55 protein-coding genes and 2 riboswitches are annotated in these 50,316 nt (G+C 45.7%); of the genes, 15 read left to right on the forward strand and 40 right to left on the reverse strand.

All coding sequences use genetic code 11. The features are described from left to right. Positions 1-299 precede the first annotated feature (299 nt). Positions 300-932: an O-methyltransferase gene (locus AB4Z45_RS30110; RefSeq protein ID WP_441913040.1), complete on the reverse strand. Its 633-nt coding sequence runs from the start codon at positions 930-932 to the stop codon at positions 300-302. A gap of 142 nt (positions 933-1,074) precedes the next feature. Between AB4Z45_RS30110 and AB4Z45_RS30115 the strand changes: the two genes are divergently transcribed. Both AB4Z45_RS30115 and AB4Z45_RS30120 read left to right on the forward strand, forming a co-directional pair. Continuing rightward, positions 1,075-2,217 carry a THUMP domain-containing class I SAM-dependent RNA methyltransferase gene (locus AB4Z45_RS30115; RefSeq protein WP_441913042.1) on the forward strand — a complete coding sequence of 381 codons (1,143 nt, stop codon included), beginning with the start codon at positions 1,075-1,077 and terminating at the stop codon, positions 2,215-2,217. A gap of 27 nt (positions 2,218-2,244) precedes the next feature. Further along, positions 2,245-4,278: an LTA synthase family protein gene (locus AB4Z45_RS30120; protein ID WP_441913044.1), complete on the forward strand. Its 2,034-nt coding sequence runs from the start codon at positions 2,245-2,247 to the stop codon at positions 4,276-4,278. A gap of 116 nt (positions 4,279-4,394) precedes the next feature. Here AB4Z45_RS30120 and AB4Z45_RS30125 read toward each other — a convergent pair whose 3' ends face one another. From AB4Z45_RS30125 to racE, 8 genes are all read right to left on the reverse strand, one after another. After that, entirely contained in the window at positions 4,395-5,837 is a 1,443-nt protein-coding gene (locus tag AB4Z45_RS30125; RefSeq protein ID WP_441913046.1) for a PDZ domain-containing protein, read from the reverse strand. Between the two features lie 86 nt (positions 5,838-5,923). Next, complete coding sequence (locus AB4Z45_RS30130) at positions 5,924-6,223, reverse strand: hypothetical protein (protein WP_076266793.1); 300 nt, start codon at positions 6,221-6,223, stop codon at positions 5,924-5,926. Beyond that, on the reverse strand, positions 6,186-6,800 hold the full coding sequence (locus tag AB4Z45_RS30135) for a DUF3990 domain-containing protein (RefSeq protein WP_441913048.1): 615 nt from the start codon (positions 6,798-6,800) through the stop codon (positions 6,186-6,188). The genes AB4Z45_RS30130 and AB4Z45_RS30135 overlap by 38 nt, the downstream gene beginning before the upstream one ends. Before the next feature lie 110 nt (positions 6,801-6,910). After that, on the reverse strand, positions 6,911-7,135 hold the full coding sequence (locus AB4Z45_RS30140) for a DUF1450 domain-containing protein (RefSeq protein WP_441913050.1): 225 nt from the start codon (positions 7,133-7,135) through the stop codon (positions 6,911-6,913). 37 nt (positions 7,136-7,172) lie between these two features. Next, positions 7,173-7,475, reverse strand: coding sequence for an iron-sulfur cluster assembly accessory protein (locus AB4Z45_RS30145; protein WP_339203589.1), 303 nt, complete (start codon positions 7,473-7,475; stop codon positions 7,173-7,175). Positions 7,476-7,520: 45 nt separating this feature from the next. Continuing rightward, positions 7,521-7,754 (reverse strand): hypothetical protein, encoded by a 234-nt coding sequence (locus tag AB4Z45_RS30150; protein WP_441913052.1) that lies wholly within the window; start codon positions 7,752-7,754, stop codon positions 7,521-7,523. Positions 7,755-7,832: 78 nt separating this feature from the next. Beyond that, positions 7,833-8,738: a M14 family metallopeptidase gene (locus AB4Z45_RS30155; protein WP_441913054.1), complete on the reverse strand. Its 906-nt coding sequence runs from the start codon at positions 8,736-8,738 to the stop codon at positions 7,833-7,835. A 102-nt stretch (positions 8,739-8,840) separates the two neighbouring features. Beyond that, positions 8,841-9,650 carry a glutamate racemase gene (gene racE / locus AB4Z45_RS30160; protein ID WP_441913056.1) on the reverse strand — a complete coding sequence of 270 codons (810 nt, stop codon included), beginning with the start codon at positions 9,648-9,650 and terminating at the stop codon, positions 8,841-8,843. A 327-nt stretch (positions 9,651-9,977) separates the two neighbouring features. Between racE and AB4Z45_RS30165 the strand changes: the two genes are divergently transcribed. From AB4Z45_RS30165 to AB4Z45_RS30175, 3 genes are all read left to right on the forward strand, one after another. After that, complete coding sequence (locus tag AB4Z45_RS30165) at positions 9,978-10,784, forward strand: SDR family oxidoreductase (RefSeq protein ID WP_441913058.1); 807 nt, start codon at positions 9,978-9,980, stop codon at positions 10,782-10,784. A gap of 48 nt (positions 10,785-10,832) precedes the next feature. After that, positions 10,833-12,578, forward strand: coding sequence for an alpha-glycosidase (locus tag AB4Z45_RS30170; protein WP_441913060.1), 1,746 nt, complete (start codon positions 10,833-10,835; stop codon positions 12,576-12,578). Positions 12,579-12,747: 169 nt separating this feature from the next. Further along, complete coding sequence (locus AB4Z45_RS30175; RefSeq protein WP_441913062.1) at positions 12,748-13,968, forward strand: sugar phosphate nucleotidyltransferase; 1,221 nt, start codon at positions 12,748-12,750, stop codon at positions 13,966-13,968. 134 nt (positions 13,969-14,102) lie between these two features. Here the strand turns inward: AB4Z45_RS30175 and AB4Z45_RS30180 are convergent, their stop codons facing one another. The 5 genes from AB4Z45_RS30180 to AB4Z45_RS30200 all read right to left on the reverse strand — a co-directional run bounded on the left by AB4Z45_RS30180 (position 14,103) and on the right by AB4Z45_RS30200 (position 16,930). Next, positions 14,103-14,519, reverse strand: coding sequence for a YtxH domain-containing protein (locus tag AB4Z45_RS30180; protein ID WP_441913064.1), 417 nt, complete (start codon positions 14,517-14,519; stop codon positions 14,103-14,105). 51 nt (positions 14,520-14,570) lie between these two features. Then, positions 14,571-15,047 (reverse strand): DUF948 domain-containing protein, encoded by a 477-nt coding sequence (locus tag AB4Z45_RS30185; RefSeq protein WP_441913066.1) that lies wholly within the window; start codon positions 15,045-15,047, stop codon positions 14,571-14,573. A 216-nt stretch (positions 15,048-15,263) separates the two neighbouring features. Beyond that, positions 15,264-15,920: a helix-turn-helix transcriptional regulator gene (locus AB4Z45_RS30190; RefSeq protein WP_441913125.1), complete on the reverse strand. Its 657-nt coding sequence runs from the start codon at positions 15,918-15,920 to the stop codon at positions 15,264-15,266. Positions 15,921-16,070: 150 nt separating this feature from the next. Beyond that, complete coding sequence (locus AB4Z45_RS30195) at positions 16,071-16,490, reverse strand: DUF86 domain-containing protein (RefSeq protein WP_441913068.1); 420 nt, start codon at positions 16,488-16,490, stop codon at positions 16,071-16,073. Between the two features lie 152 nt (positions 16,491-16,642). Next, complete coding sequence (locus AB4Z45_RS30200; RefSeq protein WP_076266783.1) at positions 16,643-16,930, reverse strand: Dabb family protein; 288 nt, start codon at positions 16,928-16,930, stop codon at positions 16,643-16,645. A 110-nt stretch (positions 16,931-17,040) separates the two neighbouring features. On the opposite strand from AB4Z45_RS30200, the gene AB4Z45_RS30205 reads away from it, so the two are divergent. Next, positions 17,041-17,307, forward strand: a complete 267-nt coding sequence (locus AB4Z45_RS30205; RefSeq protein WP_339203605.1) for a hypothetical protein — start codon at positions 17,041-17,043, stop codon at positions 17,305-17,307. Between the two features lie 69 nt (positions 17,308-17,376). Here the strand turns inward: AB4Z45_RS30205 and AB4Z45_RS30210 are convergent, their stop codons facing one another. From AB4Z45_RS30210 to AB4Z45_RS30235, 6 genes are all read right to left on the reverse strand, one after another. Further along, complete coding sequence (locus tag AB4Z45_RS30210) at positions 17,377-17,766, reverse strand: cytochrome C oxidase subunit II (RefSeq protein WP_441880990.1); 390 nt, start codon at positions 17,764-17,766, stop codon at positions 17,377-17,379. Positions 17,767-17,901: 135 nt separating this feature from the next. Continuing rightward, on the reverse strand, positions 17,902-18,303 hold the full coding sequence (locus tag AB4Z45_RS30215) for a hypothetical protein (RefSeq protein WP_083681694.1): 402 nt from the start codon (positions 18,301-18,303) through the stop codon (positions 17,902-17,904). A 242-nt stretch (positions 18,304-18,545) separates the two neighbouring features. Then, positions 18,546-20,426 carry an ABC transporter ATP-binding protein gene (locus AB4Z45_RS30220; RefSeq protein ID WP_441913071.1) on the reverse strand — a complete coding sequence of 627 codons (1,881 nt, stop codon included), beginning with the start codon at positions 20,424-20,426 and terminating at the stop codon, positions 18,546-18,548. Then, the gene (locus AB4Z45_RS30225; RefSeq protein WP_441913127.1) at positions 20,423-22,156 is read right to left on the reverse strand and encodes an ABC transporter ATP-binding protein; all 1,734 of its coding nucleotides are present in this window, start codon (positions 22,154-22,156) and stop codon (positions 20,423-20,425) included. Before AB4Z45_RS30225 ends, AB4Z45_RS30220 begins: the two co-directional genes overlap by 4 nt. Positions 22,157-22,229: 73 nt before the next feature. Then, the gene (locus AB4Z45_RS30230; protein WP_441913073.1) at positions 22,230-22,466 is read right to left on the reverse strand and encodes a hypothetical protein; all 237 of its coding nucleotides are present in this window, start codon (positions 22,464-22,466) and stop codon (positions 22,230-22,232) included. Between the two features lie 116 nt (positions 22,467-22,582). Then, on the reverse strand, positions 22,583-23,158 hold the full coding sequence (locus tag AB4Z45_RS30235; protein ID WP_441913075.1) for a GNAT family N-acetyltransferase: 576 nt from the start codon (positions 23,156-23,158) through the stop codon (positions 22,583-22,585). 129 nt (positions 23,159-23,287) lie between these two features. On the opposite strand from AB4Z45_RS30235, the gene AB4Z45_RS30240 reads away from it, so the two are divergent. After that, on the forward strand, positions 23,288-23,959 hold the full coding sequence (locus AB4Z45_RS30240; RefSeq protein WP_441913077.1) for a class I SAM-dependent methyltransferase: 672 nt from the start codon (positions 23,288-23,290) through the stop codon (positions 23,957-23,959). Positions 23,960-24,011: 52 nt separating this feature from the next. Here the strand turns inward: AB4Z45_RS30240 and AB4Z45_RS30245 are convergent, their stop codons facing one another. Then, positions 24,012-25,580: a sensor domain-containing diguanylate cyclase gene (locus AB4Z45_RS30245; RefSeq protein WP_441913079.1), complete on the reverse strand. Its 1,569-nt coding sequence runs from the start codon at positions 25,578-25,580 to the stop codon at positions 24,012-24,014. A gap of 80 nt (positions 25,581-25,660) precedes the next feature. Then, entirely contained in the window at positions 25,661-25,966 is a 306-nt protein-coding gene (locus AB4Z45_RS30250) for an ArsR/SmtB family transcription factor (RefSeq protein ID WP_441880985.1), read from the reverse strand. 122 nt (positions 25,967-26,088) lie between these two features. On the opposite strand from AB4Z45_RS30250, the gene AB4Z45_RS30255 reads away from it, so the two are divergent. After that, on the forward strand, positions 26,089-27,474 hold the full coding sequence (locus tag AB4Z45_RS30255) for an MFS transporter (RefSeq protein WP_441913081.1): 1,386 nt from the start codon (positions 26,089-26,091) through the stop codon (positions 27,472-27,474). A gap of 7 nt (positions 27,475-27,481) precedes the next feature. Here the strand turns inward: AB4Z45_RS30255 and AB4Z45_RS30260 are convergent, their stop codons facing one another. The 7 genes from AB4Z45_RS30260 to AB4Z45_RS30290 all read right to left on the reverse strand — a co-directional run bounded on the left by AB4Z45_RS30260 (position 27,482) and on the right by AB4Z45_RS30290 (position 34,556). Then, positions 27,482-28,150: a DNA alkylation repair protein gene (locus AB4Z45_RS30260; protein WP_441913083.1), complete on the reverse strand. Its 669-nt coding sequence runs from the start codon at positions 28,148-28,150 to the stop codon at positions 27,482-27,484. A 100-nt stretch (positions 28,151-28,250) separates the two neighbouring features. After that, positions 28,251-29,606: a hypothetical protein gene (locus tag AB4Z45_RS30265; protein WP_441913085.1), complete on the reverse strand. Its 1,356-nt coding sequence runs from the start codon at positions 29,604-29,606 to the stop codon at positions 28,251-28,253. A 1,074-nt stretch (positions 29,607-30,680) separates the two neighbouring features. Then, positions 30,681-31,109: a pentapeptide repeat-containing protein gene (locus AB4Z45_RS30270; protein ID WP_441913087.1), complete on the reverse strand. Its 429-nt coding sequence runs from the start codon at positions 31,107-31,109 to the stop codon at positions 30,681-30,683. Positions 31,110-31,227: 118 nt separating this feature from the next. Next, positions 31,228-32,253, reverse strand: a complete 1,026-nt coding sequence (locus AB4Z45_RS30275; RefSeq protein WP_441913089.1) for a S66 family peptidase — start codon at positions 32,251-32,253, stop codon at positions 31,228-31,230. Between the two features lie 177 nt (positions 32,254-32,430). Continuing rightward, positions 32,431-32,838: a DUF6855 family protein gene (locus tag AB4Z45_RS30280; RefSeq protein ID WP_441913091.1), complete on the reverse strand. Its 408-nt coding sequence runs from the start codon at positions 32,836-32,838 to the stop codon at positions 32,431-32,433. Between the two features lie 348 nt (positions 32,839-33,186). After that, positions 33,187-33,792: a metalloregulator ArsR/SmtB family transcription factor gene (locus AB4Z45_RS30285; protein ID WP_441913093.1), complete on the reverse strand. Its 606-nt coding sequence runs from the start codon at positions 33,790-33,792 to the stop codon at positions 33,187-33,189. 206 nt (positions 33,793-33,998) lie between these two features. Beyond that, the gene (locus AB4Z45_RS30290; RefSeq protein ID WP_441913095.1) at positions 33,999-34,556 is read right to left on the reverse strand and encodes a DUF1273 domain-containing protein; all 558 of its coding nucleotides are present in this window, start codon (positions 34,554-34,556) and stop codon (positions 33,999-34,001) included. Positions 34,557-34,643: 87 nt separating this feature from the next. Then, positions 34,644-34,746, forward strand: a riboswitch (TPP riboswitch). 87 nt (positions 34,747-34,833) lie between these two features. Between AB4Z45_RS30290 and AB4Z45_RS30295 the strand changes: the two genes are divergently transcribed. From AB4Z45_RS30295 to thiD, 4 genes are read left to right on the forward strand one after another with little or no spacing between them, the layout of a single operon-like run. Then, positions 34,834-35,610 (forward strand): ABC transporter ATP-binding protein, encoded by a 777-nt coding sequence (locus AB4Z45_RS30295; protein ID WP_441913097.1) that lies wholly within the window; start codon positions 34,834-34,836, stop codon positions 35,608-35,610. After that, positions 35,591-36,367: an ABC transporter permease gene (locus AB4Z45_RS30300; RefSeq protein ID WP_441913099.1), complete on the forward strand. Its 777-nt coding sequence runs from the start codon at positions 35,591-35,593 to the stop codon at positions 36,365-36,367. Before AB4Z45_RS30295 ends, AB4Z45_RS30300 begins: the two co-directional genes overlap by 20 nt. Continuing rightward, the gene (locus AB4Z45_RS30305; protein ID WP_441913101.1) at positions 36,364-37,389 is read left to right on the forward strand and encodes an ABC transporter substrate-binding protein; all 1,026 of its coding nucleotides are present in this window, start codon (positions 36,364-36,366) and stop codon (positions 37,387-37,389) included. The genes AB4Z45_RS30300 and AB4Z45_RS30305 overlap by 4 nt, the downstream gene beginning before the upstream one ends. A 32-nt stretch (positions 37,390-37,421) precedes the next feature. Continuing rightward, on the forward strand, positions 37,422-38,231 hold the full coding sequence (thiD, locus tag AB4Z45_RS30310) for a bifunctional hydroxymethylpyrimidine kinase/phosphomethylpyrimidine kinase (protein WP_441913103.1): 810 nt from the start codon (positions 37,422-37,424) through the stop codon (positions 38,229-38,231). 102 nt (positions 38,232-38,333) lie between these two features. On the opposite strand, the gene AB4Z45_RS30315 is transcribed toward thiD, so the two are convergent. The 6 genes from AB4Z45_RS30315 to AB4Z45_RS30340 all read right to left on the reverse strand — a co-directional run bounded on the left by AB4Z45_RS30315 (position 38,334) and on the right by AB4Z45_RS30340 (position 42,063). Beyond that, positions 38,334-38,516, reverse strand: a complete 183-nt coding sequence (locus AB4Z45_RS30315) for a hypothetical protein (protein WP_076266766.1) — start codon at positions 38,514-38,516, stop codon at positions 38,334-38,336. 324 nt (positions 38,517-38,840) lie between these two features. Continuing rightward, positions 38,841-39,338, reverse strand: a complete 498-nt coding sequence (gene queF / locus AB4Z45_RS30320) for a preQ(1) synthase (RefSeq protein WP_339203627.1) — start codon at positions 39,336-39,338, stop codon at positions 38,841-38,843. Between the two features lie 31 nt (positions 39,339-39,369). After that, positions 39,370-40,104, reverse strand: coding sequence for a 7-carboxy-7-deazaguanine synthase QueE (gene queE / locus AB4Z45_RS30325; protein WP_441913105.1), 735 nt, complete (start codon positions 40,102-40,104; stop codon positions 39,370-39,372). Further along, positions 40,104-40,541, reverse strand: coding sequence for a 6-carboxytetrahydropterin synthase QueD (gene queD / locus AB4Z45_RS30330; protein WP_441913107.1), 438 nt, complete (start codon positions 40,539-40,541; stop codon positions 40,104-40,106). Before queD ends, queE begins: the two co-directional genes overlap by 1 nt. Before the next feature lie 9 nt (positions 40,542-40,550). Beyond that, positions 40,551-41,201, reverse strand: coding sequence for a 7-cyano-7-deazaguanine synthase QueC (gene queC / locus AB4Z45_RS30335; protein ID WP_441913109.1), 651 nt, complete (start codon positions 41,199-41,201; stop codon positions 40,551-40,553). Positions 41,202-41,348: 147 nt separating this feature from the next. Next, positions 41,349-41,392, reverse strand: a riboswitch (PreQ1 riboswitch). 149 nt (positions 41,393-41,541) lie between these two features. Beyond that, positions 41,542-42,063, reverse strand: a complete 522-nt coding sequence (locus AB4Z45_RS30340) for a hypothetical protein (RefSeq protein WP_441913111.1) — start codon at positions 42,061-42,063, stop codon at positions 41,542-41,544. Between the two features lie 154 nt (positions 42,064-42,217). Here AB4Z45_RS30340 and AB4Z45_RS30345 point away from each other — a divergent pair, with 154 nt between their 5' ends. Together AB4Z45_RS30345 and AB4Z45_RS30350 are read left to right on the forward strand one after the other, a co-directional pair. After that, complete coding sequence (locus AB4Z45_RS30345) at positions 42,218-42,799, forward strand: DJ-1/PfpI family protein (RefSeq protein ID WP_441913113.1); 582 nt, start codon at positions 42,218-42,220, stop codon at positions 42,797-42,799. A gap of 48 nt (positions 42,800-42,847) precedes the next feature. Further along, positions 42,848-43,513, forward strand: coding sequence for an HAD family hydrolase (locus AB4Z45_RS30350; protein WP_441913115.1), 666 nt, complete (start codon positions 42,848-42,850; stop codon positions 43,511-43,513). Between the two features lie 100 nt (positions 43,514-43,613). Here the strand turns inward: AB4Z45_RS30350 and AB4Z45_RS30355 are convergent, their stop codons facing one another. After that, positions 43,614-44,723, reverse strand: a complete 1,110-nt coding sequence (locus AB4Z45_RS30355; RefSeq protein ID WP_441913117.1) for a rhamnogalacturonan acetylesterase — start codon at positions 44,721-44,723, stop codon at positions 43,614-43,616. A gap of 288 nt (positions 44,724-45,011) precedes the next feature. Between AB4Z45_RS30355 and AB4Z45_RS30360 the strand changes: the two genes are divergently transcribed. Next, on the forward strand, positions 45,012-45,914 hold the full coding sequence (locus tag AB4Z45_RS30360) for a hypothetical protein (protein WP_076266758.1): 903 nt from the start codon (positions 45,012-45,014) through the stop codon (positions 45,912-45,914). Between the two features lie 134 nt (positions 45,915-46,048). Here AB4Z45_RS30360 and AB4Z45_RS30365 read toward each other — a convergent pair whose 3' ends face one another. The 4 genes from AB4Z45_RS30365 to AB4Z45_RS30380 all read right to left on the reverse strand — a co-directional run bounded on the left by AB4Z45_RS30365 (position 46,049) and on the right by AB4Z45_RS30380 (position 49,824). Then, entirely contained in the window at positions 46,049-46,774 is a 726-nt protein-coding gene (locus tag AB4Z45_RS30365) for a FadR/GntR family transcriptional regulator (RefSeq protein WP_441913129.1), read from the reverse strand. A gap of 78 nt (positions 46,775-46,852) precedes the next feature. Then, the gene (locus tag AB4Z45_RS30370) at positions 46,853-47,578 is read right to left on the reverse strand and encodes a LutC/YkgG family protein (protein WP_441913119.1); all 726 of its coding nucleotides are present in this window, start codon (positions 47,576-47,578) and stop codon (positions 46,853-46,855) included. Next, the gene (locus AB4Z45_RS30375; RefSeq protein WP_441913121.1) at positions 47,571-49,100 is read right to left on the reverse strand and encodes a LutB/LldF family L-lactate oxidation iron-sulfur protein; all 1,530 of its coding nucleotides are present in this window, start codon (positions 49,098-49,100) and stop codon (positions 47,571-47,573) included. The genes AB4Z45_RS30370 and AB4Z45_RS30375 overlap by 8 nt, the downstream gene beginning before the upstream one ends. Position 49,101: 1 nt before the next feature. Continuing rightward, positions 49,102-49,824 carry a (Fe-S)-binding protein gene (locus AB4Z45_RS30380; RefSeq protein WP_441913123.1) on the reverse strand — a complete coding sequence of 241 codons (723 nt, stop codon included), beginning with the start codon at positions 49,822-49,824 and terminating at the stop codon, positions 49,102-49,104. Positions 49,825-50,316 lie beyond the last annotated feature (492 nt).

Below are 50,316 nucleotides of genomic sequence, written 5' to 3' on the forward strand. Positions count from 1 at the left end.
CATGGTATATTGAATGTACATAGAAACCTTCCTTTCGAAGATGGTTGGGTGGTACCTCCATTTTACCAAAGGTTGGTTTCTTTGTTTTTTACAGATTTCAAAACTTTGAAGAGGGTGCCTCTAAAGCCTATGGCTTTTGGGACACCCTCCACAAATCAACGTTACTCCTACCCCATAAGCAAACATATGCGCTTAAAGCCTACTCCGAGCACTTCCAACAAACCTAACTCCCACCACCAATCAAAAAAAAGCCCTGAACCCCTCCAGCATTATACCGATGGAGGTCAGGGCTTGCTCTATTACTTCACAATCGCTATCGCTAATCCATCGTAGCCCGGCAATATCGTGCTCTGCAAACGATCGTCTGTTGCGATGATCTCATTAAAAGAGCGCACGGCACGAACCGCTGGACCTTCCTTAGCTGGATCGATCGTTCTTCCGCGCAGTAAAATATTATCGCCTACAATAATCGCTCCCGGATTAGCGAGTGCAATCGCGTAGTCCAGATAGATGGGATATCCTTCTTTATCTGCATCGATAAAAAAGAAATCAAACTTCCTGCCAGCAGACTTCAGCTCCGCAAGGCTTTGTTTCGCATCACCGACCCTATACTCTACCTTATCTCCGAGTCCAGCTGCTTCCATATGCAGCTTGGCTAGATCAGCATAGTTTTGCAGCAGCTCAAGCGATACTAATTTACCGCCCTCTTGCAGGCCCCGTGCCAAGCAAATGCCGCTATAGCCGCCTAGTGCTCCAATTTCAATAATATTTTGTGCTTTCGACAGTGATACAAGCATCGTTAACAGCCTGCCATACCCATCAGCAACTGATATATCCGGCATTCCATTAGCCGCTATACCTGCTTTTGTACGCTCAAGATCAGCATCTGCCACATAAAGCGAATCCACATATTGTTCATTTTGCAACGTCATTCTACTCTCTCCAATTTTACAATTTGTAAAAACAAGCTAGTTTGTCCTATACTTGATTGTATGTTTTTGTTCACGGGGTTACAAGCTTATGCTTTAGATATGAAGCTAAGGTCACCAAGAATTAATGAAAAGAGAGTGTAAAATGGAAAAGTTACAATTGATCGCAACTGCGCCAATGGGGCTTGAAGCGGTTGTTGCACGTGAATTGAAGGATCTAGGTTATACCGATCTTCAGGTAGAGAACGGACGCGTTAATTTCACAGGCGGTCCTATCGATATTTGCCGCACCAATCTTTGGCTGCGCACAGCAGGCAGAATTCTAATCAAAATGGGAGAATTCCCTGCTACCACCTTCGATGAGTTGTTTGAGGGCACCAAAGCGCTTGATTGGCCGACATGGATTCCGAACGACGGTGAATTCCCTGTAAATGGACGCTCGCAAAAATCTCAGCTGACAAGCGTACCCGCCTGCCAAAGTATCGTAAAAAAAGCGGTCGTTGATAAAATGTCTGCACGTTATGGTACCGAATGGTTTCCCGAAAACGGCGGACGTTATGTAATAGAAGTTACGCTTATGAATGACCGTGCCATGCTGACACTGGACACTACAGGCGATGGCTTGCATAAACGTGGATACCGGAAAGTAGCTACCGAAGCTCCAATTAGGGAAACGCTTGCCGCTGCTCTCGTTCAGCTTAGCCGCTGGCGTCCTGATCGGCCGCTTTACGACCCATTTTGCGGTTCCGGCACGATATTAATTGAAGCAGCAATGATTGGCTGGAACATCGCACCTGGCCTTCGCAGAAGCTTTAACAGCGAAGGCTGGCCGCTTATTCCGAATGAGCTGTGGGATGAAGCGCGCGATGAGGCATTTGATTTGGTAAAAGATGATGTTCCGCTTCAAATTGCAGGTTCTGATATTGATCCAGGAGCGATTGAAATCGCAGAAGCTGCGATTAAGAAAGCGGGTTTCGGCAAAGAAATCAAGCTTTCTGTACAGCCTGTTGCCAAAGTGAAGCTTGAAGGCGATTACGGCGTCATTATTACGAACCCGCCATACGGCGAACGTCTCGGCGATGATGTACAAGCAGAGGCTGCGCTGCGTCAGTTCGGATTGACTGCGCTCCATTACCCAACTTGGTCGTATTTCTCGATTAGCCCATCTACGACAATCGAGCACTATTTTGGACGTCCAGCGGATAAGAAGCGGAAGCTGTTTAATGGACGTATCGAGTGTAATTACTTGCAATTTTTTGGTCCGCTTCCCCCTCGCGGAAATCGATAGTAACGAAAGAGGAAGGATATTTTATAGATGTTATATAATAACCACTCGGCTTTACGCCGCTTGATGAGCAAGATTCTGATAGGGCTCGAGCGGCTGAAGGCTGTAGACTTGCTTTTATTTGTGGCTGTGATGATGGCGAAGGTTTATCTATTCAATGCTATTCTTGACGTACCAAAAATGAAAATGACCGATAAAGATGCCCTTATCGAGCTCGGAGCCATTTTATTGTTCAGCTTCTGGACTATATGGCTGCCCGCACGCGGACGGATCGTTGCACTTATCGTGTTGAATGTGATCGCATCCTTTGTTTTGTATGCCGATATTATTTATTATCGCTACTTTCAAGATCTGATCTCCGTTCCCGTATTGCTTCAGTTCAGTCAAGTGGACTCCTTAGGCGAGAGTATCGGCACACTTCTTCGAGCGACGGATTTTATTTTGTTCCTTGATTGGATTATTATCATTCCCTTTGCGATTTACGCATTATGGCGAGGGCGGAGTGATCTTCGTCAAGCGAATGAGTATCGTCGCAAGCCTGCTGGCATGCAAAAGGCAATCGTCCGCATCGTTCTAAGCGCTGTCATTTTTGGCATCGGAACATCGCTTGTTTTCACAAACGTAAATGAAGCGAAGCGTACGTGGGGACAAGGTATTTTGGTCGGCAATTGGTGGAATCTGTCCATTTACAACATGACGGGCGCGCTTGGTTTTCATGGCTATGATGTGTATCGGTATGTCAAACAACACTGGCTGGATGCGGAGACGGTTACCGCTGAGCAGTATTCTGGCGCGAAAAACTGGATTCAAGAACGCGGCGACCAGCGGAAATCGCTCGAGCAGGATGCTTTATTTGGCGCATATAAAGACAGCAATGTCATTATGCTTCAGCTCGAGGCTTTCCAAAACTTTATGGTTAACAAATCAATCGGCGGTCAAGAAATTACCCCGAATTTAAACGATTTAATCGAGCAGAGCGCCTATTTCAGTCAGTTTTATCAACAAACCGCTCAAGGCAGAACCTCGGATGCCGATTTCATGGCAAACTGCTCCATGCAGCCCGTCACGAACGGCTCGGTTTTCATCCAATATGCACCAAACGAATTCGATTGTATGTCCAGCACCTTAAAAGCAAACGATTATGGGACATCCGTCTTCCACTCTTATGAGGGTGGTTTTTGGAACCGAAATACGATGTACAAAAACATGCAATATGATCAGTTTTACAGCTTAAAGCATTTTCAACTAGATGAAAAAATCGGCTGGGCTCTCGGAGACAAGTCTTTCTTCCGACAATCCTTTGACGTCATTGCCGATCAGAAACAGCCCTTTTACTCCTTTCTGATCACACTCTCCAGCCATTATCCGTTCACAATGCCGGTAGAGGAGCAAAAGCTTAACCTTGGCGAGCTGGATGGTACATTAATGGGGGATTATTTGCAATCCATTCATTATGTAGACGCTGCGCTCGGTGAGCTGGTTGATCGAATGAAAGCAGAAGGGCTCTGGGATCACACGATTCTCGTCATGTACGGGGATCACGACAACTCAATTAATGACTGGTCGTTGTTTGAGACTTTCCTTGGCAAACCGCTGAATGATTTAGAGCGTCAAATGATTGTGAAGCAGGTACCATTGCTCATTCATTTGCCAAAGAACGAGCATGCAGGAACGTATACGAATGTAGGCGGTCAGCTGGATGTAACGCCTACGATCATGCATCTGCTCGGCATCTCGACGGCTGATCAATATTTAATTGGCATGCCTCTGCTTATGGAGAATCCTCTCCTTGGCAAGAAGGTCGTGCAAAGAAACGGTGCCTTCACTGATGGTACCCTCTACTTTATGCCTTCAGCAGATGGCATTGCTGAGAACGGCGCATGCTGGAACATCCAAGACAATGCATCCATACCAGTCAGCGGCTGCATAAGCGCCTTTGAAGACTCGCGCACCGAGCTGAACATGTCGGATCAAATCGTCATGAACGATCTTATCGCTGACTTCAAGGAGCAAACCGCTACAGAAGCTCGCAGCAGCAATGGGCTTGAGACAGCTGGTCGTTAACGTAGCAGCTTGGTAAGCTATCAAAAAGCAAAAGAACCTTCAAATCCACATTCTATAGTGGATTTGAAGATTCTTTTATTATATCCGTTATGCTCATAACATTACTTCACATGTAGCTACTTTTTATGCTCAGACAGCCAATTCAGCACATCGTCAATCGTGTTCACTGGCACAATGTTGAGATCAGGCGCTCCGCTGCGAGCATCTCCTTCCAGCTCAGCCGGCACAAAAAACACATCCGCATCCGTCCGGCTGATCGCATAAGCCTTTTGCTTGATGCCTCCAATTAATCCAATCGAGCCATCTGCTTCAATAGTACCTGTACCCGCCACCTGATTGCCATACGTAACGCCGCCTGGTGTCAGTTGATCAATAATAGCCAGCGTCAGCATCGCCCCGTGAGATGGGCCTCCAATATGCGCCATAAAGCGTTTGTAATCGATGTTAAGCGGGATATCGAGAAGCAGCTCTGTTTGCACCGATATGCCGAACACCGCTCGCTCTGGCGAATCAGCTGCGGCCTTCGTCTTGACCTCTACCTGTGTTTGAACTCCCGCTCTCCTTAGCGTAATTTGTACCGAATCGCCGGGCTTTACCGCTTTCTCCATATATTCAGTCATCTCGCCAATCGATTTAACCGCTTGCCCATTCATCGCATCGATAATATCGCCAGCTTGCAGCTTCTGCTCAGCTGGACTATCCTTTACGATGGCAATAATTCTAATGCCATCTGGCTTAATTCCGCCTCCAACGCCTGCTTTCTGCATGGCAACAGCTGCTGCAACACGATTGGCATCCGTTTTCATATGAACGACTTGCGTGTACGACTCCGTCAGCGGCGGTTCATTTTCTGGTATTTTCTCGAAGCTATACATCGGAAGCAGCTTGGCATACAGCCAATCAGCCGGTACGGCCGGCCTCTCGAATACGAGTATGCCGTTTACTGTTCCCCCGCTCTTTTCGCTCTTCTCTACATGCGCATAACGATTCATATTGAGCGTCATCCCCGGGTATGTGACTCTATAGCCGGTAGGGCAGAGCAAAACCAATAGAAGCACTATCGTAATCGTTAGAGTGATCATCCCGCGCTTTGGCAGCCACAGAGAGCTTAGAAGCCTCTTGGGAGCGTTTGAACGATTCCCTCCTATATTCGATGCCTTCGCCGCTCGCGAACGCTCTAACGCTTCAGTAAGAAGCATATCTACAAACACTAGCGGTGCAGCAGCCCCAATAATCAGCAGCATCTGGAACAGCTTCTCTGGCGCAAACAGAACATATCCTGCTCCAACTATGCCTAGACCCGCGATTATAAGCCGTACTAGCTGTAAAATAAGCGTCCAGCCTTTTCTTTTCCGCTGCTGCCAAACCCCGAGCAAAGCACCAGCCGCCCAGCTAATCGGTATTAGAGCTAATATATTGAACAACCAATCGATCATTTCTATCCACTGTATCCCGCTGGATGTCTTAAGCGGGGCCGGCAGCCAAATAAGCTCTGCTGCAGCCAAACAGACAAGCGCGAGGACTAGTCCAAATAGGTAATAACGTGCTGGCCTCAGCATTCTTTTCCCCCTAAGCTTTCTCATACGAAGCATATGTATTTCTTTTAGGATAAACAAAGGACCCAGGCGATACACATCGCGGGGTCCTATTTCATTTGCAAATATTGCCGCTGTTCCGAATCAATGCCTCTGTCTCTCATTTCGCCTTTCTCCACGCTTTGGATACGTTCAAGCCACTGCGCCGGGGAATGGTTCATACGACGCGCACGATCGAGCAGCTGAGCATACTGGGCACAATTGTCATACCCGCTAAGCTTGCGGATAACCTGAATATATTCGACGACAAGTTCTCTTGCATCCGCTGCGGTATAGCCGTATTCGGCAGCTAAAGCCTCTGCAATTCCGCGTTCATATAAGCTTAACCTGACCTGTGTTTTCACTTTCATGATACATCCACCTGCTTCCCGAATAAATATGGTAGCCGACTAGTTTCAAATGAGATTCCCACCGTTCGGAGCAAAAAACGACCTGATTGCCGAGCCGCAGCGAATCGAGCTTCCTGCCTTTGCGCGACACTGTAATTTGCTCATAAAACCATTGCTCATCTTTCTTTAATTGTACTGCTTTATGTACGATTTTTCCAGTGTCATTGTCCGCCATAGGACCGATGATAATGTCTGGATGCGCATCACAGGGATCAGTACCTTTGACCGCTGCCTTGCGGTGAGCAAGAATGAAGGACGCCCATGCCGGTGAATCGGATAAAAACAACAGAGGCTCGACCTGCTCCGGTACCGAGGCCAGCTCTACGACAAGCACGCATGGACGACCGCCGTCCCATGACTCCTTTGCTGCCTTATGCGACCATTTGCGTGCTTGCTCAGCCGATATTGTCGTATAAAATCCTTCTCCAAAATCTTTCCCCGGCCGCCAATAGGGTGAATTCAACAGCTTCTGGCCAAATGATTGAACAGTATCGCTTGTAGTTCCATGATATAAAAGCTGAGGCGTCGTTATGTCCACGCTCGCACTCCTTTCGTTTGGCTCCTCGTATGAAAATACAAAGACCCTACGAAATCAAACTGTCGCAGGGTCTTGTCGTGTATGTCGTTCTATTATATTAATATTATTATTTATTTCTTGATGTAAGGAATGATCTTCTCGATGACCTCATCCTCTGAAGGCGCCTTAATGTACCGTCCATTAACAAAAATAAATGCATAGCGGGCGCATGGCCCGCAGTACGACTTGYAGCCTACACGAACCTCTGTGTCCGGCGCCAGCTTCTGCAGCTTCGGCAAAATCGATTTGATCTTAGTATGCTTGCATTTGTCGCAAACCATTATATCGTTAGCCATTATTCATCGTCCTGTCTCAACCGAATACGGAAAAATGCTAGTGATCACCGTGGTTGCCCTTGGTTGGATTCGTAACGGCAAAACCTTCTTCAGGCACATAGAAATAATCGATGCGAACGCCGTCCAGAAAAGCATTGTCTTTCTCCAAAATAACATCGATCCCTTTGTCAGTGGATACAACAATATCCTTCTCAGTCGGCTCGTCGATTCCCATACCGTAATGAGCATGGTCGCCGTGCGAATGAGTGACATAAATACGCAGCTTTTTACCTTCGTTTTCAGGCTTGTCCAGCTCTACTTGCAGAACTTTAGCAGCATTTTTTGAAATTTTGCAGTTCATAAATTATCCAGCTCCTCTTATCGTTAGGCCTTTCGGCAATCGTTATTATTTTATATTATACTTGCTCTCCATTCTACGGGCAAACCATTCGGCAAGCACCATCGTAACCGCGATGTCGTCAATCGGCATGAACGGCATGACGTCCGGCAAAACCCAGTAAAGAAAAACAGGCACGGAAAAAACCAGCTTGTCCAGCAGTGAAACATCCTTTGATCGAAGCAGCTGAAAAATACGGACAAACGTACGCTGCCAATGGCGCAGCGACAGCAACTTACGCATGAAATCCCACCTTTGCTGACCTTTTCCGATTAGTATAGCATAAGCATGGCGTAATTAACTACTAGAGGCCAGCGGCCGCTAAAGGCGAAGCGCCTCTAGCAGCAGCGGCTGCAGCTCCACATAAATTTGATCAAAATTACTCATCGGCAGCGGATTTTCGCCATAGCCCGCTTCCACTGTAAAGCCCGGTCTGCGGAACTGATGAATGAACCAGTCCTTATATCCCGCATCGCTGCCTGTCAGTTTTACCGCTTCATATCCACTTGCCTGAGCGAGCCGTTTGGCAAGCTGCTCTGCATTTGCCGGCTCATAATCACGATAATTCCAATAGATTTCCCGCCCCTGCGTATGAAGCGCAAGAACCGCATCGAAACCAATTCTACTCGTAAATTGAGCCATGGCATTCGCCTCCGGCTCACTTAGCGGATACGGTCCTGGATAGTCACGCGGTCCAGGCCCCTCTACCCCTCTGCGCTTGCACTCCTCTTCCCAAAATGCAGGGAATTGATCATTTAAGTCAACACCTCTAATGTTGGCCTTCCAGTTGCTGAACTGATCGGAGCCGCCATTCCACTCCATTAGCTGTTGATAATAAGGATGCCTCGGCAATGCACCGTATTGTGCGAGCTCTACACCATCTGGGTTTACCATCGGGACAACCCATAAAGTCACATCTTTGCACAAATCCGCCACTTGCTGTCCACCCATTCGCTCCCCGCTGCAATAAGCTGCCGACAAATCAGCAACGAAGCGCATCAGCAGTGCAGAGGTTATCCATTCATTTGCATGAAAGGAGCCGTTCATATGAATTTGACGCGGACCATTGCCGCAGCGGAGCGCCAATAACGGCTTGCCCATTACGCTCTCCCCAATAATATGTGCGGATAAAAACGAGTATCTGCCTGATAGCTGCCGAACACCCTCCACTAAATCAAGATAGCCATACGTTTGTAAGGAGTATATAACCATCGCCCCCAGCTGCATAAATTTGCTCCTATCATGCTATGCAAGGCCTTACTTGTCCTATGTAGCAATCAACAAAAAGAAGCCTTGCTATATTTAAGCCCGGCTTCAGTTTCTTATTATTTAAATGATATTGGGTATTTGCCAAACTACAGGCGTCAGTTCAATCTGCTTCCCAAGCCACTGCTGAGTAATAGTTTGAAACATCCGCGGATCTCCGCTGCAAAAAAATTGATGCACCGGTTCCCTCTCCTCGCTCGCAAGCTGGTCATTGTTTTCCAAAATATTTCTGATCTCGCGTGTCGTCTCGTCCGCTGAGCTGATGAGATTCACGCTCTGGCCCATCACCTCGGATATGGTTTCCGCTAGAAAAGGATAATGCGTGCAGCCAAGTATTAACGTATCCATTGGAAAAAGCCGCAAATGCCCAATGGAGCTCTGCACCGTTTCGTACGTTTCAAAGGAACGAAAATTTCCCTTTTCCACTAGCGGCACAAATCTCGGGCATGCTTCGCTTATCACTTGCACCTTCGGTGACAACCTCTTTAAAGCTTGCTCATAAGCACCGCTTTTGATCGTTCCCTCTGTGCCGATGACACCAACATAACCCGTAGCTGTAAGGCCGATAGCTGCTCTTGCACCAGGATCAATGACGCCAACAACCGGGATCGCGACTCTTGAGCGAATGTCTTCAAGTCCGGCCGCTGTTGCTGTGTTACATGCTATAACAATCATTTTCGGATTAAACTGAATTAAGTAATCGACGATTTCCCTCGTAAAACGAACAATCTCTTCTGAAGATCGCGGTCCATAAGGCGTTCGAGCCGTGTCTCCAAAGTAAAGGATTTTTTCTCGCGGCAGTTGGCGCATAACTTCCTTGGCAACGGTGAGGCCGCCAACGCCTGAGTCCAGTATTGCAATCGGTTGCTGCACAAACACACCGCTTTCCTAAACATAATGTGATGAATAGAGACAAAATAGCATATGAATACAGGCACAAAAACGTACCAGTATCTTATCGACATTTCGGACAAGCGGTCTGAAATTTCAAATTGAAAGCTCAATGTAAATGACAAAGGACCGTCAATGACTACGTTATGTAGCATTGACAGTCCTTTTTTGGTTAATCCAGCAATAATGCAGAGGAATTAATGGGGGCAGCCTTTAGCATTCGGTTTAGATCATCTCGGATCGGGTACATACGTGTAGAAACAATTGGAGCATTGCATTTGGATTGAAAACAAAAAGGAGGGCATTCAGATGACAAAAGTGAAATATCCGATCGGCCGTTTACAAGAAAAGGTCGCTCTCATTACCGGGGCTGGCTCTGGTATTGGCAGGGCAGCAGCTTTGAAATTCGCGAAGGAAGGCGCCAATTTGGTTCTGCTTGATGTTAAAGAATCCGCCATGGAGCAAGTATGCCGCAGTGTTCGAGAATACAATGTCGACTGCTTGCCTATTGAAACTGATATTTCCAATGAAGCTCAGCTTGCAGACGCCTATCGACAAGCACGCGAGCATTATGGACACCTAGACATTGTATTTGCCAATGCAGGTATTAACGGTGTATTAACACCGATTGAACTAATGGATATCGAAGACTGGAATACTACGCTTCAAGTTAATCTCACCGGCACATTTCTAACTGTAAAACACGCTATTCCTTTGTTAAAGGATAAAGGCGGAAGCATTATTATCACAAGCTCCATAAATGGTAATCGGGTGTTCTCGAATATCGGTTTCAGCGCCTACAGCAGCACGAAGGCCGGACAGGTCGCTTTTGCCAAGATGGCTGCTTTGGAGCTTGCCCAGTACAAAATTCGCGTGAATGCCATCTGCCCCGGAGCTATTGAGACGAATATCGAGCAAAATACGGAGCGTACGCCAGAACTCGAGAGTGTGTCGATACCCGTTGAATATCCAGAAGGCAGCCAGCCGCTCGAAGATGGGCCCGGCAGCGCGGCTCAAGTGGCCAAGCTTGCATTATTCCTCGCATCTGATGATTCGGACCATGTCTCAGGTACCACCGTTTACATAGACGGAGCAGAATCCTTGCTGCGCGGATAGCTATTATTAACGATAGATAGAAGACCATATGATAAGGGGCGAACGCCATTGTTTAAAGAATGTTTACATCATTCATCGGATTTGAAATGGGCTTATGCATACGACCGTGATACTTTCCATCTTAGACTCCGCACCAAAAGAAATGACGTTGAAGAGGCTGTTGCGGTAACAGGTGATAAATACGATTGGGGTCAGCATCATCATGATGTTCCGATGGAAAAAATAGCTGCCGATTCCCTCTTTGATTATTGGGAAGCTGCCGTCAAGCCGGAGTTTCGGCGTTTTTCGTACGGCTTTCGTGTACGCAGCGGCGAAGAAACGTTATGGCTCATTGAGAATGGCATCTTTGAGGAGCAGCCCGCCCCAGCTGGCGGATATTTTGAAATTCCTTTTATTCATTCGGTCGATTTGTTTGATGCGCCTGAATGGGCAAAGGAAGCTGTTTTCTATCAAATTATGCCTGACCGCTTCGCAAATGGCAATACGGCCAACGACCCCGACCACGTGCAGCCCTGGGGTGAAGCACCGAGCGGCGAAAGCCACTTTGGCGGTGACCTGCAAGGCATAATGGATAATCTCAAGCATCTAACGGACCTCGGAATTACGGCGATTTATTTGACGCCTTTATTTACAGCACCTTCAAATCACAAATATGATACGGTCGATTATATGCAAATCGATCCGCAGTTCGGAAATGCCGAGCAGCTTAAGAAGCTGGTCAGCGCTTGTCATGATCTAAATATCCGAGTTGTCTTGGATGCTGTCTTTAATCATACGAGCGAGCAGTTTCCACCTTTCCAAGACGTGCTCGCAAATGGAGAAAATTCGAAGTACAAGGATTGGTTTCATCTGAATGGCTTCCCTGTAGAGGTCAAAGACGGTGCAGCAAATTATGCTACGTTTGGATTTTATGGCAATATGCCGAAGCTGAATACCGAAAATCCTGAAGTAAAACAATTTTTGCTTGATGTTGCTGTGCACTGGATTAAGGAAGCAGATATCGACGGATGGCGGCTCGATGTTGCCAACGAAATTGATCATGCTTTCTGGCGGGATTTCCGTCATGCCGTTAAGGCTGAAAAGCCGGATGCTTTTATTATCGGCGAGGTATGGAGCAATTCGCTTAACTGGCTGCACGGTGATCAGTTTGACTCTTCTATGAATTATCCATTTACGCAGCACATCTTGGATTTTTTCGCTTCCTCCGAAGGAAAGGCATCGGATTTTGCCGATCAAATCAACCGTTTACTTATGCGATATCCTCAGCAAACCAATGAGGCGATGTTCAACCTCCTATCCAGTCATGACACACCTCGTGCGTCAACTCGTTTAAATGGAGACAAGCAGCGTTTAAAGCAAGCCGTTGTATTCATGATGACTTCTATGGGCATCCCTTGCATCTATTATGGCGACGAGGTTGGAATGGATGGCGGAGATGATCCGGACTGCCGCAAATGTATGGAATGGGATGCGGACAAGCAGGACCGCGAGCTGTTTGATTTCTATCAGCTCCTTATTGCCCTCCGCAAGGAGCATACCGTTCTTCGTGACGGGCGATTCCGCTTTTTGTATGCAGATAACGAACGCGGCGCTTTCATTTATGAGCGCTTAAACGCCAAGCAACATTTTACCATTTGGATTAACCATACCGAAGAAACCGTTAAGCTTGCGCATCCCATGCAGGCGGACGACTGGAAAGATGCGCTCTCGAATGAAGAAGTCACCACATTCGAAGAGCAGCTTCAGCTTGAGCTCGGTCCGCATGACTTCCGAATTTTGTATCGAAATATCTAATCATTTGAGGGCTTTTGCACCGTCTTTCTGGCGGGGCAAGAGCCCTTTTCACTTATCTATTTCCCCCTTTTTTCACCGTATCGGTTTCAAAGCCACCATGAAAGGTTAATGACTCCATATAAGAAACAGAGCCAACACTACTACACTTACTGGTCAGGGGGAAATTGAATTGAAGAACCATACTGAATGTATTGCTATGCTGTTAGCCGGTGGAGAAGGGCGGCGCCTAGCCCCGCTCACAAGTCAGTTTGCCAAACCTGTCGTACCTTTTGGCGATCGCTTCCGAATGATTGATTTTCCACTTAACAATTGTGCAAACTCAAATATTACTACGATTGGCGTGCTTACGCAGTACTGCGCCGAAAGCGTTCATAAATATGTAAATCAATCCACGAACGGCTATCAAACGGATCAAGCGAATAGCGGAGTAGCCTTCCTCCCTTCTTCAAGAAAATGTTTAGAGGGCTATGCAGGAACGGCCGATGCTATTTATCAGAACATCGACTTTATCGATGAGAAAGCTCCTGAGCATGTACTAATCCTCTCGGGCGACCACATTTACGAAATGGACTACAAGCCTATGCTTGAATTCCACAAAAATCGCGGCGCAGCCGTTACGATCGCCGTTAAACAAGTTCCTTGGCGCGAGGCAAGCCGCTTCGGCATTTTAGAAACTGATGAACAATTTCGGGTCAATTCCTTTCATGAGAAACCTTCGGATCCTCGCAGCAACTTAGCTTCCATGGGCATTTATTTATTCCGCTGGGCAGACTTGAAAAAAATACTCATTGAAGATGCTGCTTCGGAAGCGTCAACTCATGATTTTGGCAAAGATATTATTCCTGCTCTTCTTTCCTCCAAAACCAATATGATCGCTTATCCTTATAACGGCTACTGGCGGGATGTCGGCACAATCAACAGCCTATGGGAAGCCAACATGGACCTGCTGGATGGAGAGCTAAAGCTTGGCGCAGCCAAGTGGCCATCTCAGTCCGGAACAAACCAGTCTACCGAAAAGCCTTACTTAAGCCCCGAAGCATCAATTACCGACTCCATCCTCCACCCCGCTTGCGCTGTGGAAGCAGAAGTAACACGCTCCATCATTTGCTCAGGCGTTACGATTGGCGTAAACAGCGAAATTTATGAGAGCATCATCATGCCGGGAGCCAGAATTGGAAGAAATGTTACGCTCCATCGCGCCATTATCGGTGAAGGTGCTATCATTCATGACGGCGCGTTCGTCGGTCGATTAGATGATGAAATTTCTGTAGTAGGGCCAGGTGAAGCCATTACCGCAACTTCACCATCAATGAACGACTACAATATGGAGCCGCTCGCAAGCTTGCTTCGTCCCGTATCCAATTACGTTCACAACCATATTGTTGGCTAACCCCTATCCATACACGTGAATAAAAAAACAAACGGCAGGAGACTTCGCTCCCTGCCGTTTGCCTTTTTGTATTATACGAGTGAACCATTTTACCCATTGTCTAATTTACGTATGTTGCAACTACCGCTAAGTCTCTATTGTTCCTTTGCTGTAGCAGCTTCTGTTTCTCCGGCTTCTACCGCTTCAATTGCACTTGCTGCTTGCTCATTGCCATCTTCTGTAAAAGCGATATCGCCACTAACCGCTTCTGTTTCCTCTGTACCTTTGTTGCGGCCTCTTACCGTGCTTACAACGCTGCTTGCCGCTTGTTTCGTACGATCGGCAATTTGAATCGCTTGGCCGCTGATCTGTTTAGCAATACGACCCGTCGTATCGCCTACTTGACCTGCAACTCTAACCGTCGTTTCTCCAACCTTCTGCGCGCCTGTTGAAATATCCTGACGCAATTCCTTGCCCGGCTTCGGTGCTAGCAACAATGCAGCAATCGAGCCTACAACACCTCCAGCTAATGCGCCGAGAAAAAATCCTTTTGTTTGTTTACGTGTTGTCATTGTTTTTGCTCCTTTCGTGTTTAGCGTGCTCTTCGACCTTAGCACCTTGACTTAAGATTCCGATTCGAATACAGGTCCATGCTCATCTTCGGCAGTCGTTGCTGCCTTTCGGCTAGTTTGCCACAGCTGCCATGCCGCCATCCCTAGCTCTGCCCATTCAAGCGCCTCACCGACCTGCCGCTTCGTCTCGTGCCTCTTAGCATGCTGCTCAGCCGACTCCGATAATATAGACGTTACCCGCTCAACCGTCGATGTCGTGTGGGCAATTGCTCCGCCGACCTGCCCTGCCGCTTCAAATAGCTTGCTCATGGCTTGCAGCTGACGATGTACCGCACGAATCGCTTCCTCGGTCGGCTGCACAAGCCCGCTAATCTCAGCGGATAACTTACTGAGGTCCTGCCTCATAACCTCCGCTTCAGCCTGCACTTGCTTCACTCTGCTTAGCGCCGACCGTAAGGCAATGAGTATACCGCCAACTAGAATGACAAATGCTCCAGCAACTACCGCTGCGCTCCACATCATGACCATGCCTGCATCCCTCCTCCTCTATCAATTGCAGGATCATACGTGTATGCTCCTAGACGAATGCCCACTTGCGTAATGACAGTATAAGCAGCATGGGCTTGTCATGACACAACCGAAATAAAAATGATAAAGCATCACTGCTTTCTCCACATTGGCAACAAAAAAAGGCTGCCTCAGCAAATCTTCTCCGATTTGCAAAGACAACCTCTATTTATTTCATCAACCGATATGGTAGCTGCACTTGCCGCCGCCCTTCGCTAAACATTCCGTTCGTTCAACAGGCACGTCAAGCAGCGATTTAAACAAGGAGAGCTCACATTTGCAAGCTTGCAAATATTTGCCGGCTACTTGAGCAATCGGACAATTATACTCATACAACATATAGCTGCCATCGCTTTGTGGTTCCACTTCAGCCATATATCCTCCAGCGTTCTGAATCGCTGCGAGCTCACTCACCTTCTGCTCCAAGCTCTTGCCCGCCATTCGCGGCTCATAACGCTCGAGCAGCTTGTTCTTGCGTCCATCAAACATCCGGTCAATAAGCGCTGCGGTATCCGGGTCATCAGCGAGCTCGCCCAGCAAGTCGAGTGCGAGCATATGATAATTTTTCGGGAAAAGCTCATCCGCCTCAGCTGTCAGCTCATACACATGGAGCGGTCTGCCCATGGCTTGCCGCACCGATACGATATTCACGCTGCCTTCGCTCTCTAGTGCATACATATGCCGCCTGATTGCCATTTCCGTTAGTCCGAGCTCGCTTGACAAGGAACCAGCATTCAATCTGCCGCCTGTTTTCAGCAGCATCAATATGCGCTCTCGCGTGGAATGATCGCCGCGCGAAGCTGCCGTTATATCTGATGCACTTGCCGTTTTCATCCGCTTCAACCCTTCACCACCTTTGCAGGCTTGATAGCGTCATTGTAACGTATTTTTAGTTTTTCGTAAATCAAGCGTAAAACAATCATAAAGTCATAATCTATGCTTGCTCTGCAATCGTAATGGTTTACATGCAAATAGCAAAAACGCCTACAGCTCGCGTTCTAAATAATCATCAATCGATTGCTTAAAGGCAGGCAGCAGAGCAGTAAGCGTCTTCGTAAGCGGATGAAGCTCAGTTCTCGGCCAAACATAATAGTCCTGCACTAACGGCTTGCGAAGCTTCACCAGCTCCGTCAGCGTCGCCTGCATTTCAAGCGGAAACGCGCCTGCCTCGCCAGTAATATCGATGATGTCCTCATAGCTGCTCGCATCCCGCAAAATAAAACCGTCGATCAAGAAGCTGCCAACATCTGTTACGGTTTCAATAGCCAGATGCAGCGCTCTTTCCTGCGCCAGCCCCTCCAGCACCGTTCCCTGCCAATTAGCGGCAAGCGATTCCAGCGCCGAAGCAATTTCAGTAATCGAATTCAACCTTACCGCTATTTGTTCACGATTCACATAATACATCAATCAGTCGCCCGCTTTCAGCCTTGCTTCTTTTTTTTCCCTTTGCGTTTCAGCCACGCCACCATAATAATGCTGCTAAATATGATAACAAGCAAATAAGTAAATATTTCGTATACGTCCCTCATGTCGCTCATAACTGCTCAACCTGCCTCTCAGCTTTCAAAATCAACGCTGACGGAAGCTTCACGAACTTGCATCATGTGTTCAATAACTTTTTTATGTACAGGATGCACTTGATACACTTCTAGCGCTTCCAAAGATTCGAACTTCGTAATAAGAGCGATATCGTAAGAACGCTCCGAATGCACAACGTCCACGCCAACCTCAATCGACTTTAATACTTCGATTTGCCCTTCCATATCCCTAAGCACTTGTGCGGTACGCGCTACGCTCTCTGCGCTGCCATCTTTTAATTTAAAAAATACGATATGAGTAAGCATTATTTAGTTCCTCCTCTAATATTGACGCATAACTTTTGTCTATTTGTCACATAATAACCTATGCAGTCGCATTACGGCAATCTTTAACACGAAGGGGCTCGGTGTACGTTATGCGCTATCCGGTTACAATTGTTGCAACAGTTATTGGACTAGCTATCTGCTTGTTCAACTCCACGGGTTACGACCCGCACAATCTTGTTTTCTTCATGTTTAGCATTCCCGCATGGGTCGTTGATTTATTTGTTGACGTGCACGAGGTTAACGTCTTGCTCATGTATGTACTTACTGTTGCTACATGGGCGTTGCTTGGCTTTCTCGCCGACGTTCTAATCGTACGCAGTCGTGATAAAGAGCATCATCCTCGTTCAGCACGATAGCTTTATTTTAGGCAAAAAGGAGCCTTTCGGCTCCTTTCTCATTTCTACAGCACATGAATCAATTACGCACTAGGCTGCTTCAACCACTAAAGTCGATTCCATCGTTGTATGTCCTTGACCGCATGGAATGGAACAATAGATTCTGTAAGTACCTGGCTCTTTAAATTCCAAATCTGTTTCCGGGTGATCGTTATCCAAAGCTACTTGAAGCTCGTCAATATGCATCCCGTGGATACCGCTTTTGTTGGAAAGTTTTAGTCTAACTTTGTCTCCAACTTTAACTTTGTACTCTTTTTGATCAAATACAAAATCGTTGGACGCTACAACCTTCAATAAAGTCATGCCCTCTGGCAACGAGGCAGACTCATCAACCGGCTTAGCTGGCAGTGCGAATGTGAGCAAATATAAGCCCAGCAAAGACGCCGCTGCGAATACAGTAAACATAATCCACTTATGCATTGCTATGTGCTCCCCTTTGCGATCATAATGTCTACCTCTTATATTACATAAGATCGTCCGAAGTTCTCAACCTTAAACTACGGAAAGCTGAAAAGTTTTTTTGTTATTTTGACAAAACCATGAACAATTACAAAATTAGCTGGACAAATACTGTTTTAACACCCGTTCAGACTCCGCTTTTACAAAGCCCCACAGCATAAAAAAACGATGATGGTACCCTCTGCACACATATTCGGCATGCAAACCATCGGCTTCGCGCTTCTCCTCATACACCTTTATTCCTGTTTCGCGGAATTTCCTTCTAATTCCAGCGAGGTCGAGCAGCACCCGATCCTGCATGCCGCGCATCATCGATTCATAAAACCGCGGCAGTTTAATGGCTGAAGTGCCGATCACGCGTATATCATGATCCAAAATACGCATAACAATGCCAAGCAAAACGTACTGCTTCACCAGCACAAGCTCTTCCTCGGTCTGTATCGGTGGATTAGCTGCCATTCTGACTTTTCCGCGGGCTTCTTCCTCTTTAGCGGCCATTGCCACCCCTCCAAATAAGAACGTTTGTTCTTATTATAGCGAGGAGCGAGGATTTGATGCAAGTTAATTTACTATTACCCAAAAGTTAACTTTTAATCCCGCTTGACGTGATTGTTTGCGAGTCATTGATTCGCATCCGTTGCATGACATAGGCTTAAATCAATTTTTACCAAATCCGATGTAATACAACATGCTCGTGCTTATAGCAGGTTCCCCTGCAGCTAAGCACGCCAAACAGTAACTCATGCTACGGAGCCTGGTTCAGTGGAGAATTGGCTGTTGTATAAATCGGCATAGAAGCCGCCTTTGGCTAGGAGCTCGTCATGGCTGCCTTTCTCGATCACATCGCCATGGTTCATGACGAGAATCATGTCCGCATCTTTAATGGTTGATAGACGATGGGCAATGACGAAGCTTGTTCGGCCTTCCATCAGCCTGCCCATCGCTTTCTGAATTTGCGCTTCTGTTCTTGTATCCACGCTGCTCGTCGCTTCATCAAGGATAAGAATAGCCGGATCGGCAAGAATGGCTCTTGCAATCGTGAGCAGCTGCTTCTGACCCTGCGAGATGTTGGAAGCTTCTTCATTCAGCACCGTATCATAGCCCTCAGGCAGCGTCCGAATAAAATGATCGGCATGTGCCGCTTGAGCTGCATCCACAATCTCTGTCTCCGTTGCACCTTCGCGTCCATAAGCGATATTGTCACGAATAGTGCCATTAAACAGCCATGTATCCTGCAGCACCATCCCGAACAGCATGCGCAAATCTCCCCGGCGCAGCTGGGTGATGTTCACCCCGTCAACCGTAATGCTGCCCTCGTTAATCTCATAGAAACGCATCAGCAAATTGACTAATGTCGTTTTACCGGCACCTGTTGGACCAACGATGGCAACCATCTGCCCTTGCTTCACGTCGATGTTCATATCGCCAATCAGGACAGCATCTTCCTTATAACCAAACTTTACATGCTCAAAACGAACATTCCCTTGCGGCGCAGCAATAACTGCTGCATCTTTTCCGCTTGGTTCCGCGCTTTCTTCCTGCTCATCAAGCAGCTCAAACACCCGCTCCGCCGATGCAATTGTCGACTGGATAATATTTGCTATATTCGCGGTCTGTGTCAGCGGCTGTGAGAATTGCCTTGCATACTGAATAAAAGCTTGTATATCGCCGATTTTGATCGCGTGACGCGTGACGAGAATACCGCCAACAACGCTGATCAGCACATAGCCGATGTTGTTAATAAATGACATCAGCGGCATCATCACACCGGAAATAAATTGCGCCTTTCGACCTGAATGATAAAGCCGTTCGTTAATGGCATCAAACTCAGCAACTGACCTGCGCTCATGGCCAAAAGCTTTGATGATTTTATGTCCCGTGTACATTTCCTCTACATGTCCGTTCAATTGCCCAAGCTCCGCTTGCTGGGATTTGAAATACCCCTGAGACCTTGAAGCTACTGCCTTAATCACAAAAAAGCTAAGCGGCAGCGTAAGCAGCAAAATAACAGTCAGTAGCGGACTAATCGTCAGCATCATAATAATAACGCCGATCAATGTCACCATTGAAGTAATGAGCTGAGTCAAGCTTTGCTGAAGCGTATTGCTAATGTTATCCACATCATTGACGGTTCGGCTCAAAATCTCTCCGTGTGTTCTGGAATCAAAAAATGAAAGCGGCAGTCGAGCCAGCTTCTTGTTCACCTCGTTGCGCAGTTGGTAAACCGTTTTTTGAGCAACACCTGCCATGACATATTGCTGCACATAAGCAAACAATGAGCTGAGCAGGTACAGTCCAAGCAGAACGAGGACAATGCGCATAATCGCATCAAAATTAACACCGCTGCCCGTAATGCCTTCGTATATTTCAGTAGTCGCATTCCCCATCAGCTTAGGACTGACAATAGAGAATATGGTACTTAGAACGGCCATTATTACGACTACAATGAGCTTCATCCGTTGCGGCCTTAAGTAAGCGAGCAATCTGCGAAGCGTACCTTTAAAATCCTTCGCCTTTTGCACCGGAATGCCCATCCCGCCCATTGGACCTCTGCCAGGAGGACCAAATCTCGGACCGCCGCCCATGCCAGAGGGCTTCTTATCATACCGATGATCACTCATGCGATCTCCTCCTCTGACAGCTGCGACGACACAATTTCACGATACACGCTGCTTGTTTCCATTAACTCCGCATGATTGCCAATGCCCGCAATCGCGCCTTCATCAAGTACGATTATTTTATCCGCTTGAATGACGGTGCTCACGCGCTGTGCAACGATCAGAACGGCGGCATGCTGTGTTTCTTCCTTCAAGGCCGCTCGCAGCTGAGAGTCTGTTTTGAAATCGAGTGCAGAGAAGCTATCGTCAAAAATATAAATACTCGGCTTCCTGACGAGCGCTCTCGCAATCGACAGACGCTGTTTCTGACCGCCTGATACGTTCGTGCCGCCCTGTGCAATGATGGAATCATAACCTTCCGGCATTTCCGCGATAAAAGAAGCAGCTTGCGCAACGGCTGCCGCATGCTTAACCTCATCGTCAGTCGCATTTTCTTTGCCGTACCTAATATTGTCGCTGATCGTTCCAGTAAACAACACCGCTTGCTGAGGAACGTAGCCAATCTTCGCCCGCAAGCTCTGCTGCGATAGGAGACGCACATCATCGCCATCGATAAGCACACTGCCAGCTTCAATATCATAGAAACGGGGAATCAGATTGACGAGCGTCGACTTTCCTGAACCCGTGCCTCCGATAATGGCCGTAGTTTCCCCTGATTTCGCGATAAACGATATTTCTGATAATGCAGGCTTCTCCGCCCCTGGATAGCTGAATGTAACATTGCGGAATTCGACTTCTCCGCCTCTTTCCCTTTGCACACCATTCTCAGCATCATGCGCGTCTTGAATATCCGGCTGCATTTCCAGCACTTGATTAATCCGAACGGCAGATACCGAAGCGCGTGGCACCATAATAAACATCATCGCCACCATGATGAGCGAGAAAAGAATTTGCATTGCATATTGAAGAAAAGCCATTAAATCTCCAATTTGCATGTCGTTATTGTTGATCCGAATACTGCCGAACCACAAAATAGCTACGCTGGACAAGTTGAGAATAAGCATCATAATCGGCATCATAAATGCCATGACCTTGTTTACTTTAATCGCGGTATCCGTCAGATCTTTATTTGCCCGCTCGAATCGCTGCTGCTCAAATGTCGTTCGATTGAAGGAGCGAATAACGCGTATGCCCGTCAAGCCTTCGCGCAGCACCAAATTGAGCTTATCGATTTTGATTTGCATCGCTTTGAAGAGAACGACACCTTTGGAGCCAATAAAAATAATCGTTCCGGCAAGTATCGGAACGACAACGACGAACACAAGCGACAAAGTCGCATCCTTGGAGACAGCCATAATAATACCGCCGATACACATCATTGGCGCCATAACCATCATACGGAGCATCATAATTAGCACTTGCTGCACCTGCGTGACATCATTTGTTGTGCGCGTGATAAGCGAGGCCGTTCCGATTTTGTCAAACTCTTGCAAAGAAAAATTTTCGACATGGGCAAACAGCTTGCTCCGCGTTCGCTTCCCAAAGCCTGCTGCGATGGTTGAAGAATAGTAGCTGGCAGCAATCGAGAACACAACGCCAGCTGCTGTAATGAGCAGCATTAGTCCTCCCAGCTTTACAATGTAACCCGTGTCGCCTTTTAGAATACCGATATTTACAATGTCCGCCATCAACGTAGGCAGATAAAGCTCTGACAGCGATTGCAAAAATACGAGCAAGAACACGAAAGCGATCATTAGCCAATACGTTTTCAATTCACGAAATAGTTTTAACAGGCAATATCATCTCCGCTCAGTATTTCATTATGTACGTATTCATATTACCATAGTAAAATCACGAAATTCAAAATCAGCCAACCTGCTTCTCCCAAACCAAACAACCCTTATAAATACAAAAGGAACCATCGCTGTAATTCGCGTGATTCCTTCGGTGTTTCTTATTCAGCTTCGCCTGCTTCTCCTGCAAAGTAGGTGTACGTTTGATCGTTGGATTGACGCCCAGCCAGCTGCCCCGCAGTGCATCCGGTGTCATGCGCCCTTGCTGCGCCAGCTTCTGCCTTGCTTTTCTCGCCTTGCTAATAGACATTAGTAATGCCTCCCAAAAAAAGTATTATAAAGCAGCACCACCGAGCAAGCATACATTTAGCTTCCTGCGGCTCGCTTCCTCCTATTATACGATGAAAACGTCCTTTGCGAAAGACGCTAACGTGCGTGCAATAATTCAAACTCCTTGCGCAGCATCGTAAATACAAGCAGCTCAATAAAGTTCCCATCCTCAAACTCAAATTCCCTTGGCTGACTATCCTGTTTGAAACCGAGCTTACAGAGCAAGTTGATCGATGCAGTGTTTGACGGATCTACCTTTGCCTCGATGCAATGCAGCTTCATGCTGTTGAAGCCAAAAGCGATAATGGGAGCCGCTACCTCACTCATAATCCCTTTCCGCCAGTAGCTTGGAGATAGATCATAACCTAAATCCGTACGGGCATGCTCCTTCAAATAATGTAAAAACCCACAGGTGCCGATTACTTTACCCGAGCTCTTCTCTTCAATTATCCATCTGATGCCTATTTGTAGAGCATAAATCTCCAAATGCCAATTTATTTCCTGCCATGCCTCGTCTTCTGCCGAGAAAGGCAGCAGCGGTGTATATTTGACAACATCATCATTGGAATAAAGCTCAAACAATTCATGCACATCCCGCTGCTCTGTTTTTCGCAAAATAAAACGATCCGTCTCTATTCGCGGAAACGTCTGAAATGAGAATGACGCACCCATCTATTCAACCCCTTTTCCCATCATACAAACACGTAAAATACATAATCTTTCCCTTGCATCATAAGCTTGTAAAATGACCCTTGCATGTGAACTTGCCATATAATCACGTTTGCGGGAGGAAAATAATGCATGTTAAATCCAAATGAGCACAGCCGCGAAGAAGCACGCTTCTTCACATCGACTGATCCGAGGATAGATACGCTTATCTATCCTTTGCCTGAAACCTGGTGGAGCCGTCCCTACGAGTATGAATGGTGCCGAACGCTCATTTCACCAAATGATATCGTACTGGATGCAGCCTGCGGCATTTCGCACCCATTAAAATTTTATTTGGGCGGCGTTTGCAAGGAGGTGCATGCTTGCGATTTCGATGCGCGCATTAGCTCGTGGGAGGCTATTTCTCAGGAAATTATTCAGGACGTAGGACAGCCAGCTCTCCAGTTAATAACCAACCACCAAGGCTGGTCCAAGGTTCAATATGCTCAGGCAAGTATAACTGACCTGCCTTATGAGGATAATTATTTTGACATCATCTTCTGTATTTCTGTGCTTGAGCATCTAAGACATGTAGATCAGGACCTCAGCTTAAAAGAATTCGCAAGAACAGTGAAACCAGGAGGCCGGATCGCGCTAACCTTCGATTATCCGACCGTTGACTTGCAGCAGCTCAAACGCGCCGCCGAATCCGCAGGACTCACATATGGCGGCGAATTTGAGGCGACGCCCAGCTCTACTGCAATTAGCTCAAATATGTGGGGAACGTTATATTGCTTTAGAGTACTGTTAAACAAACCAGTATGATTTTCTATTTAGGATGAATGGCGTATGGAGCAGAGCAGCCTTAACCGAACAACTAATCCTCTCGTCCGCTTAATGGCTTATTGTCGTAAACCGTTGTTCGGTTTCTGCCTGCTTCCTTCGAGCGATAAAGCGCTTGATCCGCCATTTCAATTATTTCCTTCGCATCCTTCGCCTTCCCACTCGACATTGAAATGCCGATTGAAACGTAGATTGGACTGCCAGTCGGACTCACGCCAGCAGCGATTCCTTCTCTAAGCCGCTCCGCAATATTGGTTGCCGTAGGAATGCTTCCTAGCTTAACAAGTATGCCAAACTCTTCACCGCCGTAGCGGAAGCTAAGATCGTGACTTCTGGAAAATGCTTTTATTTGCGCAGCTGTATAGATTAATACTTCATCTCCTATAAGATGCCCGTGCTGATCGTTAATTTTTTTGAAATGGTCAACATCCAGCAGTATAAGCGCAAACGGTATATCCTCGGCAATCCACTCCTGAATGGTCAAATCAAATGTTTTCCTATTCGCAAGTCCCGTAAGCCCATCCAATCGGATTTCCTTGTTCAGTAAATTAAAATGGTTATTTATACTTTGATTAAGCTGTCTCACTTCATAGATGTAAGAATTTGTTTTGGGCATTTTGGAACGTATCGCCTTTGTTGATAAAATCGCTTCCTCTGAGAAAGCAGCTAGTTCAAATAGAGGCTTCGATATTAAATGGGAAACATACCACGCAAGCAGCAGGATTACGATAAATAACGGGAGAAATTGCAGCAGTATACTCCATATCAATTCATTTAACGGCTTATCAATAATTGATGCAGGCGTTTGTGCAACGATGGCCCAACCGGTTATCGACTCGTTCGCATAACCCGCAAAATAACGATTCTGCTTTGAATTAACGATCTCCTGCGATCCGCTATGGCCAGCTAATGCCTTATTAATAACCTCATTTGAGGCAATTTTTTCATTAATTCGCTGTTGGTCCGGATGGAAAATAAGGCGGCCTTGCTTATCTGCTACGTAGACGTAAGAGCCGTTTCCGTAAAAATGTTCGTTGAGCAATTTGCTAAGCGCGTTGCTCTCGCTCAAATAAATGGTTCCAGCTACAAAACCTTCATATTCGCCTTGTTCATTAAATATGGGTGAAGAAATTAGCATAAGAAGCTGGTTTGTTGTTGACCCAACATAAGGCTCTGAAATAAGCGGTCTTTTCTGTTCAACCGCTTGCTTCGATGCGTAAGAGTTCAGCACTGCCCCTGCCTTGACTCCTCCGCTTGACAAACTAGATAACATCACTTTACGATTGGAATCCACAATGATAATCGCATTAAAATATTGCTCATTCGCATCGTACCAGCTATCCAATTCCTTTTGCGATATATTTTGTATGCCTGCTCTTGCAGCTATGGCATCAACATTGTTGCTAATAATATCCAATAATTCTTTCGTATTAGAGGACAGTTTTTGCGCATATTGATAATTGCTTTCCAAATAACCCGACGTTAGTGAAGTCTTATTTGTCGTCCATGCAAAATAACCGCCGATGATGGCGGTTAAGATAACAGAGCCGATTACGAACAGCCCCAAGACGAATCGAAGTTTTAAGCCTTTGCGTGTACCCACAGTTGTTCCTTCTCTCGTTGCCAAAGTACAGCCTTATTTTAGCGTATATGGGCGAGAAAAGAAATAGTCCTTACTTTAGTCTATACAGAAGCCGGTTGAATAACGGCCGTTAACAGGCCTGGAAACCGAGCATCCAAATCCTCTGTGCGCAGCGTCAAAAAATGCTGGGTGCCTTGCTTTCTAACATTCACTACACCCGCTTCACGCAATGTACGAAAATGATGCGTCATTGTAGACTTTACGACAGGAAGATCAAAGTGGCCGCAGGACTGCTCGCCATGCTTAACAATAGCGACAACAATGCTAAGCCGAATAGGATCACTTAATGCATATAAAACAGAAGTAAGCTCAATATCCTCACGATTGGGATGGAATAATATTTTCAAAGGCATACGCACCTCTCTCATTAAGTACTTATTGCATTATACCATAGCTCATGCTATATTTTCATTGTACGATAATATTCGTACAATGAAAATAGATAAAGAGACAACTTTGGAGGTTCTATATGAGAAACAGTGCCGCTGTTACTGCCCCACCCTTATTCACCGAGGAGCGGCCCGCCTTTAGAGACGGTCTCGTTATCCCGCTGCTAGGTTTAACCGTAATTATTGTGATCATGAATACGATGATGTTTAATCTGGCCTTGCCTCAAGTCACGGCTCAGTTTATGCTATCCCCATCGGCAGCTTCATGGATCATAACGGGTTATTCTATTATATTTGCCATTTCATCGATTACCTACAGCAGACTCTCTGACTTTGTTCCGATTCGTCTGCTGCTCACGATTGGCTTAATCGCCATGGGCGGCGCATCAGTGCTTGGTTATTTTAGTCATCATTATGTACTGCTGCTTGTCGCGCGCCTTATTCAAGCTTGCGGAGCGGGCTCCGTCCTTAGTTTAACCATCGTGCTCATTACACGATTCATTCCACTTGCTCGCCGGGGCAAATCCATGGCACTTATTACTTCGGCTGCATCACTCGGCCTTGGTTTAGGCCCCGTCATCGGCGGTGCTATAACACAATATTTAGGCTGGAACGATCTGTTTATCGTTACTGGAATCTCACTTTTACTCATTCCTGTGTTTTATCGACTGCTGCCGGTTGAAGCAACGAACAAGGGGTCCTTCGATATCCTCGGTGCAGCGCTTGTCGGAATTGGCTCCACAGGTGTTCTGCTCTATATTACGAACCATTTTTTAATTGCTCTTATTGGCGGAATACTTGCACTAATCTTATTTTGGATACGGATTAATCGTGCAGTGAATCCTTTTGTTCAACCTACTCTGTTCCGCAATAAAAGGTATATTCGTCTGATTACACTTGGTGTTGTATCTTACATTAACAATTTTTCTACACTTTTTTTGCTGCCTCAGGTGCTTATTCACCTGTTCAAGCTGACACCAGGTCAAGCAGGTCTCATTATTTTTCCGGGAGCCATTGTAGCTATGCTTTCCTCCAATCGCATTGGAAAAATCATTGATCAACACGGCAACAGCTTGCTGCTTCGGCTAACTCCTTGCTTTCTCTTGCTCGCTGCTGTTTCTTTCGCCTTGTTCGCGGATCAATCCATCTACGTTGTCATGGCAATTTATATCGTGATGAGCGTTAGTTTCTCCGCGTTAAACTCGGGCGTTTCTAACGAGCTGTCAAGAATTTTACCAAGTGAGCATGTAGGTGCTGGAATGGGCTTATTCCAGCTGTCGCAATTCATTAGCGGTGCTTTCAGCGTAGCGATTAGCGGTATCGTTCTCGCGGCACAAAGCAGTATTCCGCTTAGCCGCGCATTTTCAAATATATTTTGGGGAATGGGTGTCATTGCCGCCTTCGCCATTGCAGCATCGTGGCTGTACTATTTCTCTTCAAAGCAGCAGCTCGATGAGTCAAATTGACGTTAAGCTAAACGATATGCTTTAACGCCTCTTTCTTGCTAAGCGGCGAGAGCGGCGTTTCTTCTACAAACCGATGCACACAGGCTGCATCGGTTTTTGCATATTCTCTAAGCGCCCAGCCGATCGCTTTGCGAATGAAAAACTCGCTTTCGTCCTTCGTGCGGCGTATGTAGTCAAATAACCGATCTGTATCCGTATCATGCTTGTACCTAAGCTGAAACAACAAAGCAGTTCTCCGGAGCCACATCTGATCTGAATCGATCCAGCGCTCCGTATACTCCGCTGTTAATTCCGGATATTTCGAGAGCTGACTACCGACTAAATGCGCTGCTAGAAAATCAACGGTATCCCACCAAGAATGGGTCGTTACCCACCGCTCCAGCCTGTCGATATGTGAAGGCTCAGCCTCTTTGCTGTATCTTTCCATCAAACCCATCGCCACATAATGGAACTCTCGCTCGTTCAGCAGCCAAAGCTGCTCTGCAGTTTGCAGCAGTTCCTCGCCCTTTGGCTTTTCATTTTGCTTCCAAAACTCGCGCAGCAGCTGCGTTCGCTCTGGAGTCTTTAGGCCAAGAAAAATAAATTGGCCGCGCATGTAAGCCTCCATAGGCTGAGCCGTCTCCGGATTGGCGTGCTCCCTGAACTTTGCTTCCAAAGCATGCGCAATTGCAGTCATCAAATACCAGCTCCTTTTCTTGAACGATAACACAAAGCAGCCCTAACCATCAATGATGGTCAGGACTGCTTCATCGTAACTATTTTGCCAAATAATCTTATTAAGCCGCTTCGTTATGCAAATATCTAAAGAATGGCTTATCTACCCAGAATTGAGTAGGCGTAATGATGACATTAGGATCAATGGCTTTAAATCCTGCAACGACCTTCGCAGAATCCTCATTAAGCGAGAACGGGTTAACAGTATAAGGGCTGTCTGGATCTGTAATAAAGTTGTTCGTAATAATTTCATAATCCTTCAGTGCAGTTTGTGAGTAGTAAAGCGGCTGCCACCATGATGCAACGATAAGTCCTGCTTGATCCTCTTTATCTTTCTTCGCATAAGCTAGAACAACATCTTGGAAAGCTGCTTTATCTGCCGCAGTTGCAAATTCAAATTCAAGGTCATACTCTTTGGAATACGAAATATAGTTGCCATTTGAAATTTTAACTACGTTTGGACCAGGGTTGCCCCATTCTGCTAGAAAAATAAATGCGGATGTTTTTGGCTCGAATTGCACTTTCGCATTTAGGCCTTCACTGCGAAGCAAACCAATAAGCTGAATCGCGTGATTAAAATCGGAATGACCGTAAATTAGAGACAAAGAATCGATGAAGTTAGCATTGAAACGGGAGTCCTTGATGTTGTAGCCTGTGATCAAGCTTTGCTCCAAAGCAGTATTTACCAGCTTTTGCAGCTTAGGCGCATCGATAATATCAGAAGTTTCGTAAGCGCTGCTTAGCTTTTGGAAAATATCGTTGTCGTTAACATAACCGATATACTTTTTGTAAAGACCTTTTGTAATAAGCACTTTACCAAGCAGCGTGTGGATCAATTGATCGCTTGCTGCATTTTTTGGTTTGAAGCCTGTGTAAAATTCAACTGGCAGCAATCCTGTATCTACTGCTGCTGCAACTTCTTGCGCACCTTTTGTGCCAAGCGCGCTGCTTTTAACGTTCAGCTTCGTTAGTACTTTGTTTACTTTAACAGCCGGGTATGTATAAGCAAGCTCCTTCAAATCTGCTGCTCTTACCGCAATGGAAATCGCTACAGCGCTTGTAAGTACTTGATCGCCTTGAATGGCCGGGCCAGACAAAATGCCTTTCTCATACAAAGCTGCCGCTGCCGGATAAAGCTTGTTATCTGGCTTTACATCGGAGAAAGTGACCTCTTTGCCTGATGGCTCGTAACCAAGAATATCAGCTACTGCTTCAATGAATTCACCCTTCGTCACTTTGCTGGAGAGGCTGACATTAAATTTTTCTTTCAAAAACTGCTTATACTGTGCTGCGCCATCTTCCTTTAGTGCCGCTGCTTCAGACGGAGCCGCAAAGGCTGCTGATTGTGTAAAGATAACAGAGAAAGATAAGAGGAGTGCTAATAGCAGTTTTGTGTATGATGCTTTTGTGTTTTTCATGAACATTGCCTCCATGCTTCTAATTCCGATGTTTTTAATCGGGTATGAGTAATGTTCCATAGTATACCAGCTAAAAAATGAAAGTGTCAATAAATATATTTTATTTATTAAGTTTTTCTTTGCCCAGATGTCAACGTTGTTTTGTCATACACTATTTCATTCGTTTTTATCTTTAGCAGAGATAACCTTGCACCACTCAAGAACCGCTTTATCGACTTCATCCATTTGACCAATTTCTTCAATTTCACTGTTCAATCAGGCCGACCTAACAATACAAAAAGACTGCCCCAAGGCAGCCTTCATATAGAAATACATTTAATTCGCAGCATCCATTTGCTTATGTATGATAAAAATATACTATAAATCTTCAAAGCCGACCGCTATAAAAATACCCGCACTAACGACTGCAATATGAACAATAGAAAACAAAACATGTACGGAAACAACGTTCAAATCTTTTCTTGTCAGCTGGGGACTCGTTCTTAACTTATATATGGAGAAGCCAATTAGTCCCGTTATGAGCAATGATTGAGCCAACCATCTTGAAACGGTTAAAAAAGCTGGAGTATTATTAACGATCGGGTTTAAAAACCATTGAAATGGATCAAATAACATTGCCGTAAGAATCATTGCCCATGCCAACAAATGAATCGGCAAAGCAGTTAAAATATGGTTTCGAATAGCTGCTCTCCTCCTATTTTTCGATCAGATATTATAGAGACGTGACAATCTAGATCAATGTTGCTTTGCTAACGGACATCAGGTACTCTATTTGCTACATTTTCACCCTTTTTTGCAAACTAACGGACATAGAGGACCTTATTCAGCTTCAAAAGTCATAATTTTACTTCTTTTCACATCCATAACGTATCCTATGTCCGTTAGCAAACCGATTGTACGTTAACCGCAAAAATAGCGTCCTCCATGTCCGTTACTGACACGTCTAAATCGCGAACAACTCCTACTCGCAAAACTCATCCCATTTATTCTAAAAAAACCGCAAAAGGCTGCCTTGTTGGCGAACTTTTTACGGCTTTAAGTAATTGTGCCTCGCTGGATAAAGCTGCTTTATTCCTATTTTTTCTCCATAGCTTCAAACTGTTTAATTAAACCTTCGATATCAATTCCGTTTATAGTTAAACCAGAAATATCGCAGTTGTCCAATTTAGCGTTTTTTAAATTGCAATCCGTAAATACGCTTTGATGTAAATTACAATTGGTTAATTGCACAGGTGTTCTGTTGAATTCAACATCAGGCTGATTTGGATTACCGAATCCAATGTTGCGGAAATGGGCTCCGCCCCACTGTGCACCGTCAATAACAAACTCACTCAAATTAGCATCAGAGATATGTAATCCCGTTAAATTCACATCATTCATATTCATACCGCTAAGGTTGCAACAGTTAAGCGTGACCTGCTCCGCACAAACATTTTTGAAGCTGGAAGCTGTAACATCTGAATTAACGATTGTCAGGATCTCTTTTTGATTTTCTAATTTCATATTTTTCCCTCCAAATTAACGTATGAATTCTATTCTAGTTTAAAACAACAGCTGATTTCTGTCCAAAATAATATTCACAATTTCATGTATTGAAATAAATGATATATAGTAGATTTTATTATTGCACGGCGGATTCTTCAATCGAAAAAAGTATCCCTCGTTCTTCATTAGCTTGCAAACTAGCCTCAACACCATTTGGAAGTACAATCATAGGGTCCGTATGACCAAAATCCGCATCATATATAATCGGAAAATCGTATCCTCTCGTTGCATTTTGCAGCAGCTCTTGCAATGAATCTTCTTCATTAAATCCTACATTCGAATGGAATCTTCCAATAATCAGACCGGAAATTTGATCAAAGATACCCATCTGGCGAAATTGTGTAACATATCTATCAATTGTACTTGGCTGCTCACTCTCGTCGTCTTCTAGACATAAAATTTTACCCTCGAAGCTTGGTAAATAGGGCGTACCTGCCAGCAGGAGAATTGTTCCCATATTCGCAGCTAGTATAGGTCCTCTCGCATGCCCTGGCTTTAAAATCTTCATGCCTGTATTAGGGACGATCGCTCTTGGGCGTGAATCGTCAATGTCCCAGCTTAAATGTTCCTCGGTCCAATGATCGCTGGAGTCAATCATTCCAATTGGTGTATCCTTCATTAAGGTTCTCACAAAGGAATGGTATGTAAAATCAATAAGTCCGCCAAATTCTCCAAATTGCGGCATAATAGCGGGTCCCATAAATGTAATAAGATTTGTTTTTGCATGTATGCCTGCTAAAAGTGCAGTTATATCACTATACCCCATTATAATTTTCGGATGGCTGCTAATCAGCGAATAATCTAATTCTTCAAGTAGCTGATGTGAATTGTATCCCCCTATTGTAGCGATAATTGCTTTTACATCCGGGTCTCGAATCATATGATGAAAATCATCCAAACGATTATTTAGGCTGCCAGCCGTGTGACCTGTTCTCTTCCTGCTATGCTGTCCTGTAATTACTTTAAATCCCATATTTTCTAAAGCAGCTATTCCGCGATTCAATCTGTTAGGGCAATAAAAAGCAACAGGCGAGGATGGTGAAACAATTCCAATGGTATCTCCGGGTTTTAGTTTACCGGGTTTCAATTGTGAGGATGTCAAGGAATAACCCTCCTAATCATTCTTTTAAAATAAATATATACAAATATTTGTAAGTTCTCAATCACTCTTACAATAAAAAAAAGCTGCCATTGCGGCAGCCAATCACTCGATCTCAATAATCATTCACAATAGGATTGTATGGTTCTCGTCCCATTTCAAGTTTTCACACCACTGCGATTAAATGGACTTCATCCGATTATTCCTTGGATTATGCTCTACTTCTGCAAGTCCCAGCTTCTCCATTAATGGTGGAAGATACATTCCGAATCTGCCGCGCAACCCTTTTTTCAATCCATACCACCCGCCAATCGGGTTTTCAGACGAGCGTCCCCATGCTTCAACAGTACCCTCTTTAGCAGGCTTCTGCTCATCGGCGCTGCCAAGCTCAATCCAGTCACCATGTTGTTTGAGCATCGCGCTTAAGTCATCAATGCAGCGGAAATCATAATGCAACACCGTCTTCCCAACTGTGCATACTAAAATTTCTTTACCGTCCTTTTCATCCTTATACATTTCATATTCAGATGTCTGAGGGGGTGTTTTTAATTTCCATGGGTTTTCTTTAGTACCTTCTACCATCGTCATATGTGTTCGCTCCTTTTGTAATCCACTCTTATTATGTACTTTATCTTTCAGATATCCTTCAGAAGATACTACATTCGATAAAAAATTACTTTTCCTTTATGACGCAGTAGCACAGCAGCCGCTCGATGAGTTCAGTTTTACTTCTAACGGACATAGAAGCCCTTATTTTCAAATTTAAAGGCCATATTAGCTTCTAACGGACATAGAGTCCGTTATTTAGCAGAAATCGCAGTCATTTATAACGATTATTGCCAAATAACGGCCTTTATGTCCGCAACCTATGCCAATAGAAGAGAAATAAAGCAAATAAGGCATCTGATGTCCGCTATTGTCAAAAACAACTTCCGCTTACGAAAGAATCTCCCACTTCGCCCATATTTCTTGCGGATTCAATTCGTAAATATCATTTTCTCTAAACATCAATTGATGCATAATGAACTCTCTGCGAATGGTCGCGAAGTCATCATGATAACCTTTGATAAATTCGTTAATCTCCTTCTCTGTATACTGTTTCCCTCTCGTCAAATGAGAAACCATATGCTGAAGCACGATCAATTTTTTCTTATGCTGAGCCGGCATATGCTTCAGCTTACCTTCTGCTGTAAAAAAGTTGCGAATGACTGAATCCTTCAGTTTCTTATTGCTATCCTCCATGTTGTCCACTCCCTTCTCTGCACCTGCATTCCGGTAAATGAGCTCCGCCGCCGCATTAGCGTTGCTCTTAATAAAATAATGGTTCAACGAAAAATAAATCGTATTTTTCTCTCTGCGTTCATTAATTAAGCTGGCCTCTCTTAATTTGGTTGCATGATGCGTAATCGTAGCAGGCGTCACGCCTAATTTCTCTGCGAGCACCTGTCCATTAAGCTCACCTTCAGCCAGCATAATCAACAATTTAATTCTCGTCGGATCGGATAATGCCTTATGATAGGCTACGACCTTATCTAATTGCACTGTTCGCCACCTCTTCCTCCACCAAGCAAATTTAACTTATGTATAATTAGATATTTATCTAATCAGATAATAATACGCCACCTATTATTTGTCAATCCCAATGTATCTCAATAGCATAAACAGTCAGCTTGGCGCATAAAAAAAAGCTGACAGATATCTGCCTGCCAGCATGAAATAAACTCCTCTTACTCAACTACCATTCATCGTCAATTTTCCGAATACAGGTTATCGTCATCCGCAATGCTCTGAATGTCCTCTGAGCTTATGCTGAAATAACCATAGCCCTCAGCCTGCTGTTTCTTTAACGCTTTTTCTTTAAAAAACTTGGGGCTGCCCTCGCCTGCATCCTCATCATAAACGAGCAGAATGCCGTCCGTTTTCCGAAATAGCAGCTCGTCCCTAGCCGTAAACTGCCAAATGCCATTATACGGCTGGTTGCTGACCGAAGCGTAATAATCGACCCCTTTTAAAACCTGCTGATAAAACTCCTTTTTATCATCCTTCCATTTTTCTTCCGGATTGCTGTATGCCGAAATAATTGAAAGTCTCAAATGAGGATAAATTTCCTTCAGCGCAATAACGACCTCGCACGCCCACAAATCCACGCCATATTGACCCGGGGTAATCACCCACTCAAGCCCATCTTCTATAAGTGGAACCAGCTTGCCTGTCAGCGCTTTTTTTATATAAACAATGCCCTCATGCTTCTGGCTAAAAATATTAAGCTCATACGCTCGGTAGCCCGTTACGAGTAAATTTTTCATTTGTCCAACGCCTTTTCGGATAATTATGGTTTACATCTATCCAGTGTATGCTATAGTAGAAAAAATACAAATTGCATATAAACCTATTTATTTCACTAGGGGAGCCTAACGGCTGAGATGGAGCAACTGCTCCGGACCCTTGGAACCTGATCTGGATCATTCCAGCGGAGGGAAGTGGAGCAGCAAAGCATTCATTCATGCGCGCAAGCCTTGTGTGATCGTTAGACCCGCTCATTTCCCCTCGGAAATGGGTGGGTCTTTATTTGTTTACGGAGGGATGCGTATTACAGCTATAATCTCACTTCACCAAGTAAGCTACACCTACGACAAGCTTGCTGAAACATCTATACTGTCTAATCTTTCGCTTCAAGCCTACTCAGGTGAGTTTGTTTCTATCATCGGTGCTAGCGGCTCAGGCAAAAGCACTCTCTTTAAGCTCATGGCCGGTTTGCTTCAGCCTAGCCTAGGTGAAATTAGGCTGCATGGCAAGCCTGCCCCCAATCGTCTCGGCAAGATTGCTTATATGCCGCAAAAGGATCTTCTTCTGCCATGGAGAACAATACTCGGCAATTGTCTGCTTCCACTTGAGCTGACACGCAGCAATCCCCATTATAACACGATCCAAATCATGGAGCTGCTAACACGCTTCGGACTAGCAGGTTATGAACAAGCTTACCCTGACGAGTTGTCAGGCGGCATGCGACAGCGGGCTGCTTTTCTACGCACGCTAGTAACCGGACAAGAGCTGCTGCTGCTGGACGAACCGTTTGGCGCGCTTGACTCCATGACCAAACGCGGCATGCATAAGTGGCTGCTAGAGCTGTGGAGCGACCTTGGAAAAACTGTCCTCTTTATCACACATGATCTTGAGGAAGCGATATTGCTGAGCGACCGCATTTATTTATTGCCAGGTGCTGCTAGCGAGGCGCAAGGGATACAGGAAATAGTCGTCCCTTTGCCGAGACCAAGACACTATGAGCAAAATTATGAACCCGACTTCATCAAGCTGCGGCAAGATTTGGAGCGAAGACTGCATGCGCAAACCTCTAATTAACCAGTGGCTGAGCCATTACGGACTATTCATACTGCTGCTCATTAGCTTACTGCTCGTTTGGCAAGCGGTCGCACAGCTCGGATTGGTTCCACCCTACATACTGCCGTCACCTAGCTCAATAGCTCAGGCATTAATCGAAGATGGCCATCTGCTGCTTGGCAAACATCTGCTGGCTACGCTTAAAGAAGTGTCCCTCGGTTTTCTATTGTCGATTGTTATTGGGACTACGCTCGCAGCAGGCATGCACACTTTTCGAATACTGGAGAAGGCGCTGTACCCGTTTGTCGTCATCAGTCAGACCATCCCGCTTATCGCTCTGTCGCCAATTTTCATTATGTGGTTTGGCTATACGATTTGGAGCAAGGTCGCTGTTGTTTTTTTGACTGCTTTTTTCCCTATCGTTGTGAGCACCTATGACGGGCTTAAGAAAAGTGGTGGCGAATATGAAGAGCTGCTGCTCACAATGGGAGCAACGCACTGGGGTATTTTCCGAAAAATACAAGTACCCATCGCCCTACCGTCCTTCTTCTCAGGACTTAAGCTGTCTATCGTCTATTGTGTTGTCGGCGCCACCATCGGTGAATGGCTTGGAGGCAGTGAAGGCCTAGGCTACTATAGCCGCCGAATGTCCAGCAATTTGAACGCCGATTCCATGTTTGCATCCGTTTTTCTGCTATCCCTCATTGGCATCTTATTATTTGCTGCCATTGTCCTTTTGGAGAAATCAATACTAAAGAGAAAGAGGTTCAATACATGATCATCAAAGCATCTATCAAATGGATAATTCCAATACTTGCTTCTCTGCTGCTCGTGCTTAACGGGTGCAGCAGCAACGTAGCCCCCACTGAAAACAAACCCGAGGACACTTCGGCAAAACAAAATCCCCAGACTATTAGCATTATGCTCGACTGGTATCCAAATGCGGTGCATTCCTTCCTCTATGCGGCTCAAACAAACGGTTATTTTGCGAAGCATGGTTTAGAGGTTAACATCCAAATGCCCGCGGATACAAATGATGCGTTGAAGCTAGTGGCTGCCGGCAAGGTTGATTTGGCGCTCAGCTACCAGCCACAGGTATTGATGGCTCGCGGCGAGGATATTCCTGTTAAATCCATTGCAGCAATCGTCAGGCATCCGCTTAATCATCTAATGGTACCAGAAGGCGGAAGCGCCAAATCACCCAAGGACCTTGTTGGTAAAAAGGTCGGCTTCTCCTCCATCCCTCTGTATGAAGCAATGATGCGCACCATGATTAAGCATGACGGCGGTGACCCGCAAAATGTGGAAATGATTGACGTTGGTTTTTCCTTTATTCCAGCTATAGCAACCAACAAAGTAGATGCGATCATCGGTGGATTTATTAATCATGAGCAATTGCTGCTTGCCAAGGAAGGGCATCCCATGACGGCGATAAACCCAACTGATTTTGGCGTGCCGGATTATTACGAGCTTGTGCTTGTAGCAAGTGATCAAGGACTAGCTGAGAAGCAGGCGTTGTTCAAAAGCTTCATCGCAGCCATTACGGAGGGTCAACAATTTGTAGCTGAAAATAAACAAAAATCGTTGTCGATTTTATTTGAGCATGAGAACCAGACCTCCCCTCTCGATAAAGAAATTGAGACAAAAAGCTTGGACATTCTTCTGCCTCTCATGGATGCAGGGAAGCAATCATTTGGATATCAGGAGCCTGCTTCTTGGTCTAATGTAAGGGATTGGCTCGTCGATAACGACTTGCTGCCAGAGGATATAAAGGCTGAGGATGCTTTTTCAAACTTGTAAATTAATTCTACTCTTTCGAAGGAGATGCACGGATGAGAAGATATCAAGCACTTACGATTGCAGGCTCGGACTCCGGCGGCGGCGCAGGTATTCAAGCTGATCTAAAAACATTTCAAGAGCTCGGCACCTACGGCATGTCGGTTATTACCGCAGTGACTGCGCAGAATACGCTTGGCGTTCAGGGCATCTACCCGCTGGATGCTGAGGCTATTAGCTGCCAGCTCTATTCGATCGGCGAGGATCTGGACCCATCCGCAGTTAAGACAGGCATGCTGTTCAGCGCAGAGATTATAAAGATCGTTGCAATGAAAGTAAAGCAATATAACTGGCATAATCTCATCATTGATCCTGTCATGGTAGCGAAAGGCGGCTCATCTCTGCTTCAGCAAGAAGCTATTCAGACACTGATTACGTATTTGCTGCCGCTCGCGCTTATAACGACTCCTAACATTCCAGAAGCTGAGCTTATCGCAAGAATCCCGATCCGGACGTTAAGCGATCGAGAGGAAGCCGCCCGAATATTCCATCAGATAGGCTCCCGCTATGTTGTCATTAAGGGCGGCCACGGTTCAAGCAGCGAACCGCTCGTTGATCTCATCTACGATGGAGAACAATTTGTATATTTGGAAAGCAAACGTATCGACACTAAGCATACTCACGGCACTGGATGCACTTTCTCCGCTGCGATTGCTGCAGAAATTGCTCAAGGCAAACCTGTACTTGAAGCTATAAGAACTGCCAAAGCCTTCATTCAAGCTGCTATTGAGGACAAGCTGGGAATTGGGAGCGGACATGGCCCAACCAATCATTTTGCTTATAGGGACAGACAGCGCTTGAGCTGATTGCATTCTATTAGAAACAGCAAACGCCGCTTCCATATAGGTCGCGGCGTTTACTAATTAGTCATGTTTTCATGCAAGCTTAGGCTTGTGTTAAAACAGCCTTCATGCCTTTTCATCCTGCTTCGGCTGCAACAAGAAGGGCTCAATCATATTATCTATACTAATATATTCAGCTTGTGACGCGCTTGGAGCTGCTAGCGCTCGAACGGGAGATACTCCAAAGTTCGTTAACGCCGATGCTATGGTGCAAAGCAGTACAGACATACATATCGCATTTTTAATCATCGTTTGTCCACCTATTCTCCAGGACGTGTCTGAAAACCCGTTCAGTGGCACCTTTCACCGCCTTTTCACCCCCTGCTTCGTTCCGTTTGCTTGACGTACCCCGGTACGCCTTCACAAACGCGCCTTGCATGGAACGAAAATTCGGAAAAATTTGCTGTCCTCTGAGTTCTCAGACACGCCCTAGTAACTCTAAACTAAGTATAGACTTTAATAGAATAATTGAAATGGACTTCAGGCATGAAATTCACCTAGACCTTAGTCGGGAAATTCAGAAAAATATATCATAAATGTATCTCTTTTACTCATTTGAACTGCAATCCTAAATTAACGATTATCCACTTTCTCTGGGTACAAATCATGATTCATGAGGCGATGCTCGGCCATTTGCTCATATTTTGTGCCAGGCTGGCCATAATTGCAATACGGGTCGATGGATATGCCGCCGCGCGGTGTGAATTTGCCCCAAACTTCTATATATCTTGGACTCATCAGCGCAATTAAATCATTCATGATAATGTTCATGCAATCCTCGTGGAAATCACCGTGATTGCGGAAGCTGAACAAATACAGCTTAAGCGACTTGCTCTCTACCATTTTGTCACCCGGAATGTATGATATATAAATGGTTGCAAAATCCGGCTGTCCCGTCATCGGACAAAGACTCGTAAATTCCGGACAATTAAATTTTACGAAATAATCGCGATTCGGATGCTTATTATCAAAGGCCTCCAAAATTTCCGGTGCATAGTTAAACAAATATTGTGTTCCTTGATTGCCTAGCAGCGTCACACCGCTCAGCTCCTCTTTGCTTCTTCCTTCCATGCTCGTTTCCGCCTCTCTTAGCTATTTTGAATTAAACGCCTTTCTTATTGCCCCATACCCAGGTATGAAGCTGCGGCAGAACGTGCACCCGCTTTAAATCCTGATTCGGCATAACCTTCTCGATTAGCCATTCATAACGCTCCAATAAATAAGGAAGCAAGAGCTGCGGCTCCGTTTCCTGCAAGTTTCCATTGCCTGCCTGCAAATAATAAGGGACCATTGGATACCTGAGGTGAACGTATGTCGCATACTCTAGATCGTCCTCGTCGAAAACGACTGTTTTTAAGCAAAAGCTAGTTGATTTCCGATTCAGTTTGGACACGATTTCATCAAGCTTCGACCAGTCTGTCTTCATGCCAGAGCTCGGCGGCTTAGGCGACAACGTAAGCTCATCAATCGACCAAAACCAGTCCTGCCAACGACTCCCTTGTGTCTCCAGTGCAACGCTGATGTTTCGTTTATGGAGCTCATCAACAAATTCACCCAGCTGTGGGAGCAGTGCGGGATTGCCGCCGGAAATCGTCACATGCTCAAACGTATTTCCACCTATTTCTTTTAATTGCTCTATTATTTCAAATGCTGTCAGCATGCGAATATCTTCTTTGCCGCTGCCGTCCCAAGTAAATGCCGAATCGCACCAAGAGCAGCTGTAATCGCAGCCAGCAGTACGAACGAACATCGTTTTCCGGCCAATAACCATACCTTCTCCTTGGACCGTAGGGCCGAATATTTCCATTACAGGAATTCGTTTATTGGATGGCATCATTAGACCGCCTCCCGCTTCGGACGATAAATACAATAGCTCGTCGGCGTTTCACGCAAAAAGACTTGAACGCATTGCGGACGATTTACAGTACCATCCAAATGGCGCTGAACGATGTCGCTAATCGTTCGTGCTACCACTTCAGTCGTAGGAAAACGATCGGGCAACACATTGCTAAAGTGTTCGTTGTCGTCATTTAGCAAAGAATGGTCAAAACGATCATGAATCAAGCTTTTAATTATAGCGAAGTTGACAAGAAAACCTGCCTCGTCAAGCTCATCGCCTGCAACTGTTACATTCGCATAATAAGTATGGCCATGAAGCTGCTGGCATTTTCCAGCCTCTTCACTCGGTACGAAGTGAGCTGCTGCAAAGTGAAAATCCTTATTAAGCTCATAACTATAGCTATGCTGTGCGGCCGGATAAATCTGCTGTATCATCGCTTCACCCTAAATGCGCTGGACCAAATATTCGTCCAACCCTTTCCTCCGAAGCTGACAAGCCGGACAATCTCCGCAGCCATCCGCAATAATCCCGTTATAGCAGGTCAATGTGCGTTCACGGACAAAATTGAAGGCGCCCAGCTCATCCGCAAGCTTCCATGTCTCGGCTTTGTTCAGCCACATAAGCGGCGTATCGATCACAAACGAATAGTCCATCGATAAGTTCAGCGTCACATTTAACGACTTTACGAATATATCTCGGCAATCCGGATATCCGCTAAAGTCCGTTTCGCATACGCCTGTTACGATATGTTTCGCACCCAGTTGCTTTGCTAGCACTGCTGCGAACGTAAGAAATAACAGATTGCGGCCATCAACAAAAGTTGTAGGCAGCTCTCCTTCTTTTTGCTCAATCGCGATATCGTCTCTTGTGAGTGCATTAGGTGCCAATTGATTAAGAAGGGACATATCAAGAATATGATGCTTAATCTGAAGTTCCTTGGCGATAGCCGCCGCGCAATCCAGCTCAAGCTTATGCCGCTGCCCATAGTTGAACGTAACGGCCTCTACCTCCTCGAATCGTTCCATTGCCCAAAATAAACAGGTCGTACTGTCCTGACCGCCGCTAAACACAACGATCGCTTTTTCTGATTTCATGCTGCATCTCCCTCTCTGATGTGAGAAGACCGAGATCGCTTGAATTCCTTCGTATATACATAAAAAACCAAAGAAACGGCGCGAAGCGTTAAAAAAACCGCTTCGCGCCGAACGCGAAAACGACGATGTCACCTAATGGGACAATCGTTTCGCATAGTTTTTTATAGAGGGAGTTCGCGAACCTCTCCCGAGAGCTATCATTGTCCGTAGACAACAGCTTCGGAGTTTCTTCTTCAGTTGTTCATTCACAAGTACTATAGCACAGCTTCTTGCTTAAAGAAACAGACAGTATTTCACTGTAAATATTAGGAACTTAGAGGACTGGAATATAAAAAAACATCTATTCAGCAATCTCTTTCAGCTTCATCAAAGTCTTAAGGACATGATCAATCAGCTCCGGAATATCCTCCATTTGCTCTTCGCCTATTTTGCGACTAAAGCCAAGCTCGATCACATTCGAATAGGTAGGCAGCTCCGTGCCAAAAAGGTAGCTTATCGTTTGTGTCGGTTCTACATCCGGCTCCCAAATACGCTGCATGATTTGCTTAATTTGGCTGCACTGCGTTGTGACATCCGTCACTTCCATGAAGAAACGAATTCGAAGCGAGCATGCAGGGGTCTCGCCCGTCAGCTCCAATATTTCCGCCGCCAAATCCTTAAGCGAAGCAGTCAGCTGAATTTCCGCAGACACCCCTGCACTTTCAGCAAGCTTAAACTCCAGCATAAATTCTCGCGACATAACCGCCAGCTCCAGACGATCTACCCGGTTGATAATATCAATTTTCCGGTCGAGCGTATCCAAATCATAGAGCTGATTCTCAAAGACTACTTTCAAATTTTCATAAACAGTTGGATCAAACATTGATTTCCCTCACTTATACTACAATATCGTCTTTGCTATTGTAGTCGATAAGAGTAACAGAATCGAGCCTTCGATCCGCTTTTTTGACACTTTAATCTATACCGAAGTCCATATTTGTAATATTATTGCAATAAAGAAAAGAGGTGCTGCATCGATGAAAATAGCTTTTATTTTATTTGATGGCGTTACTTTTTTGGATTTTGTCGGCTTCTATGATGTCATCACTCGCTTGAAGTACTACGAATCCACAAAAGAGTTCTCTTGGGATATCTGTGCGCTGCAGGAAGAGGTTACGGATGAGCTTGGCATGACGATTAAAGTCAATCAAGTCAAGCCGGATCTAACACAATATGACCTCATTTTCATTCCCGGAGGGCTTGGAACAAGAGCGTTAAGGTTTGATGAATCGTTCACCGCTTGGATAAAGGAGGCTCAGCAGGCAAAGTATATCGTCTCGGTTTGTACAGGATCGCTGCTGCTTGGAGCCGCTGGTTATCTGACTAATAAAAACGCAACCACCCATCCGTTCGCCTATGATTTATTAGAGCCCTACTGCAAAGAGGTTATTCGCTCGCGTATTGTACGGGACGGCAATGTCATTACAGCCGGAGGAGTCGCCACCTCGATTGATTTGGGTCTTTACATCATCGGGTTTTTCTTAGAAGAGCATGAGGTGAAAAGTATTAAAAAACAAATGGATTACCCTTATGAAATGGAAGGCATAGCGATCTATTAACCTCTCTACCGGAAAAGTAGTATCGCAAGAACAGACGGAGGTGAGCCGTTGAGCACCATTGATACGATAATCTTTGACCTAGACCAGACCATGCTTGATAAAAACCAATCGTTAATCAACTTTGCAAAGTATCAGTATGAACGTTTTGCACTCCATGCCTTCATTGCAGACAGAGATGAATTTATAGCGAGGTTTACTGAATTAAATAACAGGCTCATACCCAAAGAAGATGTATATAACGAGTTAATCGGATTTTTCAAGATTGAAGATGCTCTAATTACACCGCTGCTCGATGATTTAAACCATCACTTTCATCAATACAGCGTCGGGTTTCCCGGCATGAATGAAATGCTTCTCTCCTTAAAGCAGCGAGGATATAAATTAGGCATGATTACGAATGGCAGGGAATTTTATCAGAGAAATAAAGTAACTGCTCTCGGTATTATGGAGCTATTTGATGATATTGTGATTTCAGGTGCGGTCAATTTGCGAAAGCCTGATCAAGCTATTTTTCAATTGTCGCTCTCTAATTTAAGCTCTACGTCTGCGCAGTCCGTTTTTGTTGGCGATAATCTCAAGGCTGACATTATTCCGGCTAACAAATTAGGGATGCGAACGATTCTGAAGAGCAATGACCACTCGATTAGCTATCCAGATGCGATATGTCATGATTTACGAGAAATACCAGCGATCATCCATCGTTTTTCAGCATAAAAGAAGTCACAGAGGCTGCTCCTCAAGTAGATTTATCTACATGTGGAGCAGCCTCTTATTGTGTCAATTCAGCTATTTAACTACTCCACCGCTGCCGCTTCTAAAGCCCCTTTAAATATAAAAGCAGCGGCGATAAAGCGAGCTCACGTACGCCATCTGCTACTAATCCCGCCATTTGAATGCCGCCCAGCTCTTGAAAATGTGTGTCGTCCTGAGCGCCATCAGGAAAATGAATAAATTCCCCCGGGTAAGCCCACATGAACAGCGCCTTAGAGGGCTCGTCTCCCAAACGCTCATACAAATCTTTGCTCTTTGCAGCCAAATCGATCAGCGGAACATCCAGCTCTGCCGCAAGCTGCTTCATTCCGAGCAAATAATCACCATGAGTATCGATAATCCTGCCTTGCTCGTCGAATTTGCGGCGATGCATCGGTGTAATTAATACAGGTTTTGCACCGCGTGCCCTTGATTCCTCTACATAAACGGCCAGCATTTCCTTAAAGCTGCCAAACGGTTCAGTTGCCCGCTCTTCATCCGGCTTCTCGTCATTATGTCCGAATTGAATCCATAAATAGTCGCCCGGCTTTATTTGCTCCATGATAGCTGCCAATCGCCCTTCGTTAATAAAGCTTCGTGAGCTTCTTCCCGACATGGCATGATTATCAATCGCTACATCCGTCTTGAAATAAAGCGGAAGCATCTGCCCCCATCCGGCATATGGGAACGTATCTTGATCGGTTACGGTAGAGTCTCCCGCCAAATAAATCGTCGTCGCTTGCTTCGCCTCGTCAATCTGAAGTGCATTAATTCGCGGCGCTACTCCTGAGAAGGCAAGCCGCAGCCGTCCATCGGTTACTTTGACGGTGAAGCTGTGCACCGCATATTGCCCTGCTGATGTAACGGCCTTGTGCAGCACTATGCGCCCAACGCCATATTTTAACGTAGTAGAGGTTGGAGCAATGGCATCGCCTATCGTAGCTGTTATCGTGTAGCAGCCATTTGGCAGATCAACAACAAACGCTGCTTCAAGTGGAATACAGAAAGCTCCGCGAAGACGATCCGCCTCTTCTCTATTCCGCGAGCTTATACGCAGGGTTGACTCAAAACCGTAGCCTGCGTCTTTGTTATAGATCGTATTCGGCAGTACTTGTATATAAGGTGAAGCGGGAGCGCTGCCGATCCCAAAATCAAACTTAAGCGAAACAGTCATGAAGGCACCATCCTAACGGTTTATTTATGTCATTCTAGAATATCAAAATACGGCAAGATAGGAAGTTAAATAGAAGGGGTTTTTGTTCAAAATTCAGTCCACCTGCGTTTGGTTGCCTTATGAAGGAGCGCTGTGCTTTATCTTTTTCACTCGATGGCTCTCTACTAGTTATGCATACGAGAAAAATTCCATACGAATAAATTCGTCAAAATTTGCGTTACCCGCGGAATTCCGTATACTAATAGATAGGAATCATATAGGAGCTATTTACTAATTGAGGTGACACAAGTGGACGAGTTAAAACAAGCCTATGAAACGATGGGGCTGCCAGAACTTGCGGCCAAAGAGGAAGTGGAGAAGCGTTATACGACACTTATGCGTCAATCACGCTCCAGAGCACAGCTGCAGAAAGATAACGCGGGGGATGCGGATGAATCTTTTGCAACGATTACGAAAGCATATCGACTGATTCTAGAGTACGAGGATCGCAAGCTAACCGATGCCTTCAACGAGCAAGAGTACGGTAAATACAAGAAGATGGCTGGACAAGCTCAGAAAATGGATCATTTCTGGCGCTATTACAAGTTTCACACGCTCGGAGCCATCGCTGCGGTAGCACTTATTATTTATGGTGTAATCAGCTTCATGAACTATCGTGAAGAACAAGAGCGGCTCGCTAATTTGCCGCCCGTCGATTTGAACGTTTCATTTATGGGCAATTACATGCTGAAGGATGATGCGCCTAAGAAAGAGCCGATTGAAACCGCTCTTTTGACAGCGTTTCCCGAATGGAAAAGATTTGTTTCTACGCTTACGTTTGTCCCTAAAGACCAGCAATCACAATTTGCCTATATGCAGAAAGCAGTGCTCGTACTAGCTACTGAGCATCCGGATGTATATATTATGGATGAGAGCATTTTCGATTGGATCGGCGTTCAGGGAATGCTTATGAAGCTAGACGACGATGTTAACGGAGTGTTCAAGCCGCACATGACTGACAGCCTTTCGAAGAAGCTTAAGACCGACGAGGATACCCAAGAGCATGTCTACGGAATTGACCTCAGCAAGAGTGCACTGGTCAACCAGCTTCCGCTGTATAAAGAAAACATGATTATCGGCATCAGAGTCGACAGCAAAAATCCAGACAAAGCCAAAGCATTCATTAATAAATACCTGGCTACAATAAAATAGCTAAATAACAAAAAAGCCCGATTCCGACAGCCATAATGATGGTATGTGCGGAAATCGGGCTTTTTAAATGTTGACTGGCCGACAGTACTATTGAAATACATCTTATCTCATGCTATTCAAGGATTCTCCTTCAACTAGCCCTCTCCCAAATGCTTCAGCACGATGCTCTCAACATGCTTCAAATGCTGCTTCATTTGCTCAGCTGCAAGCTCAGGGTCCTTTTTAGCAATCGCTTCAACTATTGTAGAATGCTCACTATAAAGTCGTTCCGCAACAGCCGCACTCGAATAAAGCTCCACCCGCCTAATATCATGGATAGCTGTTTCGATATGATTCATAATCGATTCGAACAAACGTACCATGATCGTGTTATGGGTCGCATTGGCAAGCGTGAGATGAAATCGTAAATCCAGTCTCTCACCTTCGGACTCATCACCAGCGGCACGCTCCATCTCATCGATAATTTGGCTCAGCTGTTTAATATCCTCATCCGTATGCTTCACAGCTGCGATTGCAGCATTGGAAACCTCAAGCGATTCGCGAGCTTCCAGTAATTCCAGCACCGTCTTGCGGTTCATACGGAGAGACGCTAGCTCCGGCAGCTCCATATCAATCGGTACGCTGCGAATGACGCGACAGCCGCCTCCTTGCCGAATTTCAATCAAGCCCATCGCTTTAAGTGCGCTCAGCGCTTCGCGGGTAGTCGAGCGCCCTACCCCAAATTGCTCGGACATTTGTTTCGTAGAGGGAAGCTTATCTCCCACTTTTAATTTGCCATCTATAATAAGACGCTTCACTTGCTCGGTAATTTCCTCGTAATGATTGCGTTTTGACAGCTTCTCTACTTCTAATGACGGAATAACCTCTCACCTCCAACCTTAAACGGCATGCACTGCCTTCTAACAACGCCAAGCCGCTTCTCCTACCTTACTTTACAGCTACCCGACTAACAGCGCATACACGATCCCTGGTCCGTGAACACCGATAGTCAAATCATTCTCAATATCGGATGAGCGGCTTGGGCCAGTAATAAAATGAATACCTGCTGGCAGCTGCTCGCGTCCCGCTTCATCAAACGTCACGAGCACTTCGCCAAGCCTCGTTTTCAAACGTTCGATCGGGATAATAATAATAAGTACGGTTGGCAGCAAACTGACGGACCGCCCTTTATTTGGAGCTGATAATACAGTAACCGAACCCGTATAGGCAACGGCATGATCCGCGATCACGATGCCAAAATCTGCTTCAGCTGCACGAGCGCGCCAATGCTGCTCAACATCCGTATTCCACACCGATACCTGCGAATCCTTCAAAGCGCCTTCAAGCTCGAGCTCATCCAGCTCTGGCTGATTTTGACGAATAATATATTTAGCACTCATTTCCTCCGCTTTGGAAACGATAAAGGATTTCACATCATCCATCGATGGAAGACGGGCTACATGACCGCCTACTGAAAGAAAATTGTCTGTAAACTGTTTAATTCGCTCTTCTTCCGGCCATTCGAATGAGTTCCAGAAATCGGGAGCTCCGCGAAATGGATGCTGCGGCTTATGTGTCATTCGCGGATGTCTCAGCTTAGCCGCAATATCATTCATAAAAAGCTCCTGTTTCGCCCGCGAATCTGCTTCAAGCTTTTCCAGCCATTGTTGATGTGTCTCAGCCATGACCATGTCCTCCTTTACCTTGCTTCTCCTCATGCTCACGATTACGTACAAGCTCCTCCATCCGATTTTGCATCGACGGCACCATCTGTTTTAAACCCTGCTTCAGCTCTTGATCAAGCGTATCCCAGCGATCACGGAACGATTCCTTTGGCAGGCTAGGTGTTACACGATAGGTGTTCCAGCCCTTTAGCGGCCCAAGCTTCGTCTTAATGACACCGCTTCGTACGACGAGCTTCTGACCGAGCTTACCGAGTCGCAGTACCCCGCCAAGTCGCGAGGAATTGCCCATAACGGTGGCGAAGCCTTGCATACCGATGGACTCCATTTTGCTGCCATTTCCACTTTCCACCTTGCGTCTGCGTAAATAAACAAGCATATCATGAAGGGGGATTTTTACCGGACAAGCCTCATAGCAAGCGCCGCATAAGCTGGAAGCATTGGCGACATCATCCCATTCGGCGATGTTTTTGTTCAAGGACGGCGTAAGCACGGCTCCAATTGGACCGCTATACGTGCTGCCATAAGCGTGACCGCCAATGTGGCGATAAACCGGACAAGCATTCAGACATGCACCGCAGCGAATACAATTGAGCAGCTCTTGGAATTCCGGATCGCCAAGCTGCAAAGAACGGCCATTATCAATTATTATGATGTGCATTTCGTCCGGGCCGTCTGCATCCTCGGAGCGGCGCGGGCCTGTAATGCCATTCATATACATCGTCAGCTTTTGTCCTGTTGCCGAGCGCGGCAGCAATGTAGCCATCACCTCAAGATCAGACCACGATGGAATGATTCGCTCCATACCCATCAACGTAATTTGCGTTTTAGGGACGGTACTCACCATCCGAGCATTGCCTTCATTTTCAAAAAGCACCATCGATCCTGTCTCCGCAATCGCAAAGTTGCAGCCGGTCATGCCGATCTCAGCCTCCAAAAACTTCTCGCGCAGCTTTTTGCGAACGAAACCTGCAAGCGCCGTCGTATCCGGCGGCAGCGTATAACCAGCCTCCTTGGACAGCAATTCGGCGATTTGATAACGGTTTTTGTGAATGGCTGGGATGACGATGTGGGATGGCATTTCACCTGCAAGCTGAATAATATATTCGCCTAAGTCGGTTTCTACCGCTTCAACGCCAATGGATTCAAGCGCATGATTAAGATGCAGCTCCTCTGAAACCATTGACTTGGATTTAACGACCGACTTCGCATTCGCATGCTCTGCAATGTCTAGCGTCAGCTTGACCGCTTCCTCAGCCGTACTCGCAAAATGGATATGAACGCCGTTTGCGCGGGCATTGTTCACAAACAAGTTCAAATAATAATCCAAATGCGCGATCGTATGGAGACGAATTTGTCTGCCCCGCTCCCGCCATTCTTCCCAATTCCCGTGCTCGTCAGTCGCTTTTTTCTTCCCATTGCGCAGCCGTTCTGTTGTGAATCGCACCGCTTTGCGTAGAAATTCGTCGTTGAGGGCAAGATCCGCTCTTGCTTTTACTGTAGCTTCCTTTTTCACGACAGCCATCTTATTTCACCCCTTCATATAGCAGCTCAGCCAAATGCATAACACGGACCGGTTCGTTGCGATAGCGCAGGTTTCCAGCAATGTTGAGCAAACAAGCCATATCTAGCCCGACCAACACTTCCGCTTCCGTCTCCAGCACATGATCGACCTTCTCCGTCACCATTGCTCCAGAAATATCAGCCATCTTGACAGCGAATGTTCCGCCAAAGCCGCAGCAATCCTCAGCAAATGGGAGCGGTACGAGCTCAAGCCCCCTCACATTCTGAATAAGCGCAAGCGGCTCATCCTTTACGCCAAGTATCCGACTGCCGTGGCAGGAAGGATGATAGGTCACTTTATGAGGAAATGCAGCGCCAACATCCGTAACGCCAAGCACCTGCACCAGAAACTGTGTAAATTCATAAGATTTGCTCTGAAGCTTGTTGGCCCGTTTCAGCATGACCGGATCATCCTCGAACAGCTTCGGATAATGGTGAATCATTCCCGTGCAGGAGCCTGATGGTGAAATAACGAAGTCGCTGTCTTCAAACGCATCCAATATCGTTTTGGCAGACTCCCTCGCTTCCTTCCAATAGCCGCTGTTGTAGGCCGGCTGACCGCAGCAGGTTTGCACCGTCGGAAACTCCAATGAAACACCGTACTTTGCCAGCAAGCGCACCATCGCTTCGCCGACCCTTGGATATAACGCATCGCTTAAGCAAGTAATAAATAATGAGACCTTCATACCCGCACCCCTTTCGTAACTTATACCTCTATAATATCAGGTTGTCAGACAAGTTTGGTGAAAATTTTTTATGTGAAAAATGTTCTAGATGAAAGAACACCTATGCGCTTTACAGCTCTCTATCGCTGATAACCAAACTGCCGCTGTAGTCTGTAAGCACCTATAGGTGCTTATAGACTCTCAACAATGTAACTTTTACCGCTGTAAGAACTCATATGCGCTTACAGCTCTCTTTCGTAGGTAACCAGCCTGTTAAGTTGCTCAATAAGCACATATAGGTGCTTACAGACTCTCAACAATGTAACTTTTATCGCTGTAAGAACACATATGCGCTTACAGCTCTCTTTCGTAGGTAACCAGCCTGTTAAGTTGCTCAATAAGCACATATAGGTGCTTACAAGCACTCTGAAACGCCACATTTCCCGCTGTAAGAACACATATGCGCTTAAAGCTCTCTTTCGTGGGTAACCAGCCTGTTAAGTTGCTCAATAA

It is taken from the genome of Paenibacillus sp. MCAF9 (assembly GCF_052114265.1).
GTDB lineage: Bacteria > Bacillota > Bacilli > Paenibacillales > Paenibacillaceae > Pristimantibacillus.

Excerpts from the sequence above, each read along its gene's own strand:
- AB4Z45_RS30340 (WP_441913111.1), bottom strand. The coding sequence starts at position 42,063 with ATGTTTGATCCAACTGTTTATGAAAATTTGAAAGTAGTCTTTGAGAAT.
- AB4Z45_RS30375 (WP_441913121.1), bottom strand. The coding sequence starts at position 49,100 with ATGGCTGTCGTGAAAAAGGAAGCTACAGTAAAAGCAAGAGCGGATCTT.
- AB4Z45_RS30145 (WP_339203589.1), bottom strand. The coding sequence starts at position 7,475 with ATGAACTGCAAAATTTCAAAAAATGCTGCTAAAGTTCTGCAAGTAGAG.
- AB4Z45_RS30205 (WP_339203605.1), top strand. The coding sequence starts at position 17,041 with ATGCGCTATCCGGTTACAATTGTTGCAACAGTTATTGGACTAGCTATC.
- AB4Z45_RS30215 (WP_083681694.1), bottom strand. The coding sequence starts at position 18,303 with ATGGCCGCTAAAGAGGAAGAAGCCCGCGGAAAAGTCAGAATGGCAGCT.
- AB4Z45_RS30270 (WP_441913087.1), bottom strand. The coding sequence starts at position 31,109 with ATGAAATTAGAAAATCAAAAAGAGATCCTGACAATCGTTAATTCAGAT.
- queE (WP_441913105.1), bottom strand. The coding sequence starts at position 40,104 with ATGATGCCATCCAATAAACGAATTCCTGTAATGGAAATATTCGGCCCT.
- AB4Z45_RS30195 (WP_441913068.1), bottom strand. The coding sequence starts at position 16,490 with ATGTATTATGTGAATCGTGAACAAATAGCGGTAAGGTTGAATTCGATT.
- AB4Z45_RS30185 (WP_441913066.1), bottom strand. The coding sequence starts at position 15,047 with ATGGTCATGATGTGGAGCGCAGCGGTAGTTGCTGGAGCATTTGTCATT.
- AB4Z45_RS30235 (WP_441913075.1), bottom strand. The coding sequence starts at position 23,158 with ATGGGTGCGTCATTCTCATTTCAGACGTTTCCGCGAATAGAGACGGAT.
- AB4Z45_RS30200 (WP_076266783.1), bottom strand. The coding sequence starts at position 16,930 with ATGCTTACTCATATCGTATTTTTTAAATTAAAAGATGGCAGCGCAGAG.
- AB4Z45_RS30180 (WP_441913064.1), bottom strand. The coding sequence starts at position 14,519 with ATGACAACACGTAAACAAACAAAAGGATTTTTTCTCGGCGCATTAGCT.
- AB4Z45_RS30190 (WP_441913125.1), bottom strand. The coding sequence starts at position 15,920 with ATGAAAACGGCAAGTGCATCAGATATAACGGCAGCTTCGCGCGGCGAT.
- AB4Z45_RS30255 (WP_441913081.1), top strand. The coding sequence starts at position 26,089 with ATGAGAAACAGTGCCGCTGTTACTGCCCCACCCTTATTCACCGAGGAG.
- AB4Z45_RS30165 (WP_441913058.1), top strand. The coding sequence starts at position 9,978 with ATGACAAAAGTGAAATATCCGATCGGCCGTTTACAAGAAAAGGTCGCT.
- AB4Z45_RS30295 (WP_441913097.1), top strand. The coding sequence starts at position 34,834 with ATGCGTATTACAGCTATAATCTCACTTCACCAAGTAAGCTACACCTAC.
- AB4Z45_RS30240 (WP_441913077.1), top strand. The coding sequence starts at position 23,288 with ATGTTAAATCCAAATGAGCACAGCCGCGAAGAAGCACGCTTCTTCACA.
- AB4Z45_RS30260 (WP_441913083.1), bottom strand. The coding sequence starts at position 28,150 with ATGACTGCAATTGCGCATGCTTTGGAAGCAAAGTTCAGGGAGCACGCC.
- queF (WP_339203627.1), bottom strand. The coding sequence starts at position 39,338 with ATGGAAGGAAGAAGCAAAGAGGAGCTGAGCGGTGTGACGCTGCTAGGC.
- queD (WP_441913107.1), bottom strand. The coding sequence starts at position 40,541 with ATGATACAGCAGATTTATCCGGCCGCACAGCATAGCTATAGTTATGAG.
- AB4Z45_RS30370 (WP_441913119.1), bottom strand. The coding sequence starts at position 47,578 with ATGGCTGAGACACATCAACAATGGCTGGAAAAGCTTGAAGCAGATTCG.
- AB4Z45_RS30355 (WP_441913117.1), bottom strand. The coding sequence starts at position 44,723 with ATGACTGTTTCGCTTAAGTTTGATTTTGGGATCGGCAGCGCTCCCGCT.
- AB4Z45_RS30220 (WP_441913071.1), bottom strand. The coding sequence starts at position 20,426 with ATGAGTGATCATCGGTATGATAAGAAGCCCTCTGGCATGGGCGGCGGT.
- AB4Z45_RS30305 (WP_441913101.1), top strand. The coding sequence starts at position 36,364 with ATGATCATCAAAGCATCTATCAAATGGATAATTCCAATACTTGCTTCT.
- AB4Z45_RS30290 (WP_441913095.1), bottom strand. The coding sequence starts at position 34,556 with ATGAAAAATTTACTCGTAACGGGCTACCGAGCGTATGAGCTTAATATT.
- AB4Z45_RS30110 (WP_441913040.1), bottom strand. The coding sequence starts at position 932 with ATGACGTTGCAAAATGAACAATATGTGGATTCGCTTTATGTGGCAGAT.
- AB4Z45_RS30115 (WP_441913042.1), top strand. The coding sequence starts at position 1,075 with ATGGAAAAGTTACAATTGATCGCAACTGCGCCAATGGGGCTTGAAGCG.
- AB4Z45_RS30300 (WP_441913099.1), top strand. The coding sequence starts at position 35,591 with ATGCGCAAACCTCTAATTAACCAGTGGCTGAGCCATTACGGACTATTC.
- AB4Z45_RS30150 (WP_441913052.1), bottom strand. The coding sequence starts at position 7,754 with ATGCGTAAGTTGCTGTCGCTGCGCCATTGGCAGCGTACGTTTGTCCGT.
- AB4Z45_RS30155 (WP_441913054.1), bottom strand. The coding sequence starts at position 8,738 with ATGCAGCTGGGGGCGATGGTTATATACTCCTTACAAACGTATGGCTAT.
- queC (WP_441913109.1), bottom strand. The coding sequence starts at position 41,201 with ATGAAATCAGAAAAAGCGATCGTTGTGTTTAGCGGCGGTCAGGACAGT.
- AB4Z45_RS30345 (WP_441913113.1), top strand. The coding sequence starts at position 42,218 with ATGAAAATAGCTTTTATTTTATTTGATGGCGTTACTTTTTTGGATTTT.
- AB4Z45_RS30210 (WP_441880990.1), bottom strand. The coding sequence starts at position 17,766 with ATGCATAAGTGGATTATGTTTACTGTATTCGCAGCGGCGTCTTTGCTG.
- AB4Z45_RS30380 (WP_441913123.1), bottom strand. The coding sequence starts at position 49,824 with ATGAAGGTCTCATTATTTATTACTTGCTTAAGCGATGCGTTATATCCA.
- AB4Z45_RS30265 (WP_441913085.1), bottom strand. The coding sequence starts at position 29,606 with ATGAAAAACACAAAAGCATCATACACAAAACTGCTATTAGCACTCCTC.
- AB4Z45_RS30130 (WP_076266793.1), bottom strand. The coding sequence starts at position 6,223 with ATGAAAGTGAAAACACAGGTCAGGTTAAGCTTATATGAACGCGGAATT.
- AB4Z45_RS30125 (WP_441913046.1), bottom strand. The coding sequence starts at position 5,837 with ATGCTGAGGCCAGCACGTTATTACCTATTTGGACTAGTCCTCGCGCTT.
- AB4Z45_RS30120 (WP_441913044.1), top strand. The coding sequence starts at position 2,245 with ATGTTATATAATAACCACTCGGCTTTACGCCGCTTGATGAGCAAGATT.
- AB4Z45_RS30230 (WP_441913073.1), bottom strand. The coding sequence starts at position 22,466 with ATGTCTATTAGCAAGGCGAGAAAAGCAAGGCAGAAGCTGGCGCAGCAA.
- AB4Z45_RS30280 (WP_441913091.1), bottom strand. The coding sequence starts at position 32,838 with ATGACGATGGTAGAAGGTACTAAAGAAAACCCATGGAAATTAAAAACA.
- thiD (WP_441913103.1), top strand. The coding sequence starts at position 37,422 with ATGAGAAGATATCAAGCACTTACGATTGCAGGCTCGGACTCCGGCGGC.
- AB4Z45_RS30315 (WP_076266766.1), bottom strand. The coding sequence starts at position 38,516 with ATGATTAAAAATGCGATATGTATGTCTGTACTGCTTTGCACCATAGCA.